Origin of the sequence: Streptomyces sp. NPDC091416 (assembly GCF_044756845.1) — a bacterium.
In the GTDB taxonomy this organism is placed as follows: Bacteria; Actinomycetota; Actinomycetes; order Streptomycetales; family Streptomycetaceae; genus Streptomyces.
Map to the genome: position 1 here is coordinate 1 of NZ_JBIVTU010000024.1, position 55299 is coordinate 55299.

Below are 55299 nucleotides of genomic sequence, written 5' to 3' on the forward strand. Positions count from 1 at the left end.
GACCTGGCCCACTACGGGAAGGACCTTCCGGCGGCGATCCGGAACCTCACCGGCGGACGCGGAACCGACGCGGTCATCGATGCCGTCGGCATGGAGGCCCACGCGACCGGCGCGCCGATCGGCAGGGCGAGCCAGTGGGCCACCGGCCTTCTTCCGGACGCGGCGGCCCGCAAGCTCATGGAGCGTGCGGGCATCGACCGCCTCGGCGCCCTCCTCACCGCCATCGACGTGGTGCGCCGGGGCGGCACGATCTCCATCTCCGGCGTGTACGGCGGCGCCGTCGACCCGTTGCCCCTGCTCACCATGTTCGACAAGCAGATCCAGTTGCGGATGGGCCAGGCGAACGTCAAGCACTGGGTGCCCGAGATCCTGCCGCTGCTGGTCGACGACGATCCGCTGGGCGTGGACGGTTTCGCCACGCACCGTCTGTCCCTGGAGGAGGCCCCGATGGCGTACAAGACCTTCCAGCAGAAGGCTGACGGGATGGTCAAGACGCTCCTGCGGCCCTGAGGGCCGGGGCTCTGATCGCTTGGCGCCCCGCCGTCTGCTCCTCCGGCGCATTCGCGTGCCGACGAGGCCGTGGCGGGCAGCTTGTGCCGTCACCGGAAACGATCACCTGGTTGGGCTGCTGTTCTCCCGGGTGCTGCCGAGAACGCTTTGCGTGATGCGGGGGCGGACTACGGTGTGCGTCATGGCGAGAGGGACCGACCGTGCCGTCCTGGCCGCCGGCGTGCGCATCGCGCTGGAGAGGTACTGCCCCGGCTCGCATGCGGAGCTGATCGGTTCGCTGGCATCGGGCACGGCGGACGCCTTCAGCGACATCGATATCGCCTCGCTCGACCGGCGGACCGAACCGATGGAACGGGTCGGCGAATCGATCGTCGCACGGGAACCGTCCGTGAGGCGCTCCTCCGCCAGGGCTGGATCCCGCCTGACAGCCAGGCCGACTCCCTCTGGCTCCGGCCCGGAGAGCGGACCCCCTCCTCCGCCGGACACTGTCAGGACTCCGGCGCGACCGTACGGCACTGTGGCCACGACGGAGTCAGGGTCACCATGGGAGCGCGAGGCGAACGACGTGTTCCTGATGGCGGCGGCATCATGGCGCGGGGATGCCGCCGAGATAGGCGCGGACAGCCCCTGAGGTCTCGTCGTGTCGGCCGAGCACCAGCAGGTCCGGTCCCGGTGGCGCTCCGTGCAGGGGGCGGTAGGTGAGGCCCGGCAGGGCGATGCGCTCCGTGGCGGTGGGGACGAGGGCCACGCCGGTTCCGGCCAGGGCGAGGGCGAGGGCGCCGAGGGTGCTGCCGACCAGGCGGACCCGGGAGTGGTCCTCCTCCGCGGCGGCGGGCCAGAGCCGGGAGAGGACGGTCTCGTCCTCCTCGCTGCTCGCGAAGACGATGAGATCGTGGGCGCCCAGGGTGGAGGTGGTCACCGAGGGCGCGAACGCCAGTTCATGGTCGGAGCGCAGGGCGACGGACAGCGGGGTGGGTGCGCGGCGAATGACGTGCAGGCCGTCGGTGTCGCCGAGGCCCAGGTCGGGGCAGTACCCCAGGTCGAGCGCGCCGTCGCGCACCGCCTGGATCTGGGCGGCCGGAGGCAGTTCGGTCAGGGCGAGACCGACCCGGGGATGCGCCTGGTGGAAGTCGCGCAGGTCGTCGGAGAGGACGCCCTGGAGGACGGCGACGCCGGCGAAGCCGATCCGGACCGTCCCCGTCTCGCCGTGCACCGACTCCCGGGCCACCTGGAGGGCGCGGTCGGCCTGTGCCAGGGCTCTGCGGGCCTCAGGCAGCAGCAGTTCACCGGCCTCGGTCAGCTCGACGCGTCGGCTGGTACGGGAGAACAGGCGGCCGCCCACCTCCCGCTCCAGTGCCTGGACCTGGGCGCTGAGGGTGGACTGGGTGACGTGCAGCAGGGTGGAGGCCCGACCGAAATGCCGTTCGTCGGCGACGGCGACGAAATAGCGCAGGTGCCGCAGCTCCACCGTCCACTCCTGTTCATCGTTCCTGACGATTGGTTGATCGTATCTTTCGGTTGGACCTATCGCTGCGCCGGCCGCACGCTGGACGCATGAACGTGACATCTCAGGATCGACAGGACATCGCCGACCTCATGACCGGGTGGATCCACCGGGACCTGGGCGAGTGGGACCGGCTGAAGGGCCTCTTCCACCCCGACGGCCGGATCGAGATCACCTGGTTCGAGGGGCGGGCGTACGAGTTCGTGGACGCCTCCGCCCGGATGGGGGCCTCCGCCTTCCGGACCAAGCACCTGATCACCGCCCCGGTGGTGACCTTCTCCGCTGACGGTGTCCGCGCTGTCAGCGAGACCAACGCCGTCATCATCGGCGAGAACATCGACTTGCGCCTCGGCTGCGACGGCCACAACCGGTTCATCGACCGTCTGGAGAAGCGGGACGGGGTGTGGCGCATCAGCGACCGCAAGAGCGTCTACGACTTCGGCACCTTCACCTTCCCCGCCGGGATCGTCGAAGTGGACGCGGAGACCGTTGCTCGGTACCCGCGCGAGTACGCCGCTCTCGCCTACCTGCTGGAGGCCAGCGGATTCCCGGTGAGCCGGGTCTTCGCGACGAAGGGCAGCGACCTGGAGCGCGACATCAAGGAGTCCGCCCTCGCCTGGCTGGGCGAGCAGGCCGGCAAGTGACGGCCACCGCCGCGAACGAGAAGTCCAGAGGACCGCGATGAAACTGATCACGATCGAGGAACACACGCTGCACACCGGTGTGGCCAAGGCGTCCGCCGCCCGGACAGCAGGCGTCAGTCCTGGATTCGGAGCGTCCTTCGCCCCGGCGAGCGGTCTGCCGTACAGCCCGTCGGCCGAGGTGCTGGAAGACGTGGACGAGGGCCGGATCGCCGCCATGGACGCCGACGGCATCGACATGCAGGTGCTCTCCAACCTCACCACCCAGTACCTGCCCGCCGACGTGGCACCGGAGCTGGTCCGCGACGTCAACGACCGCCTCGCAGCCGCCTGTGTACGCCGGCCCGACCGGTTCGCCGCCTTCGCGTCACTGCCCACCACCGCCCCCGAGCACGCCCCGGACGAACTACGGCGCGCGGTCGAGGAACTGGGCTTCGTCGGCACCCTCATCCACGGCCGCACCGACGACGAGTTCCTCTCTGCCGAGCGGTTCGACCCGATTCTGCGCACCGCTGCCGAGCTGCGCGTTCCCGTCTACCTCCATCCCGCTCCGCCGAGCCGCGTCACCGCTGCCGACAACTACGAGGCGGGGCTGAACGAGATCGTCGCCACCCGGTTCGCGACCGCGGCGTGGGGCTGGCACAACGAGTCCGGCGTTCACTTCATCCACCTGGTGCTCAGTGGTGTCTTCGACCGCTACCCCGAGCTGCAGTTCATCCTCGGTCACTGGGGCGAGGCCGTCCCCTGGTACCTGGACCGTCTCGACGAAGCCCTCCCGCGCAAGGCCACCGGCCTGGACCGCACCATCGGCGAGTATGTCCGACAGAACACCTACTACACACCCAGCGGCATGTTCACCGTCCCACACCTGCGCTTCTGCACGGACCTCCTCGGCACCGACCGCATGATCTATTCGGTCGACTACCCGTTCGTGGGCAATGCCGGATCCCGTGCGTTCCTGGCCGGCTCCGGACTCTCCGAAGACGCCCAGCACGACATCGCCCACCGCAACGCCGAACGACTCCTGCGCCTCTGACCGCCCCATAAGCAAGGCGGTCAGAGGCGGGGGCCGCTTTCCGAGCGCGGGGCCCGTCCAGAAGGACGGCGAGGACGCCCACTTCGGCTGCGGCCGTGAACAGGCGCACCCCGGCGGCTTCTTCGACTCATGGAACGGGCCGCGAAAATCCTGGACGCCGGCGCCGGCCGGTTCGGCGGCGACGTTGTTGACGCTCATGGCAGGGCATGTCCGTGCAGCCGCGGTGCGCGGGGCTCGTCGCTCCATGTCCGGCGCACCGCACCCGAGGAGGTGGCTTCAGGCGGTCGGGGCCCAGAGTCCGTCGGCCGCACCGCGGGCGAGGTGCTCGGTATAGACGGCTACCTTCCAGGTGATGACGGACCGGCACTCCTCCAGCGCCTGGATCTGTGCGTCGACGCGCTGTCGATGGGTATCGAGCAGGTGCAGGCGTTCCGCTTCGTTGCCCGGTCCGTGGCGTACCAGTTCGGCGAAGTGCTTGAGGTCGCCGAGCGGCATGCCGGATTCGCGGAGTCTGACGCAGATCAGCAGCCATTCGACGTCGACGGGGGTGTAGCGCCGTCGGCCGCCCGATGTGCGCTGGACGGGCCCCACGAGCAGGCCCTCGCGCTCGTAGAAGCGCAGCGCGTGCACGCTCAGCCCGGTGCGCTCGGCCACCTCGCCGATGCTCAGCGGCTGCGCGGCAGCCTCGCTGGTCGCCATCCCGCTCACCCCTTGGCTTGATCTAGACCTCGCTCTAGATCGTAGCGTCCTCGGCATGACCGTTACTGATCAGCAGTCACTCGGCTCGCCCTTCTCTGCCGCCACCACCGCCGAGGACATCGTGGCCGGCCTCGATCTCTCCGGAAAGACCGCCGTGGTCACCGGGGGCTATTCCGGGCTCGGCCTGGCCACCACACTGGCGCTGACGACCGCCGGAGCCCGTGTCATCGTTCCCGCCCGCCGCCCCGACGCCGCCCGTTCCGCTCTGGAGGAGATGAAGAACTGCGAGGTCATCCCCATGGACCTGACCGACCTCGCCACTGTCCGCTCAGCCGCCGAGGACCTGAGCGACCGGCTCGACCGGATCGATGTCCTGATGGCCATCGCCGGCGTCATGGCCACCCCGGAGCGGCGCGTCGGGCCCGGCTGGGAAGGCCAGCTCACCGCCAACCACTTCGGGCACTTCACCCTCGCCTGCGAGCTCTATCCCCTCCTGGCCGCCGCGGACGGCGCGCGCGTCGTCGTCAACAGCTCCGCCGGACACACCCTGACCGGCATCCGCTGGCACGACCCGCACTTCCGTACCGGCTACGACAAGTGGCTGGCCTACGGCCAGGCCAAGACGGCCAACGCACTGTTCACCGTGCACCTCGACGCCATCGGGCAAGGCGACGGCGTCCGGGCCTTCGCCCTCCACCCCGGCAAGATCATCACCGGCCTCCAGCGCGAGATGGCCTTGAAGGAACAGATCGACCGCGGCTGGGTGGACGAGCACGGCCATGTCATCGGCGAGGGCTTCAAGACCCCCTCCCAGGGCGCCGCCACCGGCCTGTGGGCCGCCACCTCCCCACTCCTCGACCACCGGGGCGGCCTCTACCTGGAGGACTGCGACATCGCGCGCGTCTCCGCCCTCGGCACCCCTATGGACGACGGCGGCGTCCGCGCCTACGCCATCGATCCCGACGAGGCGACCCGGCTCTGGGACCTGTCTCTCGCCGCGACCGGCGCCACCCCGATCACTCGGTGAAGCCGCGCTCCGCCTCTGCCCTGCTGCCCGCCGCGACGGCGGGCAGCAGGGTGAGGACCGTCCCCGGGCCGATCACGGCCGCGCCGGGCAGAGACCTCCGGCGTTCCGTCATCCGAGGCCAAGGGAACAGGGGATCCAGGTCCTGTCAGGAGTTCCCGCACAGGACCCAATCAGCACAACAGATGGTTGTTTCCATGGCGCAGAGGGTTGTTTGCGTGGCGGAGACCGCGAAGCTGTAATGCCTACCTGCACACCCACTGGTTTCCAAGGGATCGCCGGGGGCGACACGTATCACTCACGGAGATCCTGCCCCGACGCCTCAGCAGCTGGAGCACCGATCCCATGCGCAACGAACAACGCATCCGCAGTCGCACGCCCGAGTCCCGGGCCTTCGCGGAACGCGTGCAGCTCGTCATGACACTGACGGCGCGTCTCAACACCCTCCCTTTCGACCACCTCGACGCGAGGAAGACGCTGCTGGGAGAGATCTTCGACAGCCCTCTCCCCGACTCCCTGACGATTCTGCCGCCGTTCTACTGCGACTACGGCCTCGGAGCCACCTTCGGCGAGAAGGTGTTCATCAACCAGGGTTGCTACTTCCTCGACCTTGGCGGGATCACGATCGGTGACCGGGCCCTGATCGGCCCCGGGGTGACCCTGAGCACCGCCGGTCACCCGGTCGAACTCGATGAGCGCTACGACGGCATCACCCACGCCCCCATCGTGATCGAGGACGATGTCTGGATCGGGGCTGCCGCCACGATCACGCCCGGAGTGACGATCGGTCGGGGCTCCGTGGTCGGAGCCGGCTCCGTGGTGGCGCAAGACGTACCGGCGATGAGCGTGGTGACGGGCACGAGCGTGGTCGAACGCCGACGGCTCAAGACACCGTCCGAAACCGTCGGCGGTTCAGAACGCTGACTGTCCTCTGGACCGATGCCGACTTCGAGTTGCGTGGTGTGACCGTCCAGCGCGACCGGCTGCGGTCCCGCTGCAAGCGCGTCAGCGGCGACCGCAGCCGGTCGCAAGCGGCTTCTGCTCGCAGAAGACCAACAGCCGCCGGCTGCTCCCGGACATCCGGTCAGCAAACGGTCAGCACGTGTCCCGGACGTGCCCGCGCCGGCCGGCCTGCGACCGTCGCCGATGAGGATCCGGCGCCGGAGATCGCCGTGATGGCGGGGTGCGGTCCGGGCAACGGAACGGCGCCGGTGGCGAACGTCGACAACGTCGTGACCCAGGACGTGTAGCGGTTGGCGAGCAGATCCACTCCCACACGCTGAAGCCGGCGAAGCCGAAGCACCGCGAAGCGGGGGAGTCCCGGGAAGTACCACTGCCCCGATCGGTACGGGAGGCGATCGAGCGCTACGAAGAAAGACGCGGCACCACCAAGGGCGTTGTCCGTATGGGCCGGGCGCTTTCGTCACCGAGGGCATGGGGGTCCCGTTGGGCCAAGGCACGGTTGAAGCTCCCCCGTTGACCTGGACACGCGCACACGTGGACACGCGCACACGTGGACGGATGGGTCTCAGGGGGAGTGGTTCAGGTGGGGCAAGAGGACTCCGAGCCAACTGAGGACGGCCTCTGCACGCACTCCCCGACGCCCTCACACGGCACTTGAAGGAACCTCAGCAGCAGGCGACATGCGCACGCCGGTCGCGTTCGCGACGAGGGCGACGGCTCCGCAGGCGGTCGCCGTGGTGCCGAGAGCCGCCGCGCGCAGGCTGATGTGGGGGCGTACGGCGGGCACGACGAGTTCGTGGAGCTCGCGTTTCAGCGGATCCATGAGGGCCGTGCCGGTACGGGTCAGGGCGCCGCCGATGACGATGACGGCCGGCGCGAACGTGTTGGCGAGCGCGGCCAGCACGCCGCCCACCGCGCGCCCCGTCTCGGCCAGCACCCTGCAGGCCGCCTCCTCGGCGTTACGGGCCGCCACGGCCAGATCGGCGATGTCCGAGGCCAGACCGCCGCAGGCGTGGTAGCGGTCGAGGACCGCCTGGCTGGAGGCGATCGTTTCCAGGCAGCCGCGACCGCCGCAATGGCACGGCCTCCCGCCCTCCCGCTCGACGTTGACGTGGCCGAGCTCCCCGGCGGTGGCGTAGAGACCCCGGTGCAGAGCGCCCGCCTGGATCAGGCCGCCCCCGACCTCGCGGGACAGCGACACGGACAGCAGGTCCGGCTCGCCCGCCGCCGCACCCCAGGTCGCCTCGCCCAGGGCGGCGAGCCGGTAGCCGCGCTCGACGCGGACCGGGGCGGCGAAGCGTTCGCGGACCAGTTGAGCCACCTCGACCTCGGGGCCGGGGCGGGCCGGCCGTCCCGGGCGCGGGACCGTGCCCGGGCCGCCGATGCCGACGCCGACGCCCTTCACCGCTCCGGGGCCCAGGGCGCCCCCGGCCAGGGTGACGGCGAGGCGGTGAGCCGTGCGGACGCGCTCCTGCCAGTCGGCCGTGCCCGGTTCCTCGGCGCCCCGGACACCCATCAGCTGGCAGGCGTCGTTCGCCAGGGCGACCCGGGTGGCCCGTCGGGTGAACTCGATCCCGAGGAACTGGGCGCGTCCGGGGTTGAGGCTCAGCCGTTCGACCGGACGGCCGCGGCCCCGGCCGTCCCCGGCGGCGAGTGCGGCGGTGATCGCACCGCTGTCGACGAGGGTGGCCACCGCGTCGTAGACGGTGGTCCGGGGCAGCCCGCTGAGGTCCATCAGCTGGGCGCGGGTCACCGAGCCGTGGTGCGACACCAGCCGCAGGACCATTTCCTTGCTGCTGGGCTTCCTGGGGGCGTGTGCCGGAGGGCTCGCGTGGTTCGGCAGCCGGTCGGCACGCCCTTGCGGGGCGGTCATTTCGGTGCGCTCCTGGTCAGTCGAGGAGTTCTTCTCGGTGGGGGGAGTCCGCGCCCTTCCTGGAGCAGGTGACGGCTGCGGCGCGGGCGGCGAAGGTCAGCAGGTCATCCCATTCGTCGCGGCTCAGCCGGGCACCGGCCCGGAGCGCGTCCTTGCGGTGGAGTCCGTCGAGCAGGGCCGCGTAGACGGTGTCGCCGGCGCCGATCGTGTCGACGACCTCGCAAGGGGCGGCCGGTACATGGAGTGTGTCGCCGGTGGCGGTGACCGCCCACAGTCCGGTGCTGCCACCGGTGAGGACGACCGCGGACGGACCCGAGCGGGCCCAGGCACGCACGGCGTCGAGCACCGAGGCTTCGTCGGGCGCGCACCGGGACAGCCACACCGTGTCCTCGAACGACACCTTCAGCAGCGACAGATGGGGGAGCCAGCCCCGGAAGCGAGCCCGATAGGCGTCGGGGTCGTCGATGACGCCCGGCCTGATGTTGGGGTCGAGCGCCGTGAACACGCCCCTGCCGGACTCCCGCAGGAGCAGGCCCTCGTAGACGCTCGCCGTCGGCTCCAGGGCGAGTGAACAGGTGCCCAGCACGAGAGCCCGGGTGTGCGGTGGCAGGGCGTCGGGGGCCGTGAAGAGACGGTCCGCGGTGCCCCGGTGGTAGAAGGTGTACGCAGCCGAGCCCTCGTCGCCGATCGCCGTCACGGCGAGCATCGTGGGCTCCGGTCCCCGCTGGACGAGCGAGGTGTCGACACCGGCCTTCTGGAGGCCCTCGGTCAGCGCGGTTCCGTACACGTCGGTCGAGACACGGGAGCAGAAGGCGACCGGGGCCCCGAGCCGCCCGAGGGCGACCGCCGTGTTGTACGGTCCGCCGCCGCGTCTGGGGAGCATCAGCGGCAGGCCGCTGCCAACTGCTCCGTCACCGGCCGCGGGTACCAGGTCGATCAGTGCTTCTCCGCCTACTACGATCACGCTCGGCCTTCCTCGTATGTGCGTGCCGGCGCGCGGGGCGGCGTGCTGAACCGCCCCCTGTACGCCGGTGGTCGGCGCGCGGCCGGAACGGTCGCGCGTACGGGAGTCGCTTCCCTGCCGGTTGGGTACGGCGGGCGCGGCGGGCCCGGCCCGCGTCTCAGCTGGGCAGCTCCTGGGCGGCGGCGTACCTGCGCTCGCCCGAGCCTCGCTGGATCAGTCGGTTCTGCACGACGACGGTGCGCGGGCGCGAGTGGTCCCCGCCCAGCCGCCGTAGTGCGATGGCGCCCGCCTCGCGCCCGATGGTGACCGGGTCCTGGGCGACGACGGTGAGCGCGGGCGTGAGCAGCTCCGCCATCGGCACGTCGTCGATGGCGACCACGGCCACGGGGTCGCGGCCGGGCCGCCCGAGCTCCGCCATGGTGCCCAGGGTCATGACGTTGTTCCCGCTCACCACGGCGGTGGGCGGACTCTGCAGGGCGAGCAGCCGGGACAGGGCCTCGGCCGCACCGTGCTCGTCGTGCGCCTCACCCACCAGGACACGGTCGTACGGGATGCCGGCTTCGGCGAGGGCCGCCCGGTATCCCGCCTGGCGCTCGCTGCGGGTGTACAGGCTGCGCGGGAGGTCGCCTATGAAGCCGATGCGGCGGTGGCCGTGGGCGATCAGGTGCGCGGTGCCTTCCCTGGCACCTTTGCGGTTGGAGCTGACCACCGTGTCGGTGGCCAGTCCGTGCCCGGGGCGGTCGATGAAGACGACCGGGAGCCCCTGGGCGCGGTGCCGCTTGAGATGGCCGTGGTCCGCGCCGACGGAGGGAACCACCATCAGCGCGCTGACCCGGCGGGCGAGAAAGGACCGGGTCAGGTCCGTCTCGCGCTCCGGGTCGTCCCCGGAGGAGCCCATGACGAGGGTCAGTCCGTGATCGCGGACGGTGGCCTCGATGCCGCTGGCGACCGAGCCGAAGAAGGGGTTGGCCAGGTCGGGGATGACGAGACCGACGGTGGTGTCCGGCCCGCCGCTGCGGATGCTCTGCGCCATGGGGTTGAGCTGGAAGCCGAGCCTGCTCACCGCTTCGAGGACCCGTGCCCGGGTCGACTCGGAGGTGGGGCCGTTCTCGTTGAGCACTCGGGAGACGGTCTTGGCGCTCACGCCCACCTCTTGGGCGACATCGGCAAGAGTCGGGCGGCGGGGTGAGACCATGGCCAGGTTTCTCCGTGTTGAGGCTCTTTCGGCCGGGGCGCGGGGTGCCCGGGCCGACCGAGGACAGGTCGACAGAATACGGTGCGGGGGTGACGGCGGCTTCAGTCGTCGTGCCGGATGCCGACGGCGTCCGCCGCCCGGGAGTCGGCCACGGTCGTCGCCCCGTCGGCCTCCACCCGCAGGGCGCCGGTCATGATCGCCACGACCTCCGCCATGGAGTGGTCCGACGGCTTGATCACCGCCTCCCGCCGGCCCAGCCGGTGTACGTGGACCCGGTCGGCGATCTCGAAGACGTGCGGCATGTTGTGGCTGATCAGGATCACCGGGATGCCCTTGTCGCGCACGCGCCGAATGAGGTCGAGTACCTGGGCGGACTCCTTGACGCCGAGCGCGGCGGTGGGTTCGTCCATGACCACGACGCTCCTGGCCCAGGCGGCCGCCCGGGCCACCGCGACGGCCTGGCGCTGGCCGCCGGACAGCGTCTCCACGGGCTGGGTCAGCGAGCCGAGGCCGATCTTCAGCTCCGCCATGTGCTCGGCGGCCCGGGCCCGCATGGTCTTCTTGTCGAGCATCCGCAGCGCCCGGCCGAGGATGTCCGTACGCCGCAGTTCGCGGCCCAGGAACATGTTGGACGCGATGTCCATGGAGGGCGCGACCGCGAGGTCCTGGTACACGGTCTCGATGCCGTGTTCGTGGGCGTCCTGGGGGCCGGAGAACCGGACGGGCTCGCCGTTCAGCCGGATCTCCCCGGAGTCCGGGACGACCGCGCCGGTCAGGGCCTTGATCAGGCTGGACTTCCCGGCGCCGTTGTCCCCGATGACCGCCAGGACCTCGCCGGGCATCAGGTCGAAGTCGGCGCCGGCGATCGCGGTGACATGCCCGTAGCGCTTGACCAGGTTGCGTGCGCTGAGCACGGGCGTGACCGTGGCGGTGCTCTTGTCGAGAGTGTTCATCGGCCCTTCTTCCGGGAGATCTGGTCGATCGTCACGGCCAGGATCACCAGCACGCCGGTGACCAGGGTCTGGTAGACGGAGGAGACCCCGAGCAGCTGGAGTCCGTTGCGGAAGACGCCGACGATCAGGACGCCCACGAAGGTGCCGAGGACCGTGCCGCGCCCGCCGAAGAGGCTGGTGCCGCCCAGCACCACGGCGGTGATGCTGTCCAGGTTCTCGGTCTGGCCGGCCTGCGGGTCGCCGACGCCGGTGCGCGAGACCAGGAGCAGGGCGGCGATGCCGTAGACGAGGCCGGCGACCGTGTAGAGGGAGATCGTCAGCCGGGAGACGCGGATGCCGTTGAGGCGGGCGCTCTCGGAGCTGTTGCCCAGCGCGTACACGTGCTGTCCCCAGGCGGTGTTGCCGAGTGCGTAGGCGAACCCGAGGAAGAGGACGACGGTGAGCAGCGAGCCGTAGGTGACGTCCGTGGTGCCCAGCGGGAAGGTCTCCCCGAGCCCGGTGAGTGAGTGGGGCAGACCGGTGACGGTCTGCTCCTCGGAGAAGATGTGCGTCAGCGCGAAGGCGACGTTGAGCATGCCCAGCGTGACGATGAACGGCGGGAGCGGTACGAGCCGTACGAGCAGCCCGTTCGCCAGTCCGAAGGCCCCGCAGACCAGGACGCCGGCCAGGATCGCGAGTGGCGCGGGCAGCGGGCTGCTGACGGCGAGCTTCGCCATCACGATCCCGCCGAAGGCCATCACGGCCCCCACCGACAGGTCGATGCCGGCGGTGAGGATGATCAGCGTCTGGCCGATCGCCAGGGTGCCGACGACCATCACCTGCTGCAGGATCAGCGAGAAGTTGCCGCCGCTCAGGAACTCGTCGCTGCTGAGCGCGAAGACGAACGAGGCGAGGATCAGGGCGCCGAACGGCCCTGCCGCGGGCGCCGTCAGGATGCGGCGCAGCGGGGTGGGTTCCTTGGCGCCGGAGTACAGCGCGGAGGCGGTTGAGGTGGTCATCGGCCTCTCCGGGCGGATTGGGGGGTCAGGGTCATCGGGGTCACTTGCCCCAGCAGTTGTCGATGCCGAAGCCGGCGTCCTTGGAGTCCACGCCCGACTGCGCCTTGTCCGCGATGAGCTGGACACCGGTGTCGGTGTAGCCGCTGGCCTTCTTGCCGGTCTTGGCGTAGTCGACGATCGCGGCGACGCCGTCGGCGGCCATCTTGAGGGGGTACTGCTGCGAAGTGGCGGCCAGCTTCCCGTCCTTGACCGCGGCGACGCCCTCGCAGCCGCCGTCGATGGTGACGATCATGACGTCCTTCTCGCGGCCCTTGGCCTTGATGGCGGTGTAGGCGCCCAGGGCGGCGGGCTCGTTGATGGCGTAGACGAGGTTGATGCCGGGGGCCTTCTGGAGGCAGTTCTCCATCGCGGTCTGGCCCTTGGCGCGGTCGCCGCCGGTGTCCTGGGCGCACACCAGCGCGGGGTCCTCGTCGGTGATGCCGTATCCCTCGATGAACCCCTGGTGGCGCTGGACGCCGACGGAGACGCCGGGTGCGAGGTCCAGGGTGGCGATCTTGGCGTCCTTGCCCTGCATGGCGGCCTTGGCATAGGCGCCGATCAGCTTGCCCGCCTTGACGTTGTCGGTGGCGAACAGCGCGTCGGCGGCGTCCTGCGGCTCGGGCGGGGTGTCGAGCGCGATGACCAGGACGCCCTTGGCGCGGGCCTTCTGCAGCGCGGGCACGATGGCCTTGGAGTCGTTGGGGGTGATCAGGATGCCCTTGACGCCGGAGGAGACCATGTTCTCCAGCGCGGTGACCTGTCCGGCGTTGTCACCGTCGTACTTGCCGGCGGCCGTGGTGAGCTTCACGCCCTCCTTCTCGGCCTCCTTCTGGGCGCCCTCGCGCATTTTGACGAAGAAGGGGTTGGTGTCGGTCTTGGTGATCAGGCCGACCTTCACCTCACCGCCGTCCTTCCCGGAGGAACCGGAGCCGGAGCCACAGCCCGTCAGTGTGAGGGCGCACACGGTGACGGTGACGGCCGTGGCGGAGAGCATTCTTCGGGGCATGACGGCTCCTTGTGAGCAGGGGTGAGGGTTGCGCGGGCCGGTGCGGCCACGGACGGGTGAGCCGCTGCGGGGGACGGAATGTCAACGCTGACAGCGGCTCGTACCGAGGATGTTGGACGGCCGGATGCCCGGCGTCAATGGCGAAGCCGCTGATAATTCCGGGACGCCGTCCGGCCGGTACCGCCGATGAGTGCCGCACGCCGGGTGAAGCGATGGCCAAAACGGTTTCAACGACCCCAAGTTCGTCACGGAAAAACTCCCGATCGACACATCCGGCATCATCCGGCCACCCCGGGCCGTTCGCCGGATTAATTCCGCCTTGTGTCCCGCGTGTTGACGGTCGGATACCGGCCACACATCATCGTTCGCAGTTCACGTGTCAGCGTTGACATCGCCGCTGGCCGCCACGCCACTGCCGCCTCGACCCTCATGTCCTGGCAGAACCGGAGCGAGAGTTATGCGTGTACGTCGCAGAGCCCAGGCGTTCGTGATCGCCCTGGCGCTCGGCCTCACCCCCGTGCTGTCGGCCGCGCCGGCCTCCGCGGGTGAGGTGGGCAACTACCCCGAGTTCCCCTACCAGCCCACGACCTACACCGAGGCCTACCGGGGGCAGTTCCACTTCAGCTCGCAGCAGGGCTGGATGAACGACCCCAACGGCCTGGTGTACGCCAACGGCGAGTACCACTTCTTCTACCAGCACAACCCGCACGGGCTGGCCTGGGACACCATGCACTGGGGCCACGCGACCAGCACGGACATGGTCCACTGGACGCAGAAGCCGATCGCGCTGGAGCCGGACGTCCACCCCGGCACGCTGTTCTCCGGCGGCGGTGTCGTCGACAAGGACAACACCTCGGGGCTGAGGACCGGCAGTGACGACCCCATCGTGGTCTTCGCCAACACCGACGGCGTGAGCGTCTACTACAGCAACGACAACGGCAAGACGTTCCAGGCGTACGACAAGGGCCGCAAGCGCATCGACATCCCGGTCCAGAGCCGCGACCCCAAGGTGACCTGGGACGCAGCGCACAAGCAGTGGGTCATGGTGGTCTGGTCGGAGAACGACGGCGACGACCACGGCAACGGCGTCGAGATCTACACCTCGCCCAACCTGCTCGACTGGACGCACTCCAGCCGGTACTCCGCTCAGTGGCTGTTCGAGTGCCCCGACCTGTTCCAGATCCCGGTCGACGGCGACCCGAACCGCAAGAAGTGGGTGCTGACCACCGCCTCCGGCAACTACGTCGTCGGCGACTTCGACGGCACGGGCTTCCACGCGGACCGGGCCGAGCCGCAGCTGATGGACTTCGGCAGCAACCACGCCGGCGGCACCTTCTACGCGGCCCAGACCTTCAACAACGCCCCCGACGGCCGCATCGTCCAGATGGCCTGGCAGGGCGGCAACGTGGGCACCACCTGGACGGGCAACGCCACCTTCCCCGCGGAGCTCGGCCTGGTCAGCACGCCGCAGGGCCCTCGCATCACCCGTACCCCGGTCGACGCGCTGTCGTCCCTCGCCTCCGGCCGCAAGGAGTACAAGAAGCAGAACGTCACAGAGGGCGGCGCCAACCCCTTCAAGGGCGTCATGGCCGACACGTACGAGCTCAGCGCCACGGTCGACGTGGCCAAGTCCACGGCGAAGCGGATCGCGTTCGGCCTGCACGTCCGCAGCGACAACGGCGCCGACCGCACGGTCGTCTACGACAAGGGAGCGGGCACCCTGGACGGCCACCCGGTCGGTCTGCAGAACGGCAAGCTGAAGCTGCGCCTGCTCGTGGACCGCGGGCAGCTGGAGGTCTTCGCCGACGGGGGCCGGTACTCCCTGTCGGACAACGTCAACTTCGATTCCGCCGCCGACAGCCAGGGCATCCGGCTGTATGCGCAGGGCGGCACGGCCAAGCTCGAAAGCGCCGTCTTCCGCCGGCTGAACTCCAGCTGGGGCACCGGACAGTCGACGCTGGAGACCGATCTGGGCGACCGGTGGAACGCCGTCAGCGGCAGCTGGACCGATGTGTCCGGCGGCAAGCAGGGCCGGGGCTCCGGCAACGGCTTCTACCTCAGTACGCGGACTGCCGGTGACGGCACCTATCAGGGCGATGTGTCCCTGGGTACCGCCCAGGCGGCCGGACTCACCTTCCGCGCCAACGACAAGGGCGAGGGCTACACCGTCAACGTCGACAAGGAGGGCAAGGTCAAGCTCTGGCGGCCCGGCCTCGACATCGCCACGTACAGCACGCCGGTCGCCGCGGACAGCACCCGCCATCTCAAGGTGACCACCGAGGGCAGCCGCATCCGGGTCTTCCTGGACAACGGCACCGACCCCGTCATCGACGCGACCGACGACACGTACACCGGCGGCCGCTACGGCGCCAACGTCTTCAACGGCACCGCGACGCTGCAGAACCTCAATACCGGCGGCGCGGGGTTCGACGCCTTCACGACGGCCAAGTGGGCTCCCACGGCCGGGAGATGGACCACCGCCACCGACGGGCTGCACGGCAGTTCCACGGGGGACGGCTTCTATCTGAGCGAGCGCACCGGTGACGACTTCACCTACGAGGGCGACCTCTCGGTCACCAACGGCACCGCCACCGGGCTGACGTTCCGCGCGAACGACAAGGGCGAGGGGTACACCGCCACCCTCGACACCAAGGGCCAGGTGAAGCTCTGGCGCCCCGGCCAGGATCTGGCCACCCACGACACCACCATCACCGAGGGCAGGACGTACCACGTGAAGGTGCGGGCCGAGGGCGAGCGGATTCGGGTGTGGCTCGGCGACGACGCCTCCCCGGTCATCGACATCACCGACGGCACCTACCGCAGCGGCCGGTTCGGGGTGAACGCGTACCACGGCAACATCGTGGCGCAGCACCTCAGGATCGGCTGACCACTTCCCCCGAGCGGGCCGCAAGCAGGCCCCCGGCGCACCTGCCGGGGGCCCGACGGCGCCTGTCAGGGGTTGTACGGCGTGTGGGTCACGGAAGAGAGCTTGAGGTACCGGGCGCCGTCGGCGGTGGCCCAGGTGGAGGCGTCCGGGTTGCCCGGCCAGTCACCGCCCACCGCGATGTTGGCGATGAAGTGCATCCCGGTCCCTGGAGGTGAGGTGTACCAGGTGGTGCCCGAGATGACGCCGTCCACCGCGTAGTCGATGTGGTCGGGAAACCAGCTGAACGAGTAGGTGTGGAACGCGTTGGTCCAGCCGGACGCGTTGGTCCGGGAGAACTGCTGCTGGGCGTTGTTGACGTCGTGGTTGGTCTGGTAGACGACGTTCGGGTTCTGCCCCACGATCTCGGCCGCGTCGAATTCGGGCAGCCAGGGGTTGAGGAACGCCGCCCACACGGCGGGCAGGAGGCCCTGACCGTTGGGCATGCTCGCGGTGAAGCTGTACGTGCCGTACCCGTACAGCGACGACGACTCCACGCGGCCCGAGTAGTACACGCCGCCTCCGGCGTTGTAGGCCTTGATGATCAGCGTGTCGCCCTCGTACCAGACGCAGTCCGGTGTGTACGTCTCCAGCTCGTTGTTGGCGGTCCATCTTCCGTTGATCTTGTTCCACGCGCTGACGCCCACGGGCGCGCCCCAGGAGGCGGCCCGTGCGCTCTGCGCACCCAGCATCAGTGAGGGCGGCACGGCCAGTGCGGCACCGAGTATGCGCCTGCGGCTCGGCATGTGAGGCATGTCGGTCATCACGGCTCCATTGCTTGGACGAATGGGTGGGGGGACAAGGGCCGGTGGGAGCGATTCCATGAGCTGCTTGACGCGGGAGACTAGGAGACCGTTCGTCAGTTGACAAGGGTCGGCGCAGTGCGCGGCCTCTGCGTTAGGAAGCTGAACTCAGGATGTGCTGGTAAGGGCCGTCCCGTAAATGATCTACGGGTGTGCTTCTTGACCACCCACTTTCCGTTACCCGGCCAGGGCGAGGTTGTGCAGGCGAGCGATGCCGAGCATGGCGTGGTGAACGCCGTCACCTTTCGGGCGGCAGTCACGCAGGATCTTCCAGCCCTTCATCCGGGCGAAGACGTGCTCGACCCGGGCGCGGACCTTGCGGTGAGAGGCGTTGTGTTCCTCTTTCCAGGCCGGGAGTTCGGTCTGACCGCGCTCGCGGCGGTGCGGGATGACCAGACGGGTGCCCCGGTAGCCGCCGTCTGCAAGGACCGTGGTCCTGCCGACAGCGTCCTTCGCGCCGGAAAGTTCCCACGCCTTGCAGTCGTAGCGGTTACCCGGCAACGGCCGGCCGACGGCGACGATGAGCCGAGTGTCGGCTTCGATCACGACCTGGTGGTTGGTCGAGTAGCGGTAATTCTTCGACGGCTCGGCGATGGTGGGATCCAAGCACGGAGGCGAGTCCGTCTTCGGCGACCCGGCCACATGGGGAGAGGCCACTGCGGTCACCGTCACCAACACCAACCGATACGGGACCGCGACCGTCCAAGCCTGGGACCGGCTCCACCCACGGCTCACCCGCAGGGCCGCGTGGCTCGACCACGAGGGCCCGTTGCCGATCATCGAGGGCACCGTGATCCGCCTGACGGTCGCGAAACTGCCCGGCGGCGGGGTGAACAAGCCCGTCTGGCTGTGGTGGTCGGGCACCGGCGCCAGCACCGACGACGTCGACCGATGCCGGCAGGCGTTCCTCCGGCGCTTCGATGTGGAACACACATTCCGGCTGCTCAAGCAGACGCTCGGCTGGACCCGCCCGAAACTGCGAGACTCGCAGGCCGCCGACCGCTGGACCTGGCTCGTCCTGGCCGCGCACGCTCAGCTTCGTCTCGCCCGCCCGCCCGCTCGCGCGCGACCTCCGACGGCCGTGGGAGCGGCCGGCGGAACCGAACAGACTCACCCCGGCCCGGGTTCGGCGGGGGTTCAGGAACCTGCGGGCGAAGACCGGCACGCCAGCCGGTGCACCGAAACCCACCCGTCCCGGCCCCGGCCGACCGCTCGGCTCGAAGAACCAGCGGCCCGCCACCCGCTACGACGTCGGACGCGTCCTCGCCACCGGTGAGGCATACACCCGCCCAGCGCACCGCAAGGTCGGCACGAAACCCCGGAGAATCAGCTGAATAGCCAGCTCATGGTCTCTACGGCCGAGCGGCAACAGCATCGACGCCAGACGCCCGCAGCTTGCGGGCCAGGAACTCCATCTCAGGCATCGTGCCCGAGTGGGCTCCCGCCAAGACCTCCCTCAGCAGGGTCTTGACTTCCACCAGACCTATGCCCAGCTCTGCCCGCAGAACCCGCATGATCGCAGCGTTCCTCGCTGCTGGATCCACCTGGAGGCGGGCTGGTCCCCGCTCGGACAGCAGCCGCCCCCGTAGTTCGGAAGGCAGATCACCGCCGCAGTCTGCTATCGCAAACCCGCAGGCTGAACACCTGGACTCCATGTCCCAGCGCAAGGAGCCGTGGACCAGGGCCTGGACGCCCCAGCACTCCAACTCCGCGCCGCAGTCCTGGCACCCAGCTGAGTACCTGATGGTCTCGAAGACCGCCTGATCCATACCCACCCCTTCAAGGAGTTGAGGTTAGACGACAGGCTGAGCGCATGCGATACGAGGAGAAGGCGAAGCTCACCGCCGCGAAGTTCCTGGTCCCGTTGGCCATCCTTGTCGCCTCACCAGTGCTGCTGATGGCTGGAGCGCCGGTCCGCCGCCGCTACCTCCGCTACGTCTACCGGGATGAGGTCCCAGCGATCCTGGACAAGGAACAGGGCCGGATCAGTGTCCACTGGTTCGTGGTCATGAGCCCGTTTCTTGCATGGCTCTGCCGGCCCACAGAGACACTCGCCCGGCTCATCTGGCGCCGAGGTCAAACGGCAAGCTTCGTGCCTGTGTCTGAGCCGTTCATGACATGGCTCTCGGATGGCTGACGCTTTCATGAACGGCGGCTTAGCCTGCGGTTCATGAACCTGGATGCTGAACTGAGCGCTCTTGCTGTCCAAGAGGATCTACCCGCCGACCTTGTGCGGCGTCTGCTTCAGCATCCGCAGGCCCGGCGCTCGGCGGCCCTTCTGCGCAGGGATCTGACTCCGGCGTTGATGGAGGAGATCATCAGGCTCGGCTCCGCCCGCAGTCTGGCCGCCAACGGCTTCGTGCCCGCCAAGTTCAGGGCGCGTTTCGCAGATAGTCCGGAGCCGCTGGTCCGGGCTGCGCTCGCAGCGAGCGTGACCGACGAGCCGCCTGGGCTGCTGGCACGCCTGGCGGCTGATCAGGATCCTTCCGTGCGTGCGTTCCTTGCGATGAACGAGCATCTGCCGCCGCAACTGTTGGCCGTGCTGGCCGAGGATCCCGAGCCGAGCGTGCGGTCATCGGTTGTCGATCACCGGCGGCATGCACCCGAGCCGGTGCGCCGGGCTTTGCTGACGGACTCTGACCCGAGTATCCGCAGGGCTGCCGCTTCGGTGTACTCGCCGCCGGCGGACCTGTTGCCTGCCCTCCTTACTGATCCGCAGACCCGTGCCATTGCTGTCAGGTATGCCCATCCATCCCCGGAGCTGGCCGCTGACCCGGATTCCGGTGTTCGCAAGGCTGTGGCCGCCCATCCGGACCTACCCGCTGAGCTGAGAGATCTGCTCGCGGGTGACCAGGACACCTTCGTCCGCAACGAGATCGCGGCCCGCGCGGACACTCCCTCGACTCTGCGTGACAGCATCAGGGCCACCCTGACAACAGACAACCCCGTGGCCGACTGGTTTCTGTCCTTCCGTCGAAACGCCCACACATGCCCTCCACCTACACCGATTCCACCCAAGCTCCCGCGAGAACAGGCGGAAGAACTCCTCGCCCGCGCCGGCCTGTAGCCGTACGGTTCTCGTTCAGGCAGCCCGAACCAGGTCGGTCGGGGCTGTTCCGCGTTCGGTCCGGATTCCGGGACTGCGGCTGATGCGGCGAGTCATGAGCGTGACGGCGGCCAGGTGATGGGGGCTTCGCTGTGCTGCACGAGTCGTTCGTAGTCTCGTGCGTGGCGTCGCGCCTGCATAATCCAGGACAGGCTGCGTTCGACGACCCAACGGCGGGGCAGAACAACAAATCCGGTGGCGTCCTTGGGGCGGCTGACGGTCTTCACGGTCAGACGTAGGTACTTCTTGGACCAATCGACGAGTTGTCCGGCGTAGGCGGAGTCGGCCCAGGCGATGCCGGACCGCTGGACCAGCACGTGCGTGCCGCTCGTCGTCGTGTGGACGGGCTGCGTGAGGAAGCGGACCGTATCCGGGCCGAGCTCGCGATGGACGAGCAGCAGTGGCCGGAGTGGACGATTGCCCGCGAGCGGCCGGTGCGGCGCTGTCCGCGCCGGGCAGTGACTCAGCCGACGTGGTCGCCACCGACGTCTCAGAGGGGGTTGCGGCGGGAGCCGAGATGGAGGCGTCTGCGCCTCTGCTGGGCGTCACTTTGACGAGTCGAAGTCAGGAGCACGGTGATCGGCATGTGGGGCGGGCGCGTCATCCAACGGCGCTGGACGCCGCGCGTCGCCGCCGTGCTCGGGCCACCGTCTTCATGACCGGCAGAAGCAGGAACAACACGGCGCCCGCGCCGGTCGAGGCGGCCAGCAAGGTTGCCCCACCGCCCTCCACGTCGGCCGCGGCGGCGACTGTCTGCGGATCGTCCGCCCGGTACCGGACGGTGAGGTGCGCGCCCACGGGGTATTTGCTGCCACTGCTGCCTGGGGGCAAGGCCGCCACGACGGTGCGGTCCTGCGCTTCGAAGGCGACCTTGCACTGTCCCAGCGCGCACGTACCGCGGGTATGCATGGTGGCGTCGGCGCGCACACCGTCGCGGAGCGAGCGCTGATGCTGGGCCTGGGGAATCAGTACCAGGGCCGACAGCGCGCCCAGGAGCAGCGCGAGACCCAGCCACACGAAGACTTCCGTACGGTGCCCGGCGCCTGCACGTGCCGTCTCGTCCACCATGTTCCCTACCTCCGTATGCCCAGCTCACGTACGGGGCAACAGTAGGCGGGGCTCCGGGGCGGGGTCACCGGCTGCTTGCGGCACCCATGAGCCGGCCCGGTTGCCGGACACCGGCAGGACGGGTGGCCCGAGCGACCCCGTGCCACCAGGCTTCGACCGATCCCGCCTCCCGCAGCTCTACGCCGGCAGGACGGGTGGCCCGAGCGACCCCGTTGCCACGGTCGTCCGTACAGCCGGCACCTCAACCCCGTCAGGCACTTCGCCAAGGTCCACCCTGGCAAGCCGAAGCCGGCACACGGTGAGGAGCATCGAACGGATCGACTTGGGGGAAGTGCCCTACGAGGTGGCGCAGAAGAGCATGGTTCGCCGGATCGCCGAGCGGAAGCAGGATCGTGCCGGGAATCGACTGTTCCTTCTGACCCATCCTCCTGTGATCATTTACACGGCGCGAACACCCGCCGGCCAGCTCCCGTCGGCGATGTCGCCGATCAGCCTCGTCGAGGTCGGCCGAGGCGGTCACGCCACCTGCCACGGACCGGGCCGACTCATCGGCCACCTCGTACTGAACGCACGTGAGCCCGGGCCGCGCGACGCGCCCGCTTCCAGGTGCCGGTCCGCTTCACCCCTTCCCGTCCGGCGCCGCCGGACGGGAAGTGAGGTGGTGTCGGGCGTCTGGATCAGCCCTCGGCGCCGTCGGTGTTGATCCTCAGCAGATAGGTATCCATGATCCACCCGTGCTCGGCCCGCGCCTCGGCTCGCATCCGGCGAATGCGGCCGGAGACCTCGTCGAGCGGTCCGGAGACCAGGATCTCGTCAGGCGTGCCGATATAGGCGCCCCAGTAGATCCATATGCCGCTGCCGGCCAGGTGCCGGAAGCTTTCGCGCGCGTCGAGCATGACGACGATGTCGCCGTCGTCGTTCGGGAAGGTCTCGGAGAGCCGTCGGCCCGGGGTGATGTGGACCGGCCCGCCGATCCGGTTCAGGCTGATGCGGTGTCGGGCCGCCAGGGCGGAGACGCTGCTGATCCCGGGAATCACCTCGTACGAGAACGCCACCTCCTCGCGGGCTCGGATGCCGTCGAGGATGGCGATGGTGCTGTCGTACAGCGAGGGGTCACCCCAGACCAGGAACGCACCGCACTGCCCCGGGGTCAGCTCATCGCGGATCAGCTCCTCGCAGACGTCGGCACGCCGACGACGCCAGTCGTGAACCGCGTCGGTGTACCCCGCGAACTGGTTCTGGGAACGGTCGCGCCAGGGATCGTCGGCCTCTACTACGCGATACGGCCTCCGTACGTGCTCGTCGAGGATGTCCCGTCGCAACCGGGTGAGGGAGTCCTTTTGGTTGCCCTTGCCCAGAACGAAGAAGACATCCGCTCTTCGCATGGCCTTGACGGCGGCCAACGTCAGATGGTCGGGGTCACCGGTTCCGATGCCGATGACCTGAAGATGCCGGAGCTCGGTACTCATCTGGGGGCATTCCTCCCACGGACGTCCTGGCATTCAGCAAGCCAGAGGTATGTCCAAGCCACCCGTGCTCGCTGCGCTGTGGCCGGGGCGCCTGTCGGCGCCCCGGCCTTCGGAGCCTTCCGGTCAGGAGGTGGGCAGTTCGCCTCGGACCGTGCGGGCCGCTGTCACGAGGTTCTCCAGGGACGCCTGGGTCTCGGGCCAGCCGCGGGTCTTGAGCCCGCAGTCCGGGTTCACCCACAGCCGCTCCGCCGGGATGGCCCTCAGTCCCTTGCGGAGCAGGGCGGCCGCCTCCTCGCCGCTCGGCACCCGGGGAGAGTGGATGTCGTACACGCCGGGCCCCGCCTCGCGCGGGTAGCCGTGCTCCGCCAGTTCGCGGGCGACCTGCATGTGGGAGCGGGCGGCCTCGAGGCTGATGACGTCGGCGTCGAGGTCGTCGATGGCCTGGACGATGTCGCCGAATTCGGCATAGCACATGTGGGTGTGGATCTGGGTGTCCGGCCGTACGCCGCTGGTGGTGAGGCGGAACGCCTCCGTCGCCCAGGCCAGATAGGCCGGATGGCCGTCGGCGCGCAGGGGCAGGGTCTCGCGCAGAGCGGGCTCGTCGACCTGGATGACCGAGGTGCCGGCGGACTCCAGGTCGTTCACCTCGTCCCGCAGGGCGAGGGCTACCTGCCGGGCGGTGTCGCCGAGCGGCTGGTCGTCGCGGACGAAGGACCAGGCGAGCATGGTGACCGGTCCGGTGAGCATGCCCTTGACGGGCCGGTCGGTGAGGGACTGGGCATACGTCGTCCAGCGCACCGTCATCGGCTCGGGGCGGGAGATGTCGCCGGCCAGGACCGGCGGGCGGACGTAACGGGTGCCGTATGACTGCACCCAGCCGTGCTGCGTGGCGAGGTACCCCGTCAGCTGCTCCGCGAAGTACTGGACCATGTCGTTGCGTTCGGGCTCACCGTGCACCAGGACGTCCAGGCCGGTCTTCTCCTGGAAGGCGATCACCTCCTGGGTCTCGGCTTCGATGCGCTCCTCGTACCCGGCCGAGTCGATCCTGCCCGCGCGCAGGTCGGCGCGCGCGGTGCGGAGTTCATCGGTCTGCGGGAACGAACCGATGGTGGTCGTCGGCAGCAGGGGAAGCCCGAGGTGCGCCCGCTGGGCGGCGGCCCGCTCCCCGTACGGCTGGGAGCGGCGACCGTCGGCGTCGGTGATGGCGTCGGCCCTGGCCCGTACGGCCGGGTCGCGGGTGATGGGAGAGTCGGAGCGGGAGGCGAGGTCGGCGCGGTTGGCAGCGATCTCGGCGGTCACCGCGCCGGTGCCCTGGGCCAGCCCCTTGGCCAGCGTGACGATCTCGGCGGTCTTCTGCCGGGCGAAGGCCAGCCAACGCAGGACCTGCGGCTCAATGTCCCGTTCGGCGGCGGTGTCGAGGGGGACGTGCAGCAGGGAGCAGGAAGCGGCCACATCGACCCGGTCGGCGAGGCCGAGGAGCGTGGCCAGGGTTGCCAGGGACTTCTCGTAGTCGTTGATCCAGACGTTGCGTCCGTTGACGACGCCGGCGACGAGCCGCTTGCCAGGGAGCCCGCCGGCAGCGGCGAGGTCTTCGAGGTTGGCCGCCGCCGCGTCGGTGAAGTCCAGCGCCAGGCCCTCGACCGGCGCCTTGGCCAGGACGGTGAGAGCCTCGCCCAGCCGGTCGAAGTAGGACGCGACGAGCAGCTTGGGCCGGTCCGTGAGGGCGCCGAGGTGCCGGTAGGTGCGGGCGGCGGCGTTCAGCTCGGCCGAGGTGCGGTCCTGGACCAGGGCGGGCTCGTCGAGCTGAACCCACTCGGCGCCGGCGGCTCGGAGATCCGCGAGGACCTCCGCGTAGACCGGAAGGAGCCGGTCGAGCAGGGTGAGCGGTTCGAAGCCGGCCGGCACCCCGGGGGCGGGCTTGGCGAGCAGGAGATAGGTGACCGGGCCGACGAGCACGGGCCGGGCCCTGTGTCCGAGCGCGAGGGCTTCCTTGAACTCGGTGACCTGCTTGGTGGAGTCCGCGTTGAACACGGTGTCGGGGCCGAGCTCGGGCACGAGGTAGTGGTAGTTGGTGTCGAACCACTTGGTCATCTCCAGCGGGGCGACGTCCTGCGTGCCGCGCGCCATCGCGAAGTAGCCGTCGAGCGCGTCGGCATGGACGGCCTCACGGTGCCGCTGCGGGACGGCGCCGACCATGACACTGGTGTCCAGGACGTGGTCGTAGTAGGAGAAGTCTCCGGTGGGGAGCTCGTGGACGCCGATGTCCGCCAATTCCTGCCAGTTGGACCGCCGCAGCTCGGCTGCTGTCTGCCGGAGGACGTCGGCGGTGATCCGGCCCTTCCAGTAGCCCTCGGTGGCTTTCTTCAGCTCCCGGTTCGGACCCTGCCGGGGGTAGCCGAACACGGTGGCTCGTGCTGCCGCGGATGCGGGCTGCGCTGTCACGGAAATCTCCTTCGCGAGACGACTCCTTGAGATCCCGGAGACAGGACACGGGCGCGAAGGGATGACGAACCAGACGGAACACGTGCACGCCCTGGGCGTGAGGCTCTGTCTGGTATGTACGCCGACCCGCCCACGAGGTCACCGGGATATCCGTACGCGAGTGGTCACGTACGGGCAACGGGCAGGTCTTCGGACTTGCGGGCGCGCCTGCCGGGGCAGACTCCTACTGGCCGTCGCTTCCCAGATCCGACCGGATCCAGTGCTCATGACGGCGATCGTTCCCGCTTACCGCTGCGGGGCAGTCCCGGATTCCCACCGGGTTCCCTCTTGCGACGCGTCTGCCTGGCGGGCAGGGCGAACCAGCTGCACCGGCCACCATAGAGGGTCGAGGGTTGTTCGGACGTCGCTATCCAGATCCCGGGATGTGACGGGAGCGGGATCCGCCTACACACCTGCCGAGGACGTCGCCCTGGACGCCGTACTGAACGCGGCTCGCAGCGAGCACCTCTCGAACCCGGTGGAGACCGTGCCTCCGTCCGGCAAATCGACCGCCCACGTCGTGCGCCAGACTCAACGCAGCCGGCCCGAGAAGCAGGATGCGGTTGCCATCGACCCATTGAAGATTTCTTGCCAGTTGATGCGCGGTGGAACCTCAAGACGATGTGCCGCCCAGCCGCGGCAGTGCATCCTCTAGGGATTCGATACTCAACAGTCATCCCCCGTTTAAGGTTCTTGTGTTCTATCCGCTCTCACACGTTCTCATGGCTTCGTACACCGAGAGGGTGTGGAGTTGCCTTCTGCGCAACTCCACACCCTCATCCATACTTCTTGACCAGCGATGCAGGCTACGAAAGTGCATCGCGGCCTGACCTCTATCTTTCGCTATGAAAGACAGAGGCTAGCGGTAGGCTTCAAAAAATGGGCGCTCGACTTTTCTCGAAATCGAGAAAGGGCGGAACTCTGGATCCTTGAGGATTCGGCAGATGAATTCCGAGGTTGAAATCTCATCGAACTGATGCCAATCGTCGAGAGGTGAGGTTCTGGCAACGATGGGCCACTTCTCGGGGCTTGACGAGGCATTTGCGAGCCAGAAGTACTGCGCTTCTGTCATCGAATTACCCCAGAGGATGAGGCCAATCTCTCCGTGAAACACCTCGTACGGGTCGAACGGACCGGAAAGGGGCGTCTTATCCGCGCACTCTCTCATTGAGTTCCATCTCCCGAGCATCCCCTCCGGATCTGCTCCGTTCACAGGCAGCACTTTCAGGTACCCGCTGAAGGCGCCGTGACCGAAAAGTTCGCTGATTTCTTTGAAGTCGACCGGGAGGGATATTTCGAACTTACGCTCGACCTCATTCCAGTCGATCTCCTGCGGCTCGGATTGCCAACCGGTGATGGAGAGGAGTTCGTCGACCCTTTCCATGTTGACCTCATTCCTGATGCTAGTTGTCGCTACTGAGATGGAACCCGCGAAGCCCATCGGTGATGCGGTCCACCACTCGGAGGCTCGCCACCGAGTAATCCAGGGGCAAGCGGTTCCGCGCTGTCACCCTTCGCACGAACTCAGCCACCCCCACGCGCATTTCGCCGGCCGACAAGGTACGCCTCTGTTCCCCACCCGAACCCACTTCAGCCCCCAGCCGTCATTCCCGGGAGCCTCATCGGGACGCCCGGCGGGGGACCTGGCGGTCCCTCCTCCAACCAAGCGAAGCCGTGGCCGAAAACGTCACTGCGACGACGGGCTTTCGCCGGAGGAGTGCTTGGTGCGAGGGGTGGCGTAGCCGGCGAGGTTGTCGCGGTACTCGCCTGCGCCGGGTCCCAGCCGGTGCAGGCGATCAGGCAGAGGCCGGCGCCGGACGCGGGGTCGGCGACTTCGGCCGGCGCCCGCCGAACGAGGAGCTTGCGGCGCCGGTTGTTCATGGCGACGGCCTCCAGGTCCGTGGACGGCCACCGCGAGAGATCGGTGCCCCTCGGGAAGCACTGACGCAGCGGTTCGTTCGCCGGCCGCTGCCAGGGCGAGTTGTGCCGTTCCTGTGTGCGGGGCGGGGTGCGGGGGAGTTTCAGGGGAGACGGCGGTCGACGAGTGCGGGACGTCGCTCCCGGGGCCCGGCGCGAGTGAGGCCGGGTCCCGCATCAAGCATTTCGGCTCGGTCAGCCGGGCTGCAGCCTGGACGCGGCGCCCGTTCGGTCGGGGCGCGCAGGGTGTAGTCCGTCCTGCGCGTGGCTCCGGCTCTGGCTAGCGTTGGCTTGTACTCGTACGACGTGTCGATGGACAGGGAGCTCCAGGGATGCCCTCACAACCGCATTCGGCGAGAGGTGACATCGGCCGGCGTGTTGCCACGCGTCGCGAGCAGCTCGGCCTGTCCAGGCAGGAGGTCGCCTTGCGCGCAGCTGCGGCGCCCGGCTACATCGAGTACGTGGAGGAGCACTCCTCGGCAGCGCCTGGCATCGGGTTTCTCCTCCGGCTGGCCAACGCCCTCGAAACTACGGTTGAGGAGCTGACGGGCGCGGCCGGGGATTTGCCGGCAGGGCTGGCCAGAGCGGCTGGGCGAGCCCGAATGGTGGAACTCGACGTATCGGATTCCTGGGCTCTGCTCGGCGACCACGGCGTGGGGAGGGTGGCGCTGTCCGGTGCGGACGGGCCGGTCGTGCTGCCGCTGAACTACCAGGTGCTGGACGGCGAGGTCGTGTTCAGCACGGCGGAGCATTCCTCCCTCGCCATGGCCGACGGCACAGAGATCGCCTTCGAGGCCGATCACATCGACGGCGCCTTCAGCAGAGGATGGAGTGTGCTGCTCGTCGGGCCCGTTCATGGTGTGGCGGACGAGGAAGCCGCTCGTCGGCTCAGGGAGTCCGCCTTCTCGCCACCCTGGGCGGGGGACAAGCGCGAGCACGTCATGGTGCTCTCACCGCGACGCGTCACCGGTCGCAGGATCATCGTGAGCGGTGCTCCGGGCGACGACGGCTGAGCAGGAGGCAAGGGCACTTCGGAGTCGATGGCGCGGGCATGTTGCCGTTCGGGCCTTGCCCCGGCGTGCTCACTCGACCAGGAGTTCCGGCCGGTGCCATCTGCCCCTGCGTGCTGCGCGGTTCTGGCACGGCCGTGGCCCGGGAGTGCGACCCGCAGGACGAGGGGGTAGCCGCTCCGGTGCGGCTCCCGGCAGCGCGCTCAGCTGCCGCAGGCGCAGCCCGCCGCCGGCTCCGGCGTTGAGGTCAGTCAGCAAGTGGTCAGCATCAGTCCTGAAAACCTGGCAACAGCTACCCGGACTTGCGGTTCGTTGTAAGCTGCGGGAACAGCACTTGACCTGCAAAAACGCAGGCAGGGAGCCGATGCCCAGGAGTACCTCAATGATACGAACGATGTTCAAGTCCAAGATCCACCGCGCCACCGTCACCCAGGCCGACCTGCACTACGTCGGGTCCGTCACGGTCGACGCCGCGCTGATGGAAGCCGCCGACCTGCTGCCCGGCGAGCTCGTCCACATCGTCGACATCGACAACGGTGCCCGGCTGGAGACCTACGTCATCGAGGGCGAGCGCGGCTCCGGTGTGATCGGGATCAACGGGGCTGCCGCGCATCTGGTGCACCCGGGTGACCTGGTCATTCTGATCAGCTACGCGCAGGTCGACGACGCCGAGGCGCGCGGGCTGGTTCCGCGTATCGTCCATGTCGACGAGGGCAACCGGATCGTCGAGCTCGGGGCCGACGCCTCCGCGCCCGTTCCGGGTTCCGACACCGAGCGCAGCCCGCACGCCGTCCCCGCGGCGCGCTGAAGCGCCTGGCACAGCGAGGGAGCATTCGCCATGGCCGAGCAGTCCGGGCAGGCAGGTCCCGACATCCGCGACGACCGGGCGGCGGGCAAGCTGCTCGCGTACGTGGACGGCGAGGCCGCCGGGGTCATCGTGTACTTCGTGCTGGACGGGGTGCCTGCGGCGCTCGTCGCCGTGCACACCGTCGTGGAGCAGGAGCACGAGGGGAAGGGCATCGCCGGCGCCCTGGTCAAGGAGTTCTACTCCATGGCCGCCCGCGAGGGCGTCCCCGTCGTCCCGCTGTGTCCGTACGCCGCCAAGTGGGCATCGCGCCACCCGGACGAGGCCCCCGAGGCCCCGGCGGAGCTGGTGGAGCGGGCCAAGAAGGAGCTCGCCACCCGTCCCGAGCTCTACTGAGCGCTGTTCCGGCTGGTGGACGCCTGCCGGGCGCGGCCGGGGCGGTCGGTAGCGTGGCGCGGATGAGCCTCGCACTCCTGCACACCTCCCCGGTCCACGTCCCGGTCTTCGACGCGCTGCGTGACGCCCACCACCCCGGCCTCGTCGTGCGTCACCTCGTGTACGAGGACCTGCTCGACCGCGCGGGCGTGCTGGGGCCGGAGGCGGTGGCGGGGGACGTCGAGGCACTGGTGAACCGTGCCGCCGCCGAGGGTGCCACCGCGGTGCTCTGTACGTGTTCGACGATCGGCGGGGTCGCCGAGTCCGTCGGGGCGCGGCTCGGCATCCCGGTCCTGCGCATCGACCGGCCGATGGCTGCCGCCGCCGTCCGCGCGCGGAGGGTCACCGTCCTGGCGGCGCACCACGCCACCCTGGAACCGACCCGCGCGCTGATCGCCGAGGAGGCCGAGCGGGCGGGGGAGCGGGGCCTGGAGGTGCGCACCGTCCTGGTCGACGGCGCCTGGGCGCGCTTCGAGGCCGGTGACCATGACGGCTACCTGGATCTCGTGGCGGCGGCGGCCGACGCTGTGACGGAAGCCGATGTGATCGTGCTGGCCCAGGTCTCGATGGCGGGCGCGGTCACCCGTTCGGTCACCCGGATCCCCGTCCTGTCCAGCCCCCGGGCCGGGCTGGACGCCGCGGCCGTCGCGGCCGCGCGCTGACGACCGGGGTTCCGTACGGCCGGCCGGGTGGGACCGTGAGCCGGCCGGTGCATCCGCAGCCCGTACGTGTGGACTCGCCGGGCGCGGGCAGCCGCTCCGGGAGACGGTGGAGGAGATCCACCCCGACCGTTCGGAGGCCCGAGATGACTCACCCGTACCCCGATCCGGTTCCGCCGGCGCCCACCCCCGGGCCGATTCCGGGGCCGCCCCAGCCGCTGCCGGAGCCGACACCGGTTCCGCCCGGTCCGGGGCCGACGCCGCCCGTGCCCACGCCGCCGGGCCCGGCACCGGATCCGATCCCGCAGCCGCCCGCGCCGGACCCCGATCCGGTGCCGCCGCCCGAGCCCGAGCCCTCACCGGTCGGCTGACCGGCACCGGGATCACCAGCGGTCCCCGGCCGGGCCCGGCACCGGGCGTCCGACGGTGCCACCTGCGGCTCAGGCCCCGGCCAGTACCGCGTTGGCCCGGGCCGTGACCTCGGTCAGGACCCGGCCCGCCGTCGCCAGGTCCTCGGCCGACAGGTCCGCGTAGAGCCGGGCGGTGACTTCGGTCAGGGCCGCCCGGTGCGTGTGGTCCAGTGCGCTGCCCGGGGCCGTCATCGACAGCCGTGCCGGGTCTCCCGGCTCCTGCGCCAGCAGACCCTGCGTGAGCAGACCGGTCAGGACGGTCTCCACGACCGCGGCGTCGATCTTCAGCGTGGACGTCAGCCGTTCGACGAGTCGTGGTCGCTCGATGACCCCACCGGCGTCCGCCGTGGCGGTCAGGGCGACGGACTCGTGGAAGGTGGTGCCGGTGGTGGCCAGCAGGGTCTCGAGAACGGCGCGCGTGGCGTAGTGGGCCTGGCCGATGACCTGGCCGTTGACGGTCGGTGCGGTGGTCATGATTGCTCCTTGGTGGTGGGGTCGGTGACTACGGGAACGGGCACGTCGAGGAGGGCCTTCAGCGTCCGGGTGAACGCCTCGGTGTCCGGGCCGTCCAGGCCGCCCAGCGGAGCGAGCAGTCCGTCGACGAGCCGGCGCACCACCTCGACCGCGCGGGCGGTGACCGCGAGGCCCTCGGCGGTGAGCGAGAGGCGGACGGCCCGGGTGTCGGCCGGATCTGCGGCCCGTTCGACGAATCCGGCCGCCTCCAGGCCGCGGGCCAGTTTCGAGACGTAGAGCGCTTCGAGCCCGGTGTGGTCCGCGAGAGCCCGCTGGCTCGGCCGCAGACCCGCCTGCTGCATCCCCATCAGTGACCCGAGCAGGGAGTACTGCGCGTGGGTCAGCCCGAGCGGCGCCAGCCCCCGGTCGATGGCCACCCGCCATCTCATCGACAGCCGCCAGACCAGGAAACCGGGGGTCGGGCCCGTAGGTGCGTTGCTCATGTCAATACAGTACATGGCTACTATCGCCATGGCTATTAAATTGACTGTGCACCCGGGGCCGGGGGAGATACGGGTTCAGGCGTCCGGCTCCAGCAGGGCGTCGGCGTGTGCGAGCCCGCTCTCCGCGGCGATCGAGTCCAGCGACTGGGCGTCACGCACCGGAGTGAAGCGGACCGTCAGGCCGTCCTGCCCCGCGCCCGGCGCCGTACCGAACCCGTACACCGCGGGCCGCGGCAGGCTGGCGCAGGCCCACGGCGTGGAGAAGAGGTACGCGCCGGTGTCGGACAGCACCACGTAGTCGCCCGCCCGTAGTTCGGGCAGCTCCCGGGCCGGCGCGACGACGTCCCCGCCGAAGCGGCACGGACCCGCGATGTCCTGGACGAGCGCCGGACCGGCCTTCGGGAGCCCGTCGGCATCGAAGGCGCCCACCCGCGGCGGCCACGCGTCGGGCGTGAGGACGGTACGGGTGGCGGTCCGCGTGCCCGCGTGGGTGAGCGCGATCCGCCGGCCCCCGGCCTCCTTCGTGTATTCCACGCGTGCACCGATGAGGCTGTTCCCGGCCATCAGCGACCGGCCGAACTCGGTGACGAGTCCGTACCGCCCGTCGAACAGCCCCGGTACCGCGCCGCGCAGCGCGGTCGCGTACGCGGCGAAGGCGGGGCGGACCGTGTCGGCGGTGAAGTCGACGGGCAGGCCGCCGCCGATGTCCAGGCAGGTGATCTGTGGGCGTCCGAGCCGGGAGTTGATGTCCTCGGCCAGCCGGTACATCTCGCCGATGCCCGCCACGTTCAGCTCCGGCGAACAGTCCTGCGTGCCCACGTGCGCGCGCAGGCGGCTCAGCCACGGGCGGGCCGCGAACGCCTCCATGACGCGTTCGCGCGCGCCGGGATCGCGCAGTGCCACGCCGTTTGTGGCCGTGGCCGTGCTCATCGCGCCGACGGACCCGCCGCCGACCTGAGGATTGACCCGGAGCCCGATGGCGGACACCGCGTCCGCGGGCCGTAACGCGGCGATCCGGTCCACCTCGTCCAGGTTGTCGGCGTGGAGCGCCACGCCGAGCGCCAGCGCCCGCCGGATCTCGTCACGCGTCTTGACGGGGGAGTCGAGGACGATCTTCGACGGTGCGAACCCGGCGTCGAGCGAGATCCGCAGTTCACCCGGGCTCGCGACCTCGCAGCCCATGCCGCACTTCGCCAGCAGCCGCAGCACCGGTACGAGCGGCGCGGCCTTCGCGGCGAAGGTGTGCAGCACCCCGGGCGCGCCCGCGAACGCCTCGTGGAGCGCGGCCACCGAGTCCCGTACGCCCTCCGTGTCGACGAATCCGGCGACCGGGCTCGACTCGCCCAGCAGACCGGCCGCGACGGCGTGGCGGACCGCGGCCGCGACACGCACGGCGGAGAGGGACGGGGGAGGGCTCGTGGAATCAGGTGCGGTCATGGGGTGCGCCACAGTCTCCGCCCAGCCGGACGGCATCGGTGCAGGACCTTGTCAGTGAGGAAATGAAGGCCGGTGGACGCGGACGGATCCACGGCCGGACCGGCAGGCGGGGCGGACGGCACTCGCGAGGAGATGCCGGGTGTGCCGGCGTGCGGACCCGCGGGCGTCCGCCGGTCAGGCGATGATCGGGACCACGGCTTCCGGGGTCAGCATCCGGAAGGTGAACGACTGGTGGAAGTACAGCCTGATGTCCGTCGCGTCATGGTCCTGGTAGCCGATGGACAGGTCCTCGCCCAGGCACAGCTCGAAGTCGCCGCCCCGGGTGGACAGCAGCACCCCGCCCGCGACCGCCGGTGCCCACAGGATCTGGTCGTCCAGCAGCCGGGCCAGGTGCGTGGAGACGGGATATCCGTGGTCGGACGTCTCCGTGGCCTCCGTGAACGCGTCCGCCCCCAGCAGCAGCCGGTAGGGCCCGTCCACACCGGCCAGCCGGAGCCGGGTCAGCGCCTGGCTGACCGTGGCCGGATAGTCGCGCGCATCGGCGGGCAACGGCAGCGGGGTGTGCGAGGAGCCGTCGCGCAGACCGGCGATCCCGGCCGCGGCGTAGCCGTCGATGATGGCCATGTCCTCGGCGAACGCACAGGTCCGGGCCGCGTCCTTGACGGGCTGCCAGTCGCTGTCGTCCGAGCCGCGCTCGACATCGTCGACGGCCGACCGCGTCACGGTGAACGGCACCCGCCACTCGACGACCGGCATCGACGTACGGGCCCGGGCGATGACGTCGGGGGTGGGCGGATCGATGTCGCGCAGATGGCCGTCCCCGACCGCCGCCAGTCGTGGCCCCTCCGGTCCGCTGACGTCGACGACTCGGCGGCCGGCCAGATGGCGGCTGAAGGTGCGCCTGGCCTCCTCTTCGATCTGGTCCCAGGCGGCCTGGGTGACAGGGGCGAGTTCGCGATGGAGGTTGTTCATCTCTGGGCACTTTCTTGCAGGCTGCCGATGCGCAGCGAACCGTTCCGGACCACCGGCGTGACCACGGCCCTCGCCGCCGGCGCGGACGCCGGCTCCGGCTGGGGCGCGGCCTCGGCGGCGGCGGGTGACGGCGGAGGGGCGTCGAGGAAGTCGGCGCCGGGGGCGTGGAACAGCGTGCCGGTGACCGCGGTCGAGAAGTCGAGGATCCGGTCGTGGGTGCCGGGCGGGTTGCCGAGGAACATGTTGCGCAGCATCCGCTCGGTGACGTCCGGGTCGGCGGCGAACCCGATGAAGTACGTTCCGAACTCGCCCTGCCCGAAGCTGCCGAACGGCATGTTGGCGCGCAGGATGTCGCGCTCCGTGCCGTCCGGGTCCGTGATGGTGTTCAGCGCGACATGGGAGTCGGCGGGTTTGACGTCGTCGGCGAGCTCGATGTCGGTGAACTTGGTCCGCCCGATCACCCGCTCCTGCTCCTCGGTCGGCAGGGCGTTCCACGAGGCCAGATCGTGCAGGTACTTCTGGACGATGACGTAACTGCCGCCGGCGAAATCCGGGTCCTCGTCCCCGACCAGCGCCGCCGACCGGGCGTCGTCGCCCACCGGGTTCTCCGTGCCGTCGACGAACCCGAGCAGGTCCCGGTGGTCGAGGTAGCGGAAACCCTGTGTCTCGTCGACGACCCTCACCGCCCCGCCCAGCCGGTCCAGCAGCTGCGTGGCCCACTCCCAGCACACGTCCATCCGCTCGGCCCGGATGTGGAACAGCAGGTCGCCCGGGGTGGCCGGGGCGTGGTGACGGGCGCCGTGCAACTCCTGGAAAGGATGCAGCGAGGCCGGCCGCGGACCCGAGAACAACCGGTCCCAGGCGTCGGAACCGAACCCGGTCACACACACCAGACCCGCCTCCGGGTAGCGGAACCCGATGGAACGGGCGAACGCCGCCAGATCCGGCAGCGCCTCCCGGACGACGGACTCACCACCGGGCTCGATCGTGGCGACCAGGATCAGGGCCGCACTGGTCAGTGGCGCGACGACCGGTTGCGCCGGGGCCGGTTGCTCGGTGATCTCGGGCATACGGCGGCTCCATGAGGCTGGCTCGGCGGTACGACGCGGCAGAACACGGCCCCGGGCGCGGGTGCGGCGAGCAGGACCCGTTGCCACTTACCCACATCCCGGGCCCCGCCGCACTCCGGGGCAGCCGACCGGGCGACCCCGTGCGCCCGCGAAACAGCGCGACGCCCGGATCCGTTGACATACCGCCGGCCCGGCCGGGACAGCGACTTGAGTCTCCCCCCGGGGGAGACGGGAGAGTGGGGCGCATGAACGGCGACGGCGACACGCATCTCTCGATCGGCGAGCTGGCACGGCGGACCGGCCTCACGGTCAAGGCGGTACGCGCGTACTCGGACCGCGGGATCGTGCCGCCGGCCGGCCGCACCCCGGCCGGCTACCGCCGCTACGGCCCCGGAGCGGTGGCACGTCTGCGCCTGGTCCGCACCCTGCGCGCGCTCGGGCTCGACCTGTCCACGATCCGCGAGGCACTGGACCGGGACACCCCGCCGGCCGAGCTCGCCGCAGCACACGCGGAGGCGCTCGCCGTACAGATCCGGGTGCTGACCGTGCGGCGTGCGGTGCTGATGGCTGCCGCACGCCGCGATGCGACCCCTGAGGAGATGGAACTCATGCACCGACTGGCCGCACTCTCCGAGGACGAACGACGCGTCCTCACCGATGAGTTCCTGGACGAGGTTCTGGGCGTCCCGGGGACGAGGACCGGGACGGACCTGGCGGGCGTCGCGAGATCGATGACGCCGGATCTGTCCGACAACCCCACCGAGGAGGAGACGCAGGCGTGGATCGAACTCGCCCAACTGTGCCAGGACGCCGGATTCCGGGCCGCCATGCGGCGTACGGCCGCGCATCACGCGGCGGACCGGGCCGAGCATGCCGCCGGAGCTCCGGTGCCTGGCCCGGAGGCCGTGATCCGCGCCCACACCGCCCCGGCGCGCGCCGCGGGCATCGACCCGGACTCCCTCCAGGCCGGTTCGGTCGTCGACGCGGTCACGGCCGCCTACGCGCAACGGTGCGGCCGCCCGGACGACGCCGCTCTCCGGCAACGGCTGCGCGCCCGCCTCGACACCGTGAACGACCCGCGACGGGAGCGCTACCTGCACCTGCTCGCCGTGGTCAACCGCTGGCCGGCACCGGATCCGCCGGCGCCCGAACTGGACTGGTTCCGCGCGGCGTTGCGTGCGCATACCGCCTCTTGATCCGGCGTACGGGACTGCCGCGCGCGGGGTTCCGGGCGCCGGGTCCGACGGCAGCAGTCCGGCCGCGTCCCGTCATCCTGTGGGACTCCCGGCCCGGTGGGATTCCGGGCCCCATGGGATCCCCGACCTGAAGGGATCTCCGATCCCATGGGTTTCTCTGCGATCCCGCCCGCGATTCTGCGGCAGCCGGGTGGGTGCGCGGCCGTACCGTCGGAAACATCGGCGCGACGGCGGGCCCGGATGCGGGCCCGCCGGACCGCACACCCTCCCGGGAGCAGAGCGCCCGGCCCAGCGAAAGTTGTGACATGGCAAAGATCCTCTTCGTCGTGACCGGATCCGACCACTGGACCCTCGCCGACGGAACCGTGCACCCGACCGGCTTCTGGGCGGAGGAGGTCATCGCCCCGTACGAGAGGTTCCGGGCCGCCGGACACCGGATCGTCGTCGCCACCCCCGGCGGAGTGGTACCGACCGTGGACCGCGGCAGCCTGGCTCCCGAGTTCAACGACGGCCACGAGAACGCCGAGAAGATGGCGGCCGCCGTCGCCGGCATGGCCGAACTCGGGCACCCGCTGAAGCTGGAGGACGTGGACCCGGCGGACTACGCGGCGGTGTTCTACCCGGGCGGACACGGTCCGATGGAGGACCTCGCGGTCAACGCCGACTCGGGCAGGCTGCTGACCCGGGTGCTGGACTCGGGGATGCCGCTCGGCATCGTCTGCCACGCCCCGGCCGCCGTACTCGCAGCCATGAAGGACGACGGCACCCACGCCTTCTCCGGCTACCGGCTCACCGGCTTCACCAACACCGAGGAGAGCCAGGCCGGCTTCGCGGACAAGGCCAAGTGGCTGCTCCAGGACCGGCTCGTGGAGATCGGCACCGACTTCCAGGAAGGCGAGCCGTGGACCCCGCACGTGGTCGTCGACCGCAACCTGGTCACCGGCCAGAACCCGGCCTCGTCAGGGCCGCTCGCCGACGAACTGCTCAAGCGGATCGGCTGACGGAGCGATCGGGAGGCGTCGCCCGCCGACGCACCGTGCTCCTCATGAGCGGCGCCTGCACAAGCCGTCCTCCCCTGAGCGGCGCTCGCACAGCCGCACTCACCGGAGGCGTCGGACCTCACGGCGGTTACGCGTCGGGGTGCGCCGGCAGCGCGAGCCAGTCCGGCCAGGAGGTCTCGCGCCCGAGGTAGCGCGGCTGCTCGAACGGCCAGTCGGCCGCGATCCACTGCGGCACCAGTGCGTCCAGGGCCTGTTCGACCTCGCTGCCCACCAGCTCGTCCACCACCCACCAGCAGATCTCGCCGTCCGCGCCGGACTTCTCCGGCGGGTCGATGTAGACACAGCCGAGGAGGGCTGTCTCCGCCGCGTCGAACAGCGCGTAGTTGAAGGACTGGTGGGCGGCGATCTCCTTCTCGTGCCGCAGCAGATCCGCTTGGTCGGCTTCGTAGGTCATGGTGGCTGCGGGCCAGCCCCACGCCGGACCGAACATGGTCCACAACCGCTCGCGAGAACCCATCACGGCCGGATAGTCGAGCGGCGTGTCCGTCTCCCGGATCGGCCTCAGGTGGTGGTCGCCGCCCGGCAGTGGTACCAGGACGGGGTGGACGAAATCTTCGGGAAGCCAGCGCATGGGGCCCGACCGTAGCATCGCGCGGACGCCTGTTCCTCCGGGTTTTCCGCGTCCCTGCGCACGGACCACCGTCCGGACGGGCGCACCGGGCCCGCCTGCGCGGAGGGCCCGCACCCGCGACCACGGCGCGCCCGCCGACCGGCGTCTCGGCGGCTGTCGGTGGTTCGCGACGGTCAGCGGCGCGGGTTGCGCCGCCCGCTCGCCGAAGGGCGCCGACCGGGCACGTGCCCGGTCGGCGCGTGTCCGTCGGACACGGCTCTGCCCGGTGGCCCCGACCAGTGCGCGCCCCGGGCACCGCGTCACCGGGCCGGGATCGGCTGAGTGAGGTTCACCGGGTTGCCGTCGGGGTCCTTGATGTGGGCGACGCGCTGTCCCCAGGGCATGTCCTTGGCGTCTCCGCCGACCGAGCCGCCGAGCGCCTCCACCCGGGCGAGCGTCTCGTCGACGTCGTCGACCCCGATGCTGAGCAGGATCGGCGACGCCGCCCCGGTCCCCGCGTCCGCCTTGGCCACCAGCCCGAGGTCGGTGTCGCCGATGCGCAGACCGAGGTAGAAGGCGGCGCCCTTCTCCGGCACCCGGAAGATCTCCTCGGCGCCGAACAGTTGCGTATAGAAGCCGAGCAGAACGTCGTGGTCGGACGTCAGGATCACCGGCTGGATGGTGGACATGGGGTACTCCTGTCGAGAACGGTCGTGTCGATGGGTGGACCGTTCGAGGACAGCGAACTCATCGGACCGACGACGAATCCTTCGCCGAACGCGAGGACGCGGGGTGAGGCGGCCACGGATCCGGCCGGGGGACCGACGACGAATCCTTCGCCGAACGTGAGGACGCGGGGGTGAAGCGGCCACGGATCCGGCCGGACAACCGCCAGGCGCTCCGATGGCATTGCTCAAGATGCACAACCGACGGCAGTCGGGAAACTGGCCCTATGGCAGAAGAACGTCGCACTCATGCCGCGCGCTCGAAGACGGCTACCGCACGCCGCGCCCCATCGGCGCGGGGACCGGAGCATGCTGCCCGCGCTGCCTGCGAGAGCCTGGAAGGGCTGATCGGGCACCGCACGGAAGGCGTGTCCGCCGTCCGGCGCGAGGACCACGGCTGGTGTGTGGTGGTGGACGTTCTCGAAGTGCCACGGATTCCCGATACCACAAGCCTCCTCGCCTCCTACGAGGTGCAGCTCGACCGAGCCGGTGAACTCCTGGAATACCGCAGGGTCCGGCGCTACCGCCGCGGTGCAGCCGACGAGTGAGCCGGGCTCCACCCCTGCTGGAAGGACGTTCCATGACCGCGACCACTTACGCGGACGAAGTAGTAGTGGCCTGCCCGCCCCGTGCCGGCACGTTGTACGACGTGTTGGAGCTCATTCTTGACCGTGGCATGGTCATCGATGTCTTCATCCGGGTCTCGCTGGTCGGCATCGAGATCCTCAAGATCGATGCGCGCATCGTGGTCGCGAGCGTGGATACCTATTTGCGGTTCGCGGAGGCGTGCAACCGTCTCGACCTGGAGCGGGACTCCGGCAGCACCACCGTCCCCGAACTGCTCGGTGGCGGCGCGGCCAAGGCCGTGGGCAAGCGCAAGGTGCGAAACGCTGCCGAGACCGTGGGGGACACCGTCCGCAAGGCGGTGGGTGGCGGCGACGACTCCTCCGACGAAGAGGACGAGCAGCGCGAGCGGCCGAAGAAGCGCCGCGCGCCCGCGCGCAGCGGCGAGAGCCGGCGACGGCGCGCGGAGGCATGAGCGTGGCAGCCGACGGTGTCTATGTGTACGCGATCGTGCGGGCCGGAACCGGGCTCCCGAAGAACGCCGGCGGCGTGGGGGCACCTCCCGCGGCCGTCAGGACGATCCGGCAGGGGGCGCTCGACGCGGTCGTCAGCGACGCGCCGCCGCAGCTCCGCGCACGGCGTCGCGATCTGCTGGCGCATCAAGAGCTCTTGATGCGGCTGGCCGACGAAGGACCGGTACTGCCCATGAGGTTCGGAATGGTCGCGCCCGACGAGCGGACGGTCCTCGCGCAACTGGCGGTCGACGAAACCGCGCACGTTCGTGTCCTGGACCGGCTCGAGGACTGCTTCGAGATCAACATCAAGGCTTTTCCCGCACAGAACGCGCTGGCAGCACTTGTCGCGGAGGAGAAGAACGTGCGGCAGCTCCGTGAAGCCGCACGAAGAAACCCGGGCTATGAGGCGAGCGTACGTCTGGGCGAAGCCATTGCTGGTGCTCTCACACGGCGGGCGGCGGCGGCAGGGAAGCGACTCCACCGCGAGCTCGCGCCCCGGGCCCGCGCGACCGCCCCGGGACCCGTGGTCTCGGGGTGCGCGCTGAACATGTCGTTCCTCGTCGGCCGAACCGAGAGCGCCGCCTTCCTCTCCCAGGCCCGGAACTTCGTGGAGGAACACCGGGAGCACGCGGAGATCCGGCTCGCCGGCCCGCTCCCCTGCTACAGCTTCGTCTCGTCCGATGCCCGTCCCGTACCCGTGGGCGGGCCGTGAGATGGGACTGATCACCGGCTTGCTCACGCTGCCGATCGCGCCGGTGCGCGGGGTGGTCTGGGTGGCGGAGAAGCTCAATGACGCTGCCGAGCGCGAGCTGCACGATCCCGCTGTGCTGCGCGCGCAGTTGGCCGTGCTCAACCAGGAATTCGAATCCGGGGACATCACTCCGGAGGAGTTCGAACGCGAGGAAGAACGACTGCTCGAGCGGCTGTACGCCGTGCGGGTCAGCCCGGCAAAGAGCGAGCGAAGGTGACGTGCTCATGGAAGACCAAACGAAATTGACCCTTGCGGTCGCCGTAGTCGGGGGCTACGTACTGGGCCGGACCAAGAAGGGGCGCATGGCTCTCAGCGTCGCCACCTATCTGGCCGGCCGCCGATTCGGCCTCGAGCCGCGTCAGTTGGCCGCAGAAGGCATGCGCCGGCTCGGCGAGGTCCCCCAGGTTGCCGAACTCCAGGAACAGCTGCGGGGCGAGGTTCTTGACGCGGGCCGCAAGGCCATGACCGCTGCCGCCAACCGCAGCATGGCCACGCTGGCCGGTTCGATCGGCGAGCGAACGGCACGTCTCCTCGAGCCGCCGAGTGACGAGTACGAGGACGAGGACGAGTACGAGGACGAGTACGAGGACGAAGAGCCGGCGCAGGAGGGCGACGACTACGAGGACGAGGAGTACGAGGAGTTCGAGGACGAGGAGCCGGTAGACGGAGAGGAGCCGGAGGAAGAGGAGCCGGAGGAAGAGGAGGAGGAAGAAGAGGAAGAACAGGAACTGGAGGAGAGGCGGCCGCGGCAGCGTGCTTCCCGTCGGACCGAGTCGGATGCCGATCGGGATGATGACGGCACCAGGTCGTCCCGGACCGGAAGGGCCTCGGCCAAGAAGTCCGCGCCGGCCAAGAAGGCTGCGGCGAAGAAGTCCGCCTCGGCCAAGAAGTCCGCGCCGGCCAAGAAGGCTGCGGCGAAGAAGTCCGCCTCGGCCAAGAAGTCCACGTCGGCCAAGAAGGCTACGGCGAAGAAGTCCGCCTCGGCCAAGAAGTCCACGTCGGCCAAGAAGGCTACGACCAAGAAGACCGCCCCCGCCAAGAAGGCGGCCTCCAAGAAAACGGCTGCGGGAAAGTCGGCGTCGAAGCGGTCCGCATCCAAGCGCTCCAGCGGTCGGAGGTAGCGAGTCATGCCCAGGACGGAAAACGCAGAGCCCGAGGAAGAGACGGAAGAGTCCGGAATGGACAAACTCCGCGGGGAGTTGACCGATTTCCTCAGTGCACAGGTGGAGAAACTCGCTGAGAAGGCGGGGGACAAACTGACGAACGTCACCGATCAACTGAACGATGTCGCCGAGAACGGCGGCTCATTGCCGGCTGTCGGCTCTCGCATCCTCCAGGGTGACTCTCCGTTGAAGGCGTTCGTTTCGGAGAAGGCCAAGGGTGTGAAGGACAACGTGGTGGACAAGGCCAAGGAGGCTCTGGGCGGCGGCGGCAAGGGGAAGCGCAAGGCCAGCGGCGGCAAGGTGATGAACATCATCGAGGTACTCGATGTGGGAGTCCCTCTTCGCACCGCGTATGACCACTGGACCCAGTACGACCAGTTCAGCAGTTTCGCCAAGGGCGTGCGTGACGTCTCCATGGAAGAGGAGATGACCAGCGACTGGAAGGTCAAGGTGGGTCCGTCCTCCCGCAGCTTCAAGGCGACGGTCCAGGAACAGGTTCCCGACGAACGCATTGTCTGGACATCCGAGGGCGCCAAGGGAACGACGCGCGGCGCGGTGAGTTTCCATGAGCTGGCGCCCTCACTCACCCGCATCGTTCTTGTCATGGAGTACTACCCGGCCGGCTTCTTCGAGAAGACGGGCAACCTGTGGCGTGCGCAAGGACGCCGGGTCAGGCTCGACTTCAAACACTTCCAGCGCTACGTCACGCTCACCGAGGAGGAGCCCGAAGGGTGGCGTGGGGAGATCCGCGACGGAGAAGTCGTCGTGTCTCACGAAGAGGCGATGGAAGAGGAAGAAGCGGAGAACGGGGAAGGCCGAGACGGGGAGGAGGGCGAGGAGGAGTGGGACGACGAGGACGCTGAGGACGGGGAGGACGAGGAAGACGAGGACGGCTGGGACGAGGAGGACGAAGAGGACGAGGACGAAGAGGAGGACGGCGAAGAAGGTGAGGAAGACGAGGAAGAGGACGAGGCGCCGCGCCGCGGGCGGGGCTCGCCTGCGAAGCGACGAGCCCGGAAGGGCTCGAAGTGACCGATCTCGACTTCCGGCAGGACGCCTCCTATCCTGCGGCCGGACCTCAGAACACCAACCTCGCGGACATCCTGGAGCGCGTGCTCGACAAGGGCATCGTGATCGCTGGTGACATCAAGATCGACCTTCTCGACATCGAGCTGCTCACCATTCGCCTGCGCCTCTTCGTGGCGTCCGTGGACACGGCGAAGAAGGCCGGAATCGACTGGTGGGAAACCGATCCGGCGCTCAGTTCCCACGCGGCGAGAAACGCGCTGAAGGACGAGAACCGTGAGCTGCGGGCGCGTCTGGAAGCACTCGAATCCCGTAACGACGAGACATCGTCGGACACGCAATGACTCAGGGAGAGGAAAGCCGGAGGCTGATGACGGAGCGCAGCAGCGAGGCTTCGGACACGAACGCCGTCTACGTGTACGCGGTCTGCCGCACGGAAGGGGAGTCGTTCCTGCGCGGTCTCACCGGAGTCGGTGGGGACGAGCCCGTTCGCGCCCTCCGCTTCGGCTCGCTCACAGCGGTCGTGCAGAGCGTGCGGGCGGCTGACTTCACGGACGAGGTCTGGCAGGAGAGGCTGGCCGACGAGACCGAACTCGAACGCTACGCGCGTGCTCACCACGAGGTCGTGTCGGCCGTCGCTGCCCGCTTTCCCACCGTCCCTCTGCCGCTCGCCACGCTCTACCACGGTGAGGAGCGGGCCGTGCTCGCGCTGGCCAGTGAGTCGGCACGCTTTCGTACCGCCATGAAGCGCATTGCGCACCATGCCGAGTGGGGCGTGAAGGTCTACGCACCGGTCGCGGGAAGTGAGGGATCCCGGGCCCCGGAGGAGCGCCCGACCGCACACGCGGGCCGGGCCCGCCCCGCCCCCGGAGCGGGACTGGCCTACGTGGAACGTAAGCGGAACCAGCAGTCGGAGCGTGAGCGGAGGCAGGCCGACTCCCTGCGAGTCGCGGATGCCGTGGACACGGACGTGAGCCGCATCGCCGCGGCGTCGCGCCGGCTCCGCCCGCACGGCAGTGGAGCGGGCGGTGACCAGAGGGTTCAGGTACTGAACGCGACCTATCTCGTCGCCGAGCACCGGGCCGCCGAGCTGGACCTGCTGGCCGCGGATCTGAGGAAGCGGACCGGCGCGGAGATCGAGGTCTCCGGCCCCTGGGTGCCCTACTCCTTCGTGGGCGAGGTGTAGGCGATGCCGCGGGAAGCAGTCCCCTGGGACAGCCCCGGACCCTTGAGCGGCCCGATCGGCGTGCCGCTCGTGGATCTGCTGGACCGGGTCCTCGCGACCGGGGTGGTCGTCAGCGGTGACCTGGTCATCGCCATCGCCGACGTACCGCTCGTGCGCGTCTCGTTGCACGCGCTGCTGTCGTCGGTCAACGAAAGGGTGCCTGCGCCCTGGCCGGACAGTGGGCCGCTGTGACGTCCTCACGAGTGGACCTGGACTCCGAACGCATGGGGAAGGATCTGGTGACCCTGGTCCTCACGGTGGTCGAGCTCCTCCGGCAGTTGATGGAGAGGCAGGCCCTGCGGCGCATCGACGAAGGGGACCTGACCGAGGCCCAGACCGATGAGATCGGCACGACGCTGATGATGCTCGAGCAGCGCATGGGGGAGCTCTGCGAGCAGCACGGCGTACGCCTTGAGGACCTCAATCTCGACCTCGGGCCCCTTGGATCACTGCTGCCCCGGGACTGAGGGGAAGGGCCGGCCGGCGGTCTCGGAGGCGTTGCGCTTCCCGGCCACTCGAATGGCGGACGCCAGGATCACGGAGGAGTGTGGAAGAGGGGCACAGGCGGCGGAACCCATCCGCCGATTCCGGTTCGGCCCCTCGGAGAACACTCGCTGCGAGGTGCTACATGGCGACAAACGGTAGCGGAAGCGGAACAACACTTGGCTCGAACGACGAGCAGGGCGTGACGCGGGGGACGACGGTCATTGCGGATTCCGTCGTGTCGACGATCGCGGGTATTGCGGTACGCGAGACGGACGGGATCCATTCCCTGGGCGGCGGAGCCACCCGGGCAATGGGGGCGATGAAGGACAGGGTGTCCCGCTCCAACGACCCGGGACGAGGCGTGAAGGTTGAGGTGGGGGAGAAGCAGACCGCCATAGACGTCGATGTCGTGGTGGAGTACGGAACCCTCATCCTGGAGGCCGCGAAGAAGATACGCATCCATGTCACGGATGCCGTTCAGACGATGACCGGATTGGAGGTCGTCGAGATCAATATCAAGGTTCTCGACGTCCATGTACCCGGCGCGGACGACGGGGACGACGACGAGGCGTCGGAGAGCTCCCGTCGGGTTCAATGACCGGGAGTTCCGGCGATGAGGGCCCCGGCAGGGGCCGCGGACAGGGCGCCAGGAGGGGTTCCGGAGAGTCTCCGGAACCCCTCCTGCCCGTCTCGCCACCCATAGCGCCGAGGCCCCGTGTCGTACGCCGCGCTGATCGGGGCCGTCCTCGACGGGCGGGAGCCCGAGGTGTCCGGCCGGCCCACTCGTCCAACTCGTCCACCGCAGCGACGTCTGCCGCAGCCGTCTACCGCAGCGCGGACTTCCCGGCGCGCCACGAGGCGAGCAGATGGTCGCTGAGACGGTTCTCCAGATGCACGGTCACGTCAGCGCCGAAAGCCACGTCCGCCTCCAGGGCGGGCTCGTCGGCCAGTAGCCCGCCGACCACTTCCCGCCGCACGACCTGTTCGTGTACGGCGTCGGCCTCGACATGCTCGGCGTAGAAGTGCTCGGCAGCCGCGCCGGCACCGGTTCGCCGCATCGCGGCCGCGAGTCGGCGTGACCCCGGGGACGATGTGATCTCGAGGCAGGCGAAGTGGCCGACGAGCGCGCCGCGCAGCGCCCGGTGCAGTCCGAACAGAGTCATGATGTTGACCACGGCCAGGGCGCAGGCCGGGGCCGCGTCCAGGTAGTGGCCGTAGCGCGTGTCCAGGTCGAGGTCGGTCATCAGGTCGGCGAACAGCCGGGCGTGTACGTGCTCGGCGCGGCCGGCCCCGAATTCGTCGTACTCGATGGCGGCCATACCTGCCTTGGCCCGGCCGCGCAGGCGGGGAATGACCCATGCGTGAGGGTCCGCCTCCTTGAGGTGGTACAGCGAGCGCATCGCCGCGTATTCCTTGATCTGCCACAGTTCACCGTCGTGCTGGAGATGATGGGCCACGGAGCCCCGATGATCAGTGGGTTCGACGAGCAGCTCACCGAGTGCGGCGTCGCCGCTGCGGCCGGCAGGGACCTCGCCGCGCAGGGCGGCGAGAAAGTGTTCTTCGAGCGCCCGGCGCAGCGGCATCAGCGCGGGGTCCCATTCGCGGTCGTCGGGGACGCCGGCGAACCCGCGGTAGTGCAGTTCGTAGAGCGCGTACAGGGCAAGTTGCAGGTCCTCGCCGTAGGGGTCCGCACCGGGCACGTCACCGACGTCGGGGGCCGGCCGGCCGGGCTCGGTCAGTGCCCTGATCACGCCGCGGGAGAGCGGCCCTCTCCCGCGGGGCAGGGCCGGTTCGGCACGGGCGGGGCCGGCGATGCCTGCCGTCACGAGGTTCCTCCGGGGTCTCCGTCGCAGGGCGGGTTCCGGTGGCCGCCGCGACGGGCTGTGCCGTGCCCTCGATGGCTGGTGTCGCACCAGGGGTAGCTGCGGCTGCGGCGGCAGGTACAGACAGCGACGACGAACCGGTCCGACCTGCTGATCGTGCCGTCCTGTCCGACGAACTCCACGGGTCCCTCGATCAGGACGGGACCGTCGCGGTCGACCGTGACCCGCCTCGGGCGGTCAGATTCGTTCGGCACGGATGACCACCACTTCTTCAGTGTCCTCGTCGGTGCCGATCAGGCCCTGGGACCGGAGCCAGGGCAGGCGCTCGGTGACCACGGGCCCGAACGGCACGTACGACCTCTCCGCCACCGAGCCTCGCATTCCGGAGCCCTCCAGGCGCCGCAGCGATTCATCTACGCCGCACAGCCCGGAGTGGACCATGAGCAGCACACCGCCCGGTCGCAGCACGTCCGGGGCGCGGGCACAGAGCCGGTCGATGGCCTGCCGCCCGGTGAGGCCTGCGTTCCAGGCGCGTGCTGAACCGTGGCGGCGGCCCCGGAACCCGTAGGGGGTGGGGACGTACGGAGGATTGCTCACCACCAGGTCGAAGCGTTGTTTCGCGACCGGACCGGTGAGGTCGCCCCGTCTCACCCGGATGCGGTGCCCCGCGAGGGCGGCGTTGGCCCTCGCGGTCAGAACCGCCCTCCAGGAGATGTCGGTGGCCGTCACTCGCGCCCCGCTGCGCGCTGCCAGCAGGGCCAGCGCGCCGCTTCCCGTGCCCACGTCCAGGACGTCCATACCTGCTTCGACGCCCTCGCCGCGGATCGCCCGCGCGAGGAGACTGGTGTCGGCCTGGGGCTCATAGACCCCGAGCGGGGTCCAGAGATTCCCGAATCCACGAGGGAGAGCGGCAGCGGTCGTCATCATGAACCTCCGTGCTGCGAAAACGTTCGTGGTCGTCGCCGAGGCACTCCGGAGCATGTGGCCGAGCCGGCTGTTCCGGACACAACGCCCGACGTCAGGGGGGCATCCTCACGACGGGTACCCGGACCCGGGATACGAAACCTTGCCATTGACCGGTGCCGGGTCCTCCTTCATTACATGCCGCCTGCCCGGGCCGTGCGACTTCGGCCGTCCGGCACCGGGTGCCCGGCGGGCCTCCTGCCGCTGCCCGGCGAAGAGGATCCGCGCGGTGTACAGGGGTTCGCCACGCGCCGCCTTCCGCTCAAGGACAGGCTGGAGGCGTACGGCGCCTTCCGGGCAAGGACCGACGGCATGGGTCAGGGCCTCCGGCCCGAGTTGCGTGACGACGGGCAAGCCGCACCGCGGCGTCGGCATCTGTCGCCGGACGTCCACGCAGCGTGCTGCACACGAGGAGTCACGGTGGACGTTCTCCATGGACGCACGTCGTGATCACGGGCGGGCGTGCCCGCCTCGAAGCCGCCGGAGGAGGCGCGAGCGCCGTCCCGCGGAAGGACGTGTCGCGGGGGTTCCGCAGGTCCCCGGAACTCCGGACGCCGCCCTGCCCCGATACCCGTCGGCGGTGCGTGCGGCAAGCCCGTGGCGGGATCGTGCGGGGCAGACCGCGGCGAGGCTCCGCGTCGTCACCGAAGTCACCACGCGGAGCCTCGCCACGGTCCGCCCCACCGCCCGCGGCACGCACTGACGGTGCGCCGGCCGGGAAGGGGGCGGGCTCACCGAATGAGCCGGCCGTCTAGACGAACGCGGCCATCTGGTCGCCCCTGGTGTCCTTGTTGGACACCAGCAGGGACAGCAGTGCGGCGACCACCGCGACGGCCGCGCTGATCAGGAACACGGTATGCAGACCGCTGATGAAGGTGTCATGGGCGGCCTGAGTGACCGTCGCGGAGAACTCCTTGACCTGCTCCGCGGTCATACCTGCGCTGGTCAGCTCCTTCTCCAGCGCGGAGCGCGCGCTGGGCGGGAAACCGAGCTCCACGAGCTTCTGGACCTGTGCGTCGTTGGCGAGTTCGTCGACGGTCTTGCCGCCGCTGCCCCCGAACGCCGCCTCCAGTTTGCCGGAGAAGCGAGCGCTGACCAGCGCCGAGATGATGGCACCGAACACCGCCGTGCCCAGCAGGCTGCCGAGCTGGGACATGGACTGCTGCATGCCCGAGGCGGTGCCCGCCTTGTCGACCGGCGCGCTGCCGACGATCGCCTGAGTCGCCGCCACCATCATGAAACCGACGCCGACGCCGCCGAGTACCAGCGGCGGGCCGACAGTGGTCAGGCCCGAGCCGCCCTCCAGGCGGAGCAGAAGCAGTGAGGTGCCCGCGATGCACAGGGCACCGAACGAGAGGGAACCCTTCACGCCGAACTTCTCCGTGGCCCAACCACCCAGCGGGGCCGAGATGATGAAGGTCAGCGTCAGCGGGAGCAGCGCGATGGACGCGCTCATCGGGCTCTTTCCCTGCATGCCCTGCAGGAAGAAGTTGAGGTAGTAGATGATGGCGTAGAAGGCGAACATCGTCACGATCATCAGCAGGCAGCCCACCCACAGGGAGCGGATCCTGAAGAGCTCCAGCGGCACCATCGGGTGCGAGCCCTTCATCTGGATGGTGACGAAGGCGGCGAGGAGCAGCAGACCGAGACCGATGTAGCCGAGAGTGGAAGCGGAACCCCAGCCATCCTCCTGGCCGTGTGTCAGCGCCCAGACCAGGCTGACGATCGAGAGGGTGAGCGTCACTCCACCGGGAAGGTCGAGCGGCTGCGGCGGCTCCTGCTTCGACTCCTTGACGACGATCACCGCCATCAGCACGCTCAGCGCACCGAAGGGCAGGTTGATCAGGAACACCCACGGCCAGGTGAGGTGCTCCACCATCACACCGCCGAGCAGCGGACCGCCGGCCAGGGAGATCGCGGTGACACCGCTGAACAGGCCGATCGCCATGGCGAGCTTTTCCGGCGGGAAGGCGGCCTTGATGATCGCGAGTGCGGCCGGGATGAGCATGGCACCGAAGACGCCCTGCAGGACACGGGCGCCGATGAGCAGTTCGATGGTGTTGGACGCCGCGCACAGTACCGACGCGATCGTGAACCCCGTAAGGCCGATGAGCAGGCCCTTCTTGCGACCGATCCTGTCCACCAGGTTGCCCGCCGGGATGAGCAGACCTGCCAGGACGAGCAGATAGCCCGTCATGACCCATTGCAGGCTGTTGAGTCCGGCGTCCAGGTCCGCCGCGATCGCCGGGTTGGCGACAACCACCACTGTTCCGTCGAGCTGCACCATCATGATGCCCAGGCCGACAGTTGCCAGGCTCAGCCACGCCTGCTTCGACGTCTTGCCGGAGGCGGCTGACGCCGGAGTGCCGCCCTGTGGCGGGACCATGGCGCCCGAAGTGTTTAACTTGTCTGTTTCACTCATGATGAAATCCTTGTGCGAAGGGACATGTGGCACGGGTCGCGTCGAGCGAGGTGTGCCCCGGTTCGGTAGCTGTGCGGATCTTTTTCGGCGGCCGGGAACACCGGGCATCGCCGACTGTTGAGGCATGGGGCATCGGCCCCTGGCGCTCCGCTGCCGCGGGGAAGCCGCGGGAATCGGAGCCGGGGTGTGCGGTGCCTGCGCGGACGCAGGAGGTCATGGCGAACCGACAGGAGACACGTTCATGGCGCAGTGTCCTGGCGGGTGCGGGTGCGGGTGCGGGTGCGGGTGCGGGTGCGGGCAGGGCGCCCGGTGCCCCGCGGGTTCACCCGCGTGGTGTCAGATGCTTCTGCGGATGCTCACGTCGCCGACGGTCGTCCTGATGAATACTTCAGCTTGCTCATCGGTCGGATCGGGACCTTCGACCGGCGTCATGAAGTTGTGGATGTTGCCGGATACGGAACTGATGTCCAGCCGTGCCGCGGTGTTCGGCGCGATGCCGACATCGAGCTGACCGATCGACGTGCCGAGCACGATGTTGCCCTTCACGACCTCACCGATCCTGATGTCGCCGTTGGCCGCCTTGGCTTCCAGGGACTGGCATGCCCGGTCGACGACGATGGTCCCGTTGGAACTCTTGAGTACGGCCTTGGCGCCCAGCTCGCGGATGCGGACCGCGCCCGAACCCGTGGTGACCTCGGTCGGGCCGTCGGTCCGGTCCACACTGATGTCACCGACTCCGGTAGTCACCGTGAGTGACCCGATCACGTCGAACCGGACGTCTCCGGTCGAGGTCTTGATCCGGCAGTTCTGCAGCCGGCCTCTGCCGTAGAACGATGCCTCCCGTGCTGTCGCGGAGAGATCGGAGCCGTGCGGGAGAACGATGGTGATGTCGATGGAACCGATCCGTCCGAACAGGCCACGCTGTTTGGGCGCCTTGACGAGCAGTGTCTGTTCGCCGTACTCGACCAAGGTCTGCTCGGCAGCCTTGACGTCCGCCTCGTTCTCCTTGTCGCTCGGTACCACGGTCACGCCGGTGTCCCCGCGGTGCTCCGCGTGCAGACGAACGTGCCCGACACCGAGTTCCATGGTTACGGCAACCGGTAGTGGCGTCTCGAAAACAGGCATGACTGAACTCCATGGGAGGACGACTGGATGTCCCTGTGGCGGAAGCGGGTATGAGGCGGTAGCCCACGGGCAGGCCGGCTACTTGACCCATCCCGTGTAGCGCTGGACCTGACGCGGAGCACGCCGCTTGGCGCGCCGCGGGGGATGGTTTCGGTCGCCCGACTCGAGCATCGAGGCGACTGCTCGCACCAGCCAGGCGTTCACCGACAGTCGTTCGAGGCCGGCGGCCTCCTCGATCCGGGCCTTCAGATACTCCGGAGGCCGGAAGTTGATACGGGCGGTGGCGCCTCCCTCTGCGTTCAAAAGGGATGCCGCCATGGCTGCGTCGGGTGGCGCCATCATGGCGCTGCTGTCCTCGAACTCCTCTTCCTCGTCCTCGAATTCGTACCCCCGCTCCTCGGGCGGCAAGGTGACGATGAACGTCGGATCGAGCTTCCGAAGCCGGATCTCGACGGATCCGGGCAGCAGTTCTCGGGAGATTTCATCCGCGGCATCCGACAAGACCTCCAGCAGAGTCAGCTGGATCGACGACGAAAGCTGTGCGACGAGTCGCTCGGCGAGAACGCGTCCTTCGTCGCCTCCCGACTCGGCCGCAACCGAGAACTCCCGCTGCAAGTTGTCGATGTACCGTGCCAAGTCCATGGCGTCATCATGGCCCCGCTTTGGCTCTAACGCAAGCGGTGCCATGTTCTGGCCGGTCGGCGTGTCGCGCCCAGAGGTGAGCTGGCCCTAGGGAGTCGGGCTTGTTCTGCGCTTGGCGCCATGCTGCGTGTGGATGGCGTCAGACCGGCCCGCACCGGCGGAGGAGGGCTCGCGGGCCTCGGCCACCTGCCCGGGGCGGGGTCAGGGCAGACCTGCGGGCTCCGGCGGTGCGTGGGGAGGTCGCAGAAAGAGGGATCGGCAGGAGCCACTGATGCCCGAAGTGCCCGGACGCTGCGGTCCAGTGAGCACGCGGACCGTTCCACGGCCACGCTCATCGGGCGAAGGCTCACGGCCACGCTCATCGGGCCAAGGATTCACGGTCACGTTCATCGGGCGAAGGCTCACGGCCACGTTCATCGGGCGAAGGTTCCACGATCACGCGCGCCGAGTGCCCGGTCCAGGACCGCGTTCGCCGGGCAGGCCGTCGCGTCGGCTCCGCTCTGCTCGCGCAGCTCCGCCCCTGCTCCATCCACCGTCACGGTTCAGGCGGGGAGAGCCGGGGCGGTCGTCCGTCCGGGACGCGGACGTCCCGCCGGCACCGCCGACGGGACGTCCTGGGGGAGGGGATGGCCGGGGTCAGCTCGTGCTCTCGCCGGCCGCCACCGGAGTGCGGCGGGTCAGCTCGCGTTCGGCCCGGCGCTGTTCGACGGACTTGACGATCTCCCCGCTGCGGATGGCGAGGTTGGAGAGCAGCGACGAGGTCAGCCCATGCGTGTGTTCGGTGCCGCCCTGGAGGTACACGTCGAACGGAAGGGTGTCGGTGGTGGCGATCCGGTAGTTGCGCTCCACCCGGTGCAGGCCTTCCCGGTCGCGCAGGAAATGCTGGTCGAGGTCGCCGAGCAGCCGGCTCGGCTCCATGGAGTCGTAGCCGGTGGCGAAGACGAGCACATCGGTCTCCAGCTCCCTCGACTCGCCCTCGACCAGCGACCGAAGGGTCACCCTGGTCTCGGTGCCCGCACGCTGGACCGCGGCCACCCGGGTCAGGTTGAGGAACTGCAAGCGCTTGTGGCCGCTCACGTCCTCCTGGTAGGAGCGCTTGTGCAGGTCCCTGATCAGTTCGTCGTCGACCACCGAGTAGTTGGTGTTCTTGTGGTAGCGCCAGAATGCCTCTCTGGTCAGCTCGGTGCCGAAGTAGTAGTCGTCGACCGCGCTCGGGTCGAAGACCTGATTGGCGAAGGGGGTGTCGTCCGCGACGGAGTACCCGTACGACGGGATGACCGCGGTCACCTGTGCGTGCGGCAGCATGTCGTGGAAGAAACGGGTTATCTCGGCCGCGCTCTGCCCGGCGCCCACCACAGCGACGTTCTTGAGGTCGTCGCCGTTCAGCCCGTGGAAGCGCTCCAGGAGGTCGGAGCTGTGCCATACCCGTTCGTCCCGCTGGATCCCGACGGGCATGCGCGGGACAAGTCCCGTCGAGATGACCAGGTTGCGGGCGTTGACGAGGCGTGAACCCGAGCCCGCGGTGTCCTTGACCTCGACCTGCACGTAGTCCGGTTTGTCCGGACCGTGGCCTTCAGGGAGCCGCAGGGCGGTGACCTCGGACCCGTACGAGACCTGATGGCTGAAATTCGACTCCACCCACTCGAGGTACTGGTGGAATTCCTGGCGCGTAGGGAAGAAGTCCTGGTTGTTGACGAACTGGGTGAGCCGGCCGACCGAGTGCAGATAGGACACGAAGCTGTGCCGCGACATCGGGTTCCTGAACGTGACCAGGTCCTTGAGGAAGGAGATCTGCATGGTCGTCTGGGGCAGCAGCATGTTGCGGTGCCAGCCGAACGAGGGCTGACGTTCGAAGAACGCGGCTGTCAGCGGCTTTCCCGGGACGACGGCTCGGTGTTCTTCCAGGGCAACGGCGAGGGACAGATTCGACGGTCCGAATCCGACGCCGACCAGGTCGTAGGTCTCGATCTCAGAAGTACCCATGGAAAATTCTCCCGTTGGCGTGGCTGTGACAGGGCTGCCGCGGAATCTTTTACGAGTCAATTACCGTAATCGAAGGGGACGCAGGCCGGGAATGCCGGTGCTCCGTATCGCGACTGCAGGTCTCGAAACAAATCCACCATTTGCTTGGGAGACGTGCGCTGCTAATTCTCCGGAACTCACCGGGGCGCCAATTTAGTGCGCCTCGGAAATCCGTTCAAGGGGAGTGGCGTTCCCGGGCTGTACGGACTGTCCTGCCGACGGGACACGGAGCGGCCATGAAAAGTTCAGCTGTGCAGGCCGAGAGCCGTAGCCACCGCGTTGCCGGAGGGATCCCGGTACATCCTGTACGGAGATGCTCCGCCGCTCGCCGGGGCGCGTCGGGCCCGACTGCGCGGCGGGGCCGCCCGCGGGGGAGCGCAGCCGGGCCGCCCGTGCCGCGGCACGCGCACGGCCGGCCCGGACCCCGCGAGGCGATGCTGAAGAGGCTGACGGCACCACCGCGTTCAAGCCGCGCGGCTCAAGGAGCGAGTCGGGGGCCCGTGGGGGAGCGGCGTATGACGATGTCGCCGATGACCGTGCGGGCGTGCACGTGGACGTGCTCCTCGGACGGCGGTGGGTTCTCCATCAGTGAAAGAGACTTGTAGACCGTTCCGGCGCCACAGTCCAGATCCAGTTGCGCCGTCGTTCCTTCGGCGATGCCGATGTCGATCGCACCGAAGGTCGTGCTGGCCGAGACCGATCCCCGGACGACCTCCTCCAGATGGATGTCGCCGTGGGTCGTCCGGGCCTCCACACCCGCGTGCGCGGAGCCGATGTGGATTTCGCCGGTGTCCGCATGGGCGCGGGCGATTCCGGTAACGTTGTCGATGTCGATGTCGCCGTCCCCGGTCGTCCGGACGGTCGCACGGCCGTCGACCCGGCGGATCCGCACGTCGCCGCTCTCCGCCGTCGCCTCCACGCCTCCGGTCGCGTGGTCGACCGTGATCTCGCCGAGGGCGGCGTTCAGGTGCACGGCGCCCGTGCGGTCGAGCCGGATATGGCCGAGACCGGTCGCCAGACGGCACTCGCCCAAGGTCCCCCTGCCCCGGAAGTCCGAGGCGATCGCGTCGCCCTGGACGCTCGACCCGGTGGGCAGTTCGACCACGAGGTTCACCGCGCCGGCCGTGTTGCTCGACTCGCGCGGCTCCGGCACGCTCACGAGCAGGCGACCGCTCGTGAAATCGACATGCGCGTCCTCGGCGGTGCGGACATCGGCCGGGTCGTCGGGGTCGCGCGGGTACATGCCGACCGTGGTGTCCCTCCGGTCGGTCGCGAGAATCAGGGCCTGGCCGAACGCCAGCTTCAGAGCCGCCCTGATCGGTCCGGGAGTGTCGAAGGTCAACATGTCCGGTCCCCTCCGGGAGTTCTGCCACGGCCGGTCGGCAACCGTTGCCGACCCGGCACCGCAGGGCCCGGGGGCGCTGCCGCATCGGGCCGGGCGGTCCGCAGGAGGCAGAGGTCCGGCGGACCGGCTGAACCGTCCCCGCGTGCCCGGCCGGGCAGGGCGGCGTCCCGGAGCCCGGGAGGCCGCCCTGCCCCCGCCTCCTCCGTCAGGTCCGGACACCGTGCCCGGTCGTGCCGCAGAACCCTGCCGAGCCTCACCACGTCCGACACCTCGCCGTTCGCCGTGGCGCCGCGTTGAATCGCGCGATGCCTGCCATCTGTCTGCCATGCCGTGCCGTTCGGGCCGAAGGGGTGCCGCCCCCGACGCGGGGCCGCGCACCGGACCCGCGGAAAGAAGTACGGTGCTGCGCGACCCGCTGTGACGCCATATGGCGCCATGGTAGTGGGGTGTAAGGATATCCAAAGAGTGGATGTTCGGACACACTGGGTGAGGCCGCCCGCTGTGGCTCATGCCTCTGTCCACGGTCTTCCGCGAACCCCCGACTCCAACAGGCAGATTTCGGGGAAGCGGGATTCGGAGGCGGCGAGCGGTGAGGTGGGCATGACTGACCGGGCATGAGCGCCATTGTGGCGTCATGATGCGCGGCTGTGGAGGCGGCGCGCCAGGGCTCCGGGGTCCGGCAAGGACCCGGCTACGGGTGGCACCAGGGAACGCGGACTCGGACCCCGGTCGTGTGATCGGGGGTGAGGACGCCGCCGGCGCCCTGGGA

General features: G+C 69.5%; 53 protein-coding genes, 5 pseudogenes and 1 riboswitch. Of the genes and pseudogenes, 26 read left to right on the top strand and 32 right to left on the bottom strand.

Features of this window, described 5'->3' with window-relative positions; translation table 11 throughout:
* A pseudogene (locus ACIQMX_RS39315) lies at nt 1–510 on the top strand (glutathione-dependent formaldehyde dehydrogenase); the annotation flags it as partial.
* Nucleotides 511–1096: 586 nt separating this feature from the next.
* On the opposite strand, the gene ACIQMX_RS39320 reads toward ACIQMX_RS39315, so the two are convergent.
* Nucleotides 1097–1978, bottom strand: a complete 882-nt coding sequence (locus ACIQMX_RS39320) for a LysR family transcriptional regulator (protein ID WP_402485662.1) — start codon at nt 1976–1978, stop codon at nt 1097–1099.
* An 86-nt stretch (nt 1979–2064) separates the two neighbouring features.
* Here ACIQMX_RS39320 and ACIQMX_RS39325 point away from each other — a divergent pair, with 86 nt between their 5' ends.
* Both ACIQMX_RS39325 and ACIQMX_RS39330 read left to right on the top strand, forming a co-directional pair.
* A complete protein-coding gene (locus ACIQMX_RS39325) occupies nt 2065–2658 on the top strand; it encodes a nuclear transport factor 2 family protein (RefSeq protein ID WP_402485665.1) in 594 nt (197 codons plus the stop codon).
* A 37-nt stretch (nt 2659–2695) separates the two neighbouring features.
* Nucleotides 2696–3691 carry an amidohydrolase family protein gene (locus tag ACIQMX_RS39330; protein ID WP_402485667.1) on the top strand — a complete coding sequence of 332 codons (996 nt, stop codon included), beginning with the start codon at nt 2696–2698 and terminating at the stop codon, nt 3689–3691.
* 276 nt (nt 3692–3967) lie between these two features.
* Here ACIQMX_RS39330 and ACIQMX_RS39335 read toward each other — a convergent pair whose 3' ends face one another.
* Nucleotides 3968–4390, bottom strand: a complete 423-nt coding sequence (locus tag ACIQMX_RS39335) for a MerR family transcriptional regulator (protein ID WP_402485670.1) — start codon at nt 4388–4390, stop codon at nt 3968–3970.
* Nucleotides 4391–4445: 55 nt separating this feature from the next.
* Here ACIQMX_RS39335 and ACIQMX_RS39340 point away from each other — a divergent pair, with 55 nt between their 5' ends.
* Nucleotides 4446–5417, top strand: a complete 972-nt coding sequence (locus ACIQMX_RS39340) for an oxidoreductase (protein WP_402485673.1) — start codon at nt 4446–4448, stop codon at nt 5415–5417.
* Here the strand turns inward: ACIQMX_RS39340 and ACIQMX_RS39345 are convergent.
* Nucleotides 5407–5529: a hypothetical protein gene (locus ACIQMX_RS39345; RefSeq protein WP_402485675.1), complete on the bottom strand. Its 123-nt coding sequence runs from the start codon at nt 5527–5529 to the stop codon at nt 5407–5409. The two genes, ACIQMX_RS39340 and ACIQMX_RS39345, sit on opposite strands and share 11 nt — an antisense overlap.
* A gap of 230 nt (nt 5530–5759) precedes the next feature.
* Here ACIQMX_RS39345 and ACIQMX_RS39350 point away from each other — a divergent pair, with 230 nt between their 5' ends.
* Nucleotides 5760–6338, top strand: coding sequence for a sugar O-acetyltransferase (locus tag ACIQMX_RS39350; RefSeq protein ID WP_402485677.1), 579 nt, complete (start codon nt 5760–5762; stop codon nt 6336–6338).
* 682 nt (nt 6339–7020) lie between these two features.
* On the opposite strand, the gene ACIQMX_RS39355 is transcribed toward ACIQMX_RS39350, so the two are convergent.
* The 6 genes from ACIQMX_RS39355 to ACIQMX_RS39380 all read right to left on the bottom strand — a co-directional run bounded on the left by ACIQMX_RS39355 (nt 7021) and on the right by ACIQMX_RS39380 (nt 13393).
* Nucleotides 7021–8250, bottom strand: coding sequence for an ROK family protein (locus ACIQMX_RS39355; protein ID WP_402485680.1), 1230 nt, complete (start codon nt 8248–8250; stop codon nt 7021–7023).
* 16 nt (nt 8251–8266) lie between these two features.
* A complete protein-coding gene (locus ACIQMX_RS39360) occupies nt 8267–9214 on the bottom strand; it encodes a carbohydrate kinase (RefSeq protein WP_402485682.1) in 948 nt (315 codons plus the stop codon).
* A gap of 157 nt (nt 9215–9371) precedes the next feature.
* A complete protein-coding gene (locus ACIQMX_RS39365; RefSeq protein ID WP_402485685.1) occupies nt 9372–10409 on the bottom strand; it encodes a LacI family DNA-binding transcriptional regulator in 1038 nt (345 codons plus the stop codon).
* Nucleotides 10410–10510: 101 nt separating this feature from the next.
* Nucleotides 10511–11362 (bottom strand): ATP-binding cassette domain-containing protein, encoded by an 852-nt coding sequence (locus ACIQMX_RS39370; RefSeq protein ID WP_402485688.1) that lies wholly within the window; start codon nt 11360–11362, stop codon nt 10511–10513.
* Nucleotides 11359–12360 (bottom strand): ABC transporter permease, encoded by a 1002-nt coding sequence (locus ACIQMX_RS39375; protein ID WP_402485691.1) that lies wholly within the window; start codon nt 12358–12360, stop codon nt 11359–11361. Before ACIQMX_RS39375 ends, ACIQMX_RS39370 begins: the two co-directional genes overlap by 4 nt.
* A 40-nt stretch (nt 12361–12400) precedes the next feature.
* Entirely contained in the window at nt 12401–13393 is a 993-nt protein-coding gene (locus tag ACIQMX_RS39380) for a sugar ABC transporter substrate-binding protein (RefSeq protein WP_402485767.1), read from the bottom strand.
* Between the two features lie 469 nt (nt 13394–13862).
* Here ACIQMX_RS39380 and ACIQMX_RS39385 point away from each other — a divergent pair, with 469 nt between their 5' ends.
* Entirely contained in the window at nt 13863–16292 is a 2430-nt protein-coding gene (locus tag ACIQMX_RS39385; protein ID WP_402485694.1) for a glycoside hydrolase family 32 protein, read from the top strand.
* 65 nt (nt 16293–16357) lie between these two features.
* Here ACIQMX_RS39385 and ACIQMX_RS39390 read toward each other — a convergent pair whose 3' ends face one another.
* Together ACIQMX_RS39390 and ACIQMX_RS39395 are read right to left on the bottom strand one after the other, a co-directional pair.
* Nucleotides 16358–17092, bottom strand: a complete 735-nt coding sequence (locus ACIQMX_RS39390; RefSeq protein ID WP_363076903.1) for a glycoside hydrolase family 16 protein — start codon at nt 17090–17092, stop codon at nt 16358–16360.
* 216 nt (nt 17093–17308) lie between these two features.
* Nucleotides 17309–17743: pseudogene (locus ACIQMX_RS39395) on the bottom strand (transposase); the annotation flags it as partial.
* Between ACIQMX_RS39395 and ACIQMX_RS39400 the strand changes: the two are divergent.
* The 3 genes and pseudogenes from ACIQMX_RS39400 to ACIQMX_RS39410 all read left to right on the top strand — a co-directional run.
* Nucleotides 17736–18465 (top strand): annotated as a pseudogene (locus ACIQMX_RS39400) (transposase); the annotation flags it as partial. The pseudogenes ACIQMX_RS39395 and ACIQMX_RS39400 overlap by 8 nt on opposite strands.
* 479 nt (nt 18466–18944) lie before the next feature.
* On the top strand, nt 18945–19268 hold the full coding sequence (locus ACIQMX_RS39405; protein ID WP_363076901.1) for a hypothetical protein: 324 nt from the start codon (nt 18945–18947) through the stop codon (nt 19266–19268).
* Between the two features lie 33 nt (nt 19269–19301).
* The gene (locus tag ACIQMX_RS39410) at nt 19302–20198 is read left to right on the top strand and encodes a hypothetical protein (protein WP_402485697.1); all 897 of its coding nucleotides are present in this window, start codon (nt 19302–19304) and stop codon (nt 20196–20198) included.
* Between the two features lie 72 nt (nt 20199–20270).
* On the opposite strand, the pseudogene ACIQMX_RS39415 reads toward ACIQMX_RS39410, so the two are convergent.
* The 6 genes and pseudogenes from ACIQMX_RS39415 to ACIQMX_RS39440 form a co-directional block, all read right to left on the bottom strand.
* A pseudogene (locus ACIQMX_RS39415) lies at nt 20271–20533 on the bottom strand (transposase); the annotation flags it as partial.
* 304 nt (nt 20534–20837) lie between these two features.
* Nucleotides 20838–21305 carry a DUF3592 domain-containing protein gene (locus ACIQMX_RS39420; RefSeq protein WP_363076897.1) on the bottom strand — a complete coding sequence of 156 codons (468 nt, stop codon included), beginning with the start codon at nt 21303–21305 and terminating at the stop codon, nt 20838–20840.
* A 677-nt stretch (nt 21306–21982) separates the two neighbouring features.
* Nucleotides 21983–22774 (bottom strand): precorrin-6A synthase (deacetylating), encoded by a 792-nt coding sequence (cobF, locus tag ACIQMX_RS39425; protein ID WP_402485700.1) that lies wholly within the window; start codon nt 22772–22774, stop codon nt 21983–21985.
* 123 nt (nt 22775–22897) lie between these two features.
* Complete coding sequence (gene metE / locus ACIQMX_RS39430) at nt 22898–25216, bottom strand: 5-methyltetrahydropteroyltriglutamate--homocysteine S-methyltransferase (protein ID WP_402485703.1); 2319 nt, start codon at nt 25214–25216, stop codon at nt 22898–22900.
* A 162-nt stretch (nt 25217–25378) separates the two neighbouring features.
* Nucleotides 25379–25595: riboswitch (cobalamin riboswitch) on the bottom strand.
* 519 nt (nt 25596–26114) lie between these two features.
* Nucleotides 26115–26639 (bottom strand): hypothetical protein, encoded by a 525-nt coding sequence (locus tag ACIQMX_RS39435; protein ID WP_402485705.1) that lies wholly within the window; start codon nt 26637–26639, stop codon nt 26115–26117.
* Nucleotides 26640–27085: 446 nt separating this feature from the next.
* Nucleotides 27086–27238, bottom strand: a pseudogene (locus ACIQMX_RS39440) (IS30 family transposase); the annotation flags it as partial.
* A 266-nt stretch (nt 27239–27504) separates the two neighbouring features.
* Here ACIQMX_RS39440 and ACIQMX_RS39445 point away from each other — a divergent pair.
* From ACIQMX_RS39445 to ACIQMX_RS39460, 4 genes are all read left to right on the top strand, one after another.
* Entirely contained in the window at nt 27505–28185 is a 681-nt protein-coding gene (locus ACIQMX_RS39445; RefSeq protein ID WP_402485708.1) for a helix-turn-helix domain-containing protein, read from the top strand.
* 379 nt (nt 28186–28564) lie between these two features.
* Complete coding sequence (gene panD, locus ACIQMX_RS39450) at nt 28565–28990, top strand: aspartate 1-decarboxylase (protein WP_363076887.1); 426 nt, start codon at nt 28565–28567, stop codon at nt 28988–28990.
* A 30-nt stretch (nt 28991–29020) separates the two neighbouring features.
* A complete protein-coding gene (locus tag ACIQMX_RS39455) occupies nt 29021–29383 on the top strand; it encodes a GNAT family N-acetyltransferase (RefSeq protein WP_402485712.1) in 363 nt (120 codons plus the stop codon).
* A 62-nt stretch (nt 29384–29445) separates the two neighbouring features.
* Nucleotides 29446–30084: an aspartate/glutamate racemase family protein gene (locus ACIQMX_RS39460; protein ID WP_402485715.1), complete on the top strand. Its 639-nt coding sequence runs from the start codon at nt 29446–29448 to the stop codon at nt 30082–30084.
* Between the two features lie 437 nt (nt 30085–30521).
* On the opposite strand, the gene ACIQMX_RS39465 is transcribed toward ACIQMX_RS39460, so the two are convergent.
* From ACIQMX_RS39465 to ACIQMX_RS39485, 5 genes are all read right to left on the bottom strand, one after another.
* Nucleotides 30522–30965, bottom strand: coding sequence for a hypothetical protein (locus tag ACIQMX_RS39465; RefSeq protein ID WP_402485717.1), 444 nt, complete (start codon nt 30963–30965; stop codon nt 30522–30524).
* The gene (locus ACIQMX_RS39470) at nt 30962–31447 is read right to left on the bottom strand and encodes a MarR family transcriptional regulator (protein ID WP_363076880.1); all 486 of its coding nucleotides are present in this window, start codon (nt 31445–31447) and stop codon (nt 30962–30964) included. The genes ACIQMX_RS39465 and ACIQMX_RS39470 overlap by 4 nt, the downstream gene beginning before the upstream one ends.
* Before the next feature lie 75 nt (nt 31448–31522).
* Nucleotides 31523–32884, bottom strand: a complete 1362-nt coding sequence (locus tag ACIQMX_RS39475) for a diaminopimelate decarboxylase (protein ID WP_402485721.1) — start codon at nt 32882–32884, stop codon at nt 31523–31525.
* A 174-nt stretch (nt 32885–33058) separates the two neighbouring features.
* A complete protein-coding gene (locus ACIQMX_RS39480; protein WP_363076876.1) occupies nt 33059–33856 on the bottom strand; it encodes a family 1 encapsulin nanocompartment shell protein in 798 nt (265 codons plus the stop codon).
* Entirely contained in the window at nt 33853–34926 is a 1074-nt protein-coding gene (locus ACIQMX_RS39485; protein WP_363076874.1) for a Dyp-type peroxidase, read from the bottom strand. The genes ACIQMX_RS39480 and ACIQMX_RS39485 overlap by 4 nt, the downstream gene beginning before the upstream one ends.
* A 245-nt stretch (nt 34927–35171) precedes the next feature.
* Here ACIQMX_RS39485 and ACIQMX_RS39490 point away from each other — a divergent pair, with 245 nt between their 5' ends.
* A complete protein-coding gene (locus ACIQMX_RS39490) occupies nt 35172–36122 on the top strand; it encodes a MerR family transcriptional regulator (protein ID WP_402485725.1) in 951 nt (316 codons plus the stop codon).
* 305 nt (nt 36123–36427) lie between these two features.
* Nucleotides 36428–37123, top strand: coding sequence for a type 1 glutamine amidotransferase domain-containing protein (locus ACIQMX_RS39495; protein WP_402485728.1), 696 nt, complete (start codon nt 36428–36430; stop codon nt 37121–37123).
* A 127-nt stretch (nt 37124–37250) separates the two neighbouring features.
* Here the strand turns inward: ACIQMX_RS39495 and ACIQMX_RS39500 are convergent, their stop codons facing one another.
* Both ACIQMX_RS39500 and ACIQMX_RS39505 read right to left on the bottom strand, forming a co-directional pair.
* Nucleotides 37251–37754: an N-acetyltransferase gene (locus ACIQMX_RS39500; RefSeq protein WP_363076868.1), complete on the bottom strand. Its 504-nt coding sequence runs from the start codon at nt 37752–37754 to the stop codon at nt 37251–37253.
* Between the two features lie 299 nt (nt 37755–38053).
* Entirely contained in the window at nt 38054–38422 is a 369-nt protein-coding gene (locus tag ACIQMX_RS39505; RefSeq protein WP_363076866.1) for a VOC family protein, read from the bottom strand.
* 263 nt (nt 38423–38685) lie between these two features.
* On the opposite strand from ACIQMX_RS39505, the gene ACIQMX_RS39510 reads away from it, so the two are divergent.
* The 11 genes from ACIQMX_RS39510 (at nt 38686) to ACIQMX_RS39560 (ending at nt 44786) form a co-directional block, all read left to right on the top strand.
* Nucleotides 38686–39006 carry a gas vesicle protein gene (locus ACIQMX_RS39510; RefSeq protein WP_363076864.1) on the top strand — a complete coding sequence of 107 codons (321 nt, stop codon included), beginning with the start codon at nt 38686–38688 and terminating at the stop codon, nt 39004–39006.
* A 32-nt stretch (nt 39007–39038) separates the two neighbouring features.
* Nucleotides 39039–39497 carry a gas vesicle structural protein GvpA gene (locus ACIQMX_RS39515; protein ID WP_363076862.1) on the top strand — a complete coding sequence of 153 codons (459 nt, stop codon included), beginning with the start codon at nt 39039–39041 and terminating at the stop codon, nt 39495–39497.
* 2 nt (nt 39498–39499) lie between these two features.
* Nucleotides 39500–40249, top strand: coding sequence for a GvpL/GvpF family gas vesicle protein (locus ACIQMX_RS39520; protein WP_363076967.1), 750 nt, complete (start codon nt 39500–39502; stop codon nt 40247–40249).
* A gap of 1 nt (nt 40250) precedes the next feature.
* Entirely contained in the window at nt 40251–40505 is a 255-nt protein-coding gene (locus tag ACIQMX_RS39525; RefSeq protein WP_363076860.1) for a gas vesicle protein GvpG, read from the top strand.
* Nucleotides 40506–40512: 7 nt separating this feature from the next.
* The gene (locus ACIQMX_RS39530) at nt 40513–41409 is read left to right on the top strand and encodes a histone protein (protein ID WP_402485734.1); all 897 of its coding nucleotides are present in this window, start codon (nt 40513–40515) and stop codon (nt 41407–41409) included.
* A 6-nt stretch (nt 41410–41415) separates the two neighbouring features.
* Complete coding sequence (locus ACIQMX_RS39535) at nt 41416–42483, top strand: SRPBCC family protein (protein ID WP_363076854.1); 1068 nt, start codon at nt 41416–41418, stop codon at nt 42481–42483.
* The gene (locus tag ACIQMX_RS39540) at nt 42480–42821 is read left to right on the top strand and encodes a gas vesicle protein (RefSeq protein ID WP_363076852.1); all 342 of its coding nucleotides are present in this window, start codon (nt 42480–42482) and stop codon (nt 42819–42821) included. Before ACIQMX_RS39535 ends, ACIQMX_RS39540 begins: the two co-directional genes overlap by 4 nt.
* Nucleotides 42822–42847: 26 nt before the next feature.
* Nucleotides 42848–43663 carry a GvpL/GvpF family gas vesicle protein gene (locus ACIQMX_RS39545; RefSeq protein WP_402485738.1) on the top strand — a complete coding sequence of 272 codons (816 nt, stop codon included), beginning with the start codon at nt 42848–42850 and terminating at the stop codon, nt 43661–43663.
* A gap of 3 nt (nt 43664–43666) precedes the next feature.
* Nucleotides 43667–43894 carry a gas vesicle protein gene (locus ACIQMX_RS39550; protein ID WP_402485741.1) on the top strand — a complete coding sequence of 76 codons (228 nt, stop codon included), beginning with the start codon at nt 43667–43669 and terminating at the stop codon, nt 43892–43894.
* Nucleotides 43891–44169 (top strand): gas vesicle protein K, encoded by a 279-nt coding sequence (locus tag ACIQMX_RS39555; RefSeq protein WP_363076846.1) that lies wholly within the window; start codon nt 43891–43893, stop codon nt 44167–44169. The genes ACIQMX_RS39550 and ACIQMX_RS39555 overlap by 4 nt, the downstream gene beginning before the upstream one ends.
* 161 nt (nt 44170–44330) lie before the next feature.
* Nucleotides 44331–44786 (top strand): Asp23/Gls24 family envelope stress response protein, encoded by a 456-nt coding sequence (locus ACIQMX_RS39560; RefSeq protein ID WP_402485744.1) that lies wholly within the window; start codon nt 44331–44333, stop codon nt 44784–44786.
* 226 nt (nt 44787–45012) lie between these two features.
* On the opposite strand, the gene ACIQMX_RS39565 is transcribed toward ACIQMX_RS39560, so the two are convergent.
* The 8 genes from ACIQMX_RS39565 to ACIQMX_RS39600 all read right to left on the bottom strand — a co-directional run bounded on the left by ACIQMX_RS39565 (nt 45013) and on the right by ACIQMX_RS39600 (nt 54530).
* The gene (locus ACIQMX_RS39565) at nt 45013–46014 is read right to left on the bottom strand and encodes an iron-containing redox enzyme family protein (RefSeq protein WP_402485747.1); all 1002 of its coding nucleotides are present in this window, start codon (nt 46012–46014) and stop codon (nt 45013–45015) included.
* Nucleotides 46011–46265, bottom strand: a complete 255-nt coding sequence (locus ACIQMX_RS39570; RefSeq protein WP_402485750.1) for a CDGSH iron-sulfur domain-containing protein — start codon at nt 46263–46265, stop codon at nt 46011–46013. Before ACIQMX_RS39570 ends, ACIQMX_RS39565 begins: the two co-directional genes overlap by 4 nt.
* Entirely contained in the window at nt 46249–46935 is a 687-nt protein-coding gene (locus tag ACIQMX_RS39575; protein ID WP_402485770.1) for a HemK2/MTQ2 family protein methyltransferase, read from the bottom strand. The genes ACIQMX_RS39570 and ACIQMX_RS39575 overlap by 17 nt, the downstream gene beginning before the upstream one ends.
* A gap of 790 nt (nt 46936–47725) precedes the next feature.
* Nucleotides 47726–49360: an MFS transporter gene (locus ACIQMX_RS39580; protein WP_402485752.1), complete on the bottom strand. Its 1635-nt coding sequence runs from the start codon at nt 49358–49360 to the stop codon at nt 47726–47728.
* Between the two features lie 372 nt (nt 49361–49732).
* Nucleotides 49733–50425, bottom strand: a complete 693-nt coding sequence (locus ACIQMX_RS39585; RefSeq protein ID WP_402485754.1) for a DUF4097 family beta strand repeat-containing protein — start codon at nt 50423–50425, stop codon at nt 49733–49735.
* 174 nt (nt 50426–50599) lie between these two features.
* On the bottom strand, nt 50600–51163 hold the full coding sequence (locus ACIQMX_RS39590) for a hypothetical protein (protein WP_363076838.1): 564 nt from the start codon (nt 51161–51163) through the stop codon (nt 50600–50602).
* Between the two features lie 636 nt (nt 51164–51799).
* Nucleotides 51800–53146, bottom strand: a complete 1347-nt coding sequence (locus tag ACIQMX_RS39595; RefSeq protein WP_363076836.1) for a SidA/IucD/PvdA family monooxygenase — start codon at nt 53144–53146, stop codon at nt 51800–51802.
* 517 nt (nt 53147–53663) lie between these two features.
* A complete protein-coding gene (locus ACIQMX_RS39600; RefSeq protein ID WP_363076835.1) occupies nt 53664–54530 on the bottom strand; it encodes a DUF4097 family beta strand repeat-containing protein in 867 nt (288 codons plus the stop codon).
* Nucleotides 54531–55299: the final 769 nt, after the last annotated feature.

Bases quoted from the DNA above. Each gene is read 5' to 3' on its own strand.
- ACIQMX_RS39325 (WP_402485665.1), top strand. From the start codon at position 2,065: ATGAACGTGACATCTCAGGATCGACAGGACATCGCCGACCTCATGACC.
- ACIQMX_RS39330 (WP_402485667.1), top strand. From the start codon at position 2,696: ATGAAACTGATCACGATCGAGGAACACACGCTGCACACCGGTGTGGCC.
- ACIQMX_RS39335 (WP_402485670.1), bottom strand. From the start codon at position 4,390: ATGGCGACCAGCGAGGCTGCCGCGCAGCCGCTGAGCATCGGCGAGGTG.
- ACIQMX_RS39340 (WP_402485673.1), top strand. From the start codon at position 4,446: ATGACCGTTACTGATCAGCAGTCACTCGGCTCGCCCTTCTCTGCCGCC.
- ACIQMX_RS39345 (WP_402485675.1), bottom strand. From the start codon at position 5,529: ATGACGGAACGCCGGAGGTCTCTGCCCGGCGCGGCCGTGATCGGCCCG.
- ACIQMX_RS39350 (WP_402485677.1), top strand. From the start codon at position 5,760: ATGCGCAACGAACAACGCATCCGCAGTCGCACGCCCGAGTCCCGGGCC.
- ACIQMX_RS39355 (WP_402485680.1), bottom strand. From the start codon at position 8,250: ATGACCGCCCCGCAAGGGCGTGCCGACCGGCTGCCGAACCACGCGAGC.
- ACIQMX_RS39365 (WP_402485685.1), bottom strand. From the start codon at position 10,409: ATGGTCTCACCCCGCCGCCCGACTCTTGCCGATGTCGCCCAAGAGGTG.
- ACIQMX_RS39370 (WP_402485688.1), bottom strand. From the start codon at position 11,362: ATGAACACTCTCGACAAGAGCACCGCCACGGTCACGCCCGTGCTCAGC.
- ACIQMX_RS39375 (WP_402485691.1), bottom strand. From the start codon at position 12,360: ATGACCACCTCAACCGCCTCCGCGCTGTACTCCGGCGCCAAGGAACCC.
- ACIQMX_RS39380 (WP_402485767.1), bottom strand. From the start codon at position 13,393: ATGCTCTCCGCCACGGCCGTCACCGTCACCGTGTGCGCCCTCACACTG.
- ACIQMX_RS39385 (WP_402485694.1), top strand. From the start codon at position 13,863: ATGCGTGTACGTCGCAGAGCCCAGGCGTTCGTGATCGCCCTGGCGCTC.
- ACIQMX_RS39390 (WP_363076903.1), bottom strand. From the start codon at position 17,092: ATGACCGACATGCCTCACATGCCGAGCCGCAGGCGCATACTCGGTGCC.
- ACIQMX_RS39405 (WP_363076901.1), top strand. From the start codon at position 18,945: ATGCGATACGAGGAGAAGGCGAAGCTCACCGCCGCGAAGTTCCTGGTC.
- ACIQMX_RS39410 (WP_402485697.1), top strand. From the start codon at position 19,302: ATGAACCTGGATGCTGAACTGAGCGCTCTTGCTGTCCAAGAGGATCTA.
- ACIQMX_RS39420 (WP_363076897.1), bottom strand. From the start codon at position 21,305: ATGGTGGACGAGACGGCACGTGCAGGCGCCGGGCACCGTACGGAAGTC.
- cobF (WP_402485700.1), bottom strand. From the start codon at position 22,774: ATGAGTACCGAGCTCCGGCATCTTCAGGTCATCGGCATCGGAACCGGT.
- ACIQMX_RS39435 (WP_402485705.1), bottom strand. From the start codon at position 26,639: ATGGAAAGGGTCGACGAACTCCTCTCCATCACCGGTTGGCAATCCGAG.
- ACIQMX_RS39445 (WP_402485708.1), top strand. From the start codon at position 27,505: ATGCCCTCACAACCGCATTCGGCGAGAGGTGACATCGGCCGGCGTGTT.
- panD (WP_363076887.1), top strand. From the start codon at position 28,565: ATGATACGAACGATGTTCAAGTCCAAGATCCACCGCGCCACCGTCACC.
- ACIQMX_RS39455 (WP_402485712.1), top strand. From the start codon at position 29,021: ATGGCCGAGCAGTCCGGGCAGGCAGGTCCCGACATCCGCGACGACCGG.
- ACIQMX_RS39460 (WP_402485715.1), top strand. From the start codon at position 29,446: ATGAGCCTCGCACTCCTGCACACCTCCCCGGTCCACGTCCCGGTCTTC.
- ACIQMX_RS39465 (WP_402485717.1), bottom strand. From the start codon at position 30,965: ATGACCACCGCACCGACCGTCAACGGCCAGGTCATCGGCCAGGCCCAC.
- ACIQMX_RS39470 (WP_363076880.1), bottom strand. From the start codon at position 31,447: ATGAGCAACGCACCTACGGGCCCGACCCCCGGTTTCCTGGTCTGGCGG.
- ACIQMX_RS39475 (WP_402485721.1), bottom strand. From the start codon at position 32,884: ATGACCGCACCTGATTCCACGAGCCCTCCCCCGTCCCTCTCCGCCGTG.
- ACIQMX_RS39480 (WP_363076876.1), bottom strand. From the start codon at position 33,856: ATGAACAACCTCCATCGCGAACTCGCCCCTGTCACCCAGGCCGCCTGG.
- ACIQMX_RS39485 (WP_363076874.1), bottom strand. From the start codon at position 34,926: ATGCCCGAGATCACCGAGCAACCGGCCCCGGCGCAACCGGTCGTCGCG.
- ACIQMX_RS39490 (WP_402485725.1), top strand. From the start codon at position 35,172: ATGAACGGCGACGGCGACACGCATCTCTCGATCGGCGAGCTGGCACGG.
- ACIQMX_RS39495 (WP_402485728.1), top strand. From the start codon at position 36,428: ATGGCAAAGATCCTCTTCGTCGTGACCGGATCCGACCACTGGACCCTC.
- ACIQMX_RS39500 (WP_363076868.1), bottom strand. From the start codon at position 37,754: ATGCGCTGGCTTCCCGAAGATTTCGTCCACCCCGTCCTGGTACCACTG.
- ACIQMX_RS39505 (WP_363076866.1), bottom strand. From the start codon at position 38,422: ATGTCCACCATCCAGCCGGTGATCCTGACGTCCGACCACGACGTTCTG.
- ACIQMX_RS39510 (WP_363076864.1), top strand. From the start codon at position 38,686: ATGGCAGAAGAACGTCGCACTCATGCCGCGCGCTCGAAGACGGCTACC.
- ACIQMX_RS39515 (WP_363076862.1), top strand. From the start codon at position 39,039: ATGACCGCGACCACTTACGCGGACGAAGTAGTAGTGGCCTGCCCGCCC.
- ACIQMX_RS39525 (WP_363076860.1), top strand. From the start codon at position 40,251: ATGGGACTGATCACCGGCTTGCTCACGCTGCCGATCGCGCCGGTGCGC.
- ACIQMX_RS39530 (WP_402485734.1), top strand. From the start codon at position 40,513: ATGGAAGACCAAACGAAATTGACCCTTGCGGTCGCCGTAGTCGGGGGC.
- ACIQMX_RS39535 (WP_363076854.1), top strand. From the start codon at position 41,416: ATGCCCAGGACGGAAAACGCAGAGCCCGAGGAAGAGACGGAAGAGTCC.
- ACIQMX_RS39545 (WP_402485738.1), top strand. From the start codon at position 42,848: ATGACGGAGCGCAGCAGCGAGGCTTCGGACACGAACGCCGTCTACGTG.
- ACIQMX_RS39550 (WP_402485741.1), top strand. From the start codon at position 43,667: ATGCCGCGGGAAGCAGTCCCCTGGGACAGCCCCGGACCCTTGAGCGGC.
- ACIQMX_RS39560 (WP_402485744.1), top strand. From the start codon at position 44,331: ATGGCGACAAACGGTAGCGGAAGCGGAACAACACTTGGCTCGAACGAC.
- ACIQMX_RS39575 (WP_402485770.1), bottom strand. From the start codon at position 46,935: ATGACGACCGCTGCCGCTCTCCCTCGTGGATTCGGGAATCTCTGGACC.
- ACIQMX_RS39580 (WP_402485752.1), bottom strand. From the start codon at position 49,360: ATGGTCCCGCCACAGGGCGGCACTCCGGCGTCAGCCGCCTCCGGCAAG.
- ACIQMX_RS39590 (WP_363076838.1), bottom strand. From the start codon at position 51,163: ATGGACTTGGCACGGTACATCGACAACTTGCAGCGGGAGTTCTCGGTT.
- ACIQMX_RS39595 (WP_363076836.1), bottom strand. From the start codon at position 53,146: ATGGGTACTTCTGAGATCGAGACCTACGACCTGGTCGGCGTCGGATTC.
- ACIQMX_RS39600 (WP_363076835.1), bottom strand. From the start codon at position 54,530: ATGTTGACCTTCGACACTCCCGGACCGATCAGGGCGGCTCTGAAGCTG.